The organism is Actinoplanes italicus, assembly GCF_003001815.1.
GTDB lineage: Bacteria > Actinomycetota > Actinomycetes > Mycobacteriales > Micromonosporaceae > Actinoplanes > Actinoplanes italicus.
Window position 1 is genome coordinate 1 of sequence record NZ_PVMZ01000006.1, and the last position, 57671, is coordinate 57671.

General features: G+C 70.5%; 40 protein-coding genes and 2 riboswitches (1 of these 42 running past the window's edge). Of the genes, 25 read left to right on the forward strand and 15 right to left on the reverse strand.

The window, feature by feature from the left end:
* Positions 1 to 5: 5 nt before the first annotated feature.
* Positions 6 to 170: a winged helix-turn-helix domain-containing protein gene (locus tag CLV67_RS51110; RefSeq protein ID WP_249037954.1), complete on the forward strand. Its 165-nt coding sequence runs from the start codon at positions 6 to 8 to the stop codon at positions 168 to 170.
* Complete coding sequence (locus CLV67_RS16275; protein ID WP_146169188.1) at positions 95 to 703, forward strand: transposase; 609 nt, start codon at positions 95 to 97, stop codon at positions 701 to 703. The genes CLV67_RS51110 and CLV67_RS16275 overlap by 76 nt, the downstream gene beginning before the upstream one ends.
* A 1032-nt stretch (positions 704 to 1735) precedes the next feature.
* Here the strand turns inward: CLV67_RS16275 and CLV67_RS16280 are convergent.
* From CLV67_RS16280 to CLV67_RS16315, 8 genes are all read right to left on the reverse strand, one after another.
* On the reverse strand, positions 1736 to 5068 hold the full coding sequence (locus tag CLV67_RS16280; protein ID WP_106319167.1) for a Calx-beta domain-containing protein: 3333 nt from the start codon (positions 5066 to 5068) through the stop codon (positions 1736 to 1738).
* A gap of 120 nt (positions 5069 to 5188) precedes the next feature.
* Positions 5189 to 5266: riboswitch (cyclic di-GMP riboswitch) on the reverse strand.
* 306 nt (positions 5267 to 5572) lie between these two features.
* On the reverse strand, positions 5573 to 15589 hold the full coding sequence (locus tag CLV67_RS16285; RefSeq protein ID WP_106319169.1) for a Calx-beta domain-containing protein: 10017 nt from the start codon (positions 15587 to 15589) through the stop codon (positions 5573 to 5575).
* A 376-nt stretch (positions 15590 to 15965) separates the two neighbouring features.
* On the reverse strand, positions 15966 to 16589 hold the full coding sequence (locus CLV67_RS16290; protein WP_106319171.1) for a response regulator: 624 nt from the start codon (positions 16587 to 16589) through the stop codon (positions 15966 to 15968).
* Positions 16586 to 17731: a sensor histidine kinase gene (locus CLV67_RS16295; RefSeq protein WP_239166932.1), complete on the reverse strand. Its 1146-nt coding sequence runs from the start codon at positions 17729 to 17731 to the stop codon at positions 16586 to 16588. Before CLV67_RS16295 ends, CLV67_RS16290 begins: the two co-directional genes overlap by 4 nt.
* A complete protein-coding gene (locus CLV67_RS16300; protein ID WP_106319173.1) occupies positions 17728 to 18513 on the reverse strand; it encodes an ABC transporter permease in 786 nt (261 codons plus the stop codon). The genes CLV67_RS16295 and CLV67_RS16300 overlap by 4 nt, the downstream gene beginning before the upstream one ends.
* A complete protein-coding gene (locus CLV67_RS16305) occupies positions 18510 to 19346 on the reverse strand; it encodes an ABC transporter ATP-binding protein (RefSeq protein ID WP_106319175.1) in 837 nt (278 codons plus the stop codon). Before CLV67_RS16305 ends, CLV67_RS16300 begins: the two co-directional genes overlap by 4 nt.
* 93 nt (positions 19347 to 19439) lie before the next feature.
* On the reverse strand, positions 19440 to 20195 hold the full coding sequence (locus CLV67_RS16310; RefSeq protein WP_239166931.1) for an ABC transporter permease: 756 nt from the start codon (positions 20193 to 20195) through the stop codon (positions 19440 to 19442).
* Positions 20192 to 21136 carry an ABC transporter ATP-binding protein gene (locus tag CLV67_RS16315; RefSeq protein WP_239166930.1) on the reverse strand — a complete coding sequence of 315 codons (945 nt, stop codon included), beginning with the start codon at positions 21134 to 21136 and terminating at the stop codon, positions 20192 to 20194. The genes CLV67_RS16310 and CLV67_RS16315 overlap by 4 nt, the downstream gene beginning before the upstream one ends.
* A 138-nt stretch (positions 21137 to 21274) precedes the next feature.
* Between CLV67_RS16315 and rnhA the strand changes: the two genes are divergently transcribed.
* Positions 21275 to 21733 (forward strand): ribonuclease HI, encoded by a 459-nt coding sequence (gene rnhA / locus CLV67_RS16320; RefSeq protein WP_106319177.1) that lies wholly within the window; start codon positions 21275 to 21277, stop codon positions 21731 to 21733.
* Here the strand turns inward: rnhA and CLV67_RS16325 are convergent.
* A complete protein-coding gene (locus CLV67_RS16325; RefSeq protein ID WP_106319179.1) occupies positions 21721 to 22089 on the reverse strand; it encodes a hypothetical protein in 369 nt (122 codons plus the stop codon). The two genes, rnhA and CLV67_RS16325, sit on opposite strands and share 13 nt — an antisense overlap.
* A 337-nt stretch (positions 22090 to 22426) precedes the next feature.
* Here CLV67_RS16325 and CLV67_RS16330 point away from each other — a divergent pair, with 337 nt between their 5' ends.
* The 14 genes from CLV67_RS16330 to CLV67_RS16395 all read left to right on the forward strand — a co-directional run bounded on the left by CLV67_RS16330 (position 22427) and on the right by CLV67_RS16395 (position 38506).
* Positions 22427 to 23692 carry an ABC transporter substrate-binding protein gene (locus CLV67_RS16330; RefSeq protein WP_106319181.1) on the forward strand — a complete coding sequence of 422 codons (1266 nt, stop codon included), beginning with the start codon at positions 22427 to 22429 and terminating at the stop codon, positions 23690 to 23692.
* A 39-nt stretch (positions 23693 to 23731) separates the two neighbouring features.
* Positions 23732 to 24688: a DNA polymerase domain-containing protein gene (locus CLV67_RS16335; protein WP_106319183.1), complete on the forward strand. Its 957-nt coding sequence runs from the start codon at positions 23732 to 23734 to the stop codon at positions 24686 to 24688.
* Between the two features lie 101 nt (positions 24689 to 24789).
* A complete protein-coding gene (locus tag CLV67_RS16340) occupies positions 24790 to 25881 on the forward strand; it encodes a sensor histidine kinase (RefSeq protein WP_239166929.1) in 1092 nt (363 codons plus the stop codon).
* Positions 25882 to 25883: 2 nt separating this feature from the next.
* On the forward strand, positions 25884 to 26540 hold the full coding sequence (locus CLV67_RS16345) for a response regulator (protein ID WP_106319187.1): 657 nt from the start codon (positions 25884 to 25886) through the stop codon (positions 26538 to 26540).
* An 85-nt stretch (positions 26541 to 26625) separates the two neighbouring features.
* Positions 26626 to 29532, forward strand: a complete 2907-nt coding sequence (locus tag CLV67_RS53375) for an EAL domain-containing protein (protein ID WP_249037950.1) — start codon at positions 26626 to 26628, stop codon at positions 29530 to 29532.
* Positions 29533 to 29708: 176 nt separating this feature from the next.
* Entirely contained in the window at positions 29709 to 30149 is a 441-nt protein-coding gene (locus CLV67_RS16360; RefSeq protein WP_106319189.1) for a TIGR03618 family F420-dependent PPOX class oxidoreductase, read from the forward strand.
* Positions 30150 to 30184: 35 nt separating this feature from the next.
* Positions 30185 to 30766, forward strand: a complete 582-nt coding sequence (locus CLV67_RS54245) for an LLM class flavin-dependent oxidoreductase (RefSeq protein ID WP_275414985.1) — start codon at positions 30185 to 30187, stop codon at positions 30764 to 30766.
* Entirely contained in the window at positions 30703 to 31089 is a 387-nt protein-coding gene (locus CLV67_RS54250; RefSeq protein ID WP_275414986.1) for an LLM class flavin-dependent oxidoreductase, read from the forward strand. The genes CLV67_RS54245 and CLV67_RS54250 overlap by 64 nt, the downstream gene beginning before the upstream one ends.
* Positions 31090 to 31716: 627 nt before the next feature.
* Positions 31717 to 32739: an ABC transporter permease gene (locus CLV67_RS16370; protein ID WP_106319191.1), complete on the forward strand. Its 1023-nt coding sequence runs from the start codon at positions 31717 to 31719 to the stop codon at positions 32737 to 32739.
* 100 nt (positions 32740 to 32839) lie between these two features.
* Positions 32840 to 34579 (forward strand): ABC transporter substrate-binding protein, encoded by a 1740-nt coding sequence (locus tag CLV67_RS16375; protein ID WP_106319193.1) that lies wholly within the window; start codon positions 32840 to 32842, stop codon positions 34577 to 34579.
* 88 nt (positions 34580 to 34667) lie between these two features.
* Positions 34668 to 35657 (forward strand): ABC transporter permease, encoded by a 990-nt coding sequence (locus tag CLV67_RS16380; RefSeq protein WP_106319195.1) that lies wholly within the window; start codon positions 34668 to 34670, stop codon positions 35655 to 35657.
* Positions 35658 to 35688: 31 nt separating this feature from the next.
* Positions 35689 to 36762 carry an ABC transporter ATP-binding protein gene (locus CLV67_RS16385; protein WP_106319197.1) on the forward strand — a complete coding sequence of 358 codons (1074 nt, stop codon included), beginning with the start codon at positions 35689 to 35691 and terminating at the stop codon, positions 36760 to 36762.
* Complete coding sequence (locus CLV67_RS16390) at positions 36759 to 37790, forward strand: ABC transporter ATP-binding protein (protein WP_106319199.1); 1032 nt, start codon at positions 36759 to 36761, stop codon at positions 37788 to 37790. The genes CLV67_RS16385 and CLV67_RS16390 overlap by 4 nt, the downstream gene beginning before the upstream one ends.
* A 74-nt stretch (positions 37791 to 37864) precedes the next feature.
* Positions 37865 to 38506: a carbohydrate-binding protein gene (locus tag CLV67_RS16395; RefSeq protein WP_106319201.1), complete on the forward strand. Its 642-nt coding sequence runs from the start codon at positions 37865 to 37867 to the stop codon at positions 38504 to 38506.
* An 11-nt stretch (positions 38507 to 38517) separates the two neighbouring features.
* Here the strand turns inward: CLV67_RS16395 and CLV67_RS16400 are convergent, their stop codons facing one another.
* On the reverse strand, positions 38518 to 38910 hold the full coding sequence (locus CLV67_RS16400; protein ID WP_106319203.1) for an Hsp20/alpha crystallin family protein: 393 nt from the start codon (positions 38908 to 38910) through the stop codon (positions 38518 to 38520).
* Positions 38911 to 39028: 118 nt separating this feature from the next.
* Here CLV67_RS16400 and dinB point away from each other — a divergent pair, with 118 nt between their 5' ends.
* The 4 genes from dinB (at position 39029) to cobF (ending at position 43246) form a co-directional block, all read left to right on the forward strand.
* Entirely contained in the window at positions 39029 to 40207 is a 1179-nt protein-coding gene (gene dinB, locus CLV67_RS16405) for a DNA polymerase IV (RefSeq protein ID WP_106319205.1), read from the forward strand.
* Positions 40208 to 40685: 478 nt separating this feature from the next.
* Positions 40686 to 41756: a sensor histidine kinase gene (locus tag CLV67_RS16415; protein ID WP_203737826.1), complete on the forward strand. Its 1071-nt coding sequence runs from the start codon at positions 40686 to 40688 to the stop codon at positions 41754 to 41756.
* Complete coding sequence (locus tag CLV67_RS16420) at positions 41753 to 42430, forward strand: response regulator (RefSeq protein ID WP_106319207.1); 678 nt, start codon at positions 41753 to 41755, stop codon at positions 42428 to 42430. The genes CLV67_RS16415 and CLV67_RS16420 overlap by 4 nt, the downstream gene beginning before the upstream one ends.
* 63 nt (positions 42431 to 42493) lie before the next feature.
* A complete protein-coding gene (gene cobF / locus CLV67_RS16425; protein WP_203737825.1) occupies positions 42494 to 43246 on the forward strand; it encodes a precorrin-6A synthase (deacetylating) in 753 nt (250 codons plus the stop codon).
* A gap of 18 nt (positions 43247 to 43264) precedes the next feature.
* Here cobF and cobN read toward each other — a convergent pair whose 3' ends face one another.
* Positions 43265 to 46798 (reverse strand): cobaltochelatase subunit CobN, encoded by a 3534-nt coding sequence (gene cobN, locus CLV67_RS16430; protein WP_106319211.1) that lies wholly within the window; start codon positions 46796 to 46798, stop codon positions 43265 to 43267.
* Positions 46799 to 46853: 55 nt separating this feature from the next.
* Positions 46854 to 46922, reverse strand: a riboswitch (cobalamin riboswitch).
* Between the two features lie 140 nt (positions 46923 to 47062).
* On the opposite strand from cobN, the gene CLV67_RS16435 reads away from it, so the two are divergent.
* The 4 genes from CLV67_RS16435 to CLV67_RS16450 all read left to right on the forward strand — a co-directional run bounded on the left by CLV67_RS16435 (position 47063) and on the right by CLV67_RS16450 (position 52867).
* On the forward strand, positions 47063 to 48844 hold the full coding sequence (locus tag CLV67_RS16435) for a precorrin-3B synthase (protein WP_106319213.1): 1782 nt from the start codon (positions 47063 to 47065) through the stop codon (positions 48842 to 48844).
* A gap of 2 nt (positions 48845 to 48846) precedes the next feature.
* Complete coding sequence (locus CLV67_RS16440; RefSeq protein ID WP_106319215.1) at positions 48847 to 49464, forward strand: precorrin-8X methylmutase; 618 nt, start codon at positions 48847 to 48849, stop codon at positions 49462 to 49464.
* A 15-nt stretch (positions 49465 to 49479) separates the two neighbouring features.
* Complete coding sequence (locus tag CLV67_RS16445) at positions 49480 to 51147, forward strand: precorrin-2 C(20)-methyltransferase (protein ID WP_106319217.1); 1668 nt, start codon at positions 49480 to 49482, stop codon at positions 51145 to 51147.
* A gap of 193 nt (positions 51148 to 51340) precedes the next feature.
* Positions 51341 to 52867: a carbohydrate binding domain-containing protein gene (locus tag CLV67_RS16450; protein ID WP_106319219.1), complete on the forward strand. Its 1527-nt coding sequence runs from the start codon at positions 51341 to 51343 to the stop codon at positions 52865 to 52867.
* Here CLV67_RS16450 and CLV67_RS16455 read toward each other — a convergent pair.
* The 4 genes in view from CLV67_RS16455 to CLV67_RS16470 are tightly spaced (each overlapping or abutting the next) and all read right to left on the reverse strand, a layout consistent with a single transcriptional unit that may run on beyond the window.
* Positions 52792 to 54060 (reverse strand): glycosyltransferase family 4 protein, encoded by a 1269-nt coding sequence (locus tag CLV67_RS16455; protein ID WP_239166928.1) that lies wholly within the window; start codon positions 54058 to 54060, stop codon positions 52792 to 52794. The genes CLV67_RS16450 and CLV67_RS16455 overlap by 76 nt on opposite strands.
* The gene (locus CLV67_RS16460; RefSeq protein WP_106319221.1) at positions 54032 to 55279 is read right to left on the reverse strand and encodes a glycosyltransferase family 4 protein; all 1248 of its coding nucleotides are present in this window, start codon (positions 55277 to 55279) and stop codon (positions 54032 to 54034) included. Before CLV67_RS16460 ends, CLV67_RS16455 begins: the two co-directional genes overlap by 29 nt.
* Entirely contained in the window at positions 55276 to 56718 is a 1443-nt protein-coding gene (locus CLV67_RS16465) for a lipopolysaccharide biosynthesis protein (protein WP_249037951.1), read from the reverse strand. Before CLV67_RS16465 ends, CLV67_RS16460 begins: the two co-directional genes overlap by 4 nt.
* Positions 56712 to 57671 carry the 3' portion of a hypothetical protein gene (locus tag CLV67_RS16470; RefSeq protein ID WP_106319223.1) on the reverse strand. It continues 54 nt past the right edge of the window, so the window shows 960 of its 1014 coding nt (coding positions 55-1014); its start codon lies beyond the right edge, outside the window; it ends in the stop codon at positions 56712 to 56714. The genes CLV67_RS16465 and CLV67_RS16470 overlap by 7 nt, the downstream gene beginning before the upstream one ends.

Below are 57671 nucleotides of genomic sequence, written 5' to 3' on the forward strand. Positions count from 1 at the left end.
AAGCGATGCAACGACTCGGCTACACCGCCCAGCTGCCGGTCCACCGGGCGATCGAACGCGACGAGGACACGATCGCCCACTGGCGCCGGTACCGGTGGCCGGCGCTAAAAGGATCGCCGCGGGAAGCGGCGCATGGATCTGCTTCGCCGACGAGTGCGGGCAGACGCTGAGAGCAGCCAAGGCCACGACGTGGGCGCCCAGAGGCGTGACCCCGGTGGTCAAGGTGACCGCGAAGGGCACCGTACGGGTGTCGGTGGCCGGGCTGTGCTGCTACCGGCCCGGCCACCGATCCCGACTCATCTACCGCACCCGGCTCTACCACGGCCGTAAAGGCGAGCAGAAAGGCTTCCGCGAACCGCAGCTGATCGGCCTGCTCGACGCCGCCCACCAGCAACTGCAAGGGCCGATCGTGCTGATCTGGGACCGGCTGTCACTACACAGGACCCACGCCATCCGCGCCGCGATCGCCCGCCGGCCCTGGCTACGCGTCTACGAACTGCCGTCCTACGCGCCGGAACTCAACCCGGTTGAGAAGGTCTGGTCGACAATGAAACGCAGCATGGCCAACCACGCCGTCCGGACCGCCACCGCCCTCGCCGCCGCAGTGAAGAACCGCCTCAAACGCATGCAATACCGCCACGACCTGGTCGACGGCTACCTCACCGCGACCGGGCTATCCCCACCAGCCCCAACCAGACCCTGACCGTAAAAGGTGTCTAGACACCTTTTACGGTCAGGGTGCGGCCCGCCAGCCGTAGCTCGGCCGTGGAAGCCGGTCGGCAACGGAGGGCAGCGGGATCGCTTGACCGGCTTGAAGAGCGCGGCCTGATCCGGTGCTCCGGAGAGCGCCGCCGTGGAGGGCTGGTGGTGCGGCGGTGGGATCACACGCAGCCGTTGCGCGCGATCCTGCCGCCGCGATGGCGGCGGCAGGCGTCCACGGACCCGCAACGGGGGACCTCACCGTTGTTGCCGACGACGTCAGGAGCACACGCGAAGCCTGGATGTGTGCCCCAGCCGTAGCCAAGCCACGTCATGGCAGCTGGATTCGAGGGCTGAGAGGGGGCTGGCGAGCTGGACCTCGACTGCGAAAGCTCTCTAGATCTAGAGAGCCTTCGTAGTCAGGGTCCAGCTCGCCGGCCGCGGCGCCGGGTTCGGGTGGCTGTCGATCGTCCGGCTGTGGCCGGCGAACCCTTCCCGGCGCCTGTTGATCGCCCGGCCGTGGCCAGCGAATCCTTCCCAGCACCTTTGATCGCCCGGCCGTGGCCGGCGAACCCCTCCCAGCACCTGTTGATCGCCCGACTGTGGGCGGCGAACCCTTCCCGGCGCGGGAGGCAGCCGTATCCCGGAGCCCGACCTGAAAAACGGCTGTAGTTGATCGTCCAGCACCGGAGCATGGCTGTATCGGACCGCGAGCCGTAGCCCAGGCTGGTATTACCGAGCCGACCGCAAGCCGAGCACCGGGCCGACCGCAGGCCGAGCACCGCCGACGGCTCAGCCAGACAGCCGCCCCCGCGGGGAACCGGCGAGCCGCATCCGAGACCCCCATGCGGCTCGCCGGTTCGCACCCCGACTACGAAAGTTTTCTAGATCGGCCGGACGTCGGTGGGGCGGTCGGCGGATCTTGTGCGGTTGGGGCTGGTGGGGCGGCACAACGTCACTAGATCGACTCGGAGTGGCTGCACACGTGGAACGGGGGCGGCCTGTCGGCCGCCCCCGTCTCGTTGGAACTGTGGTGCTACTTGATGGTCACCGTCTTGTTGCCCGAGTAGCCGGTGTTGATGCCGGCGCTCGCGTTGCCGGCGACCATGGCGCGCAGCGTCAGCTTGGTCTTCGACTTGTAGCTGAAGGTGCCCTTCCAACCGGTCGCGGTCGAGGTGCCCTTACCGACGGTCGACCACTTGCCACCGGACCAACGCTGGACCGTGACAGCCTGGCCGGCCGTCCGCGGGTTGCCCGCCACCGAGACGCTCAGCTTGCCCTTCGAGGGCGAGCTGGCCGAGAAGGACGGGTTCTGCGTGACCTTGACGGTCTTGACCGCGGAGTTGATCTCGTGCGACCGGGCGACGAAAGCCCAGCCCGAGGAGAGCGACTTCGAGGAGAGCTCGAAGTAGCCGTCGTCGTCAGAGTCGGTCTCCGAGAGGTACTTGAATTCCTTCGGGTCGGTCGTGGGCAGCGGAGCACCCCACAGTTCGACCGTCGAGTTCGGAGATGCGGTACCGGAGAACGTCGCCAGGCCGACGCCCTTGGCCGGGCCCTTGACCGACAGCGTCGGGGTGACCGCGTCAGCCTTGTCGTCCGACTTGATGATGACCTCGCCGGCACCGCGGGCGATCGACGCTCCGGTCGGGGAGGCGCTGAGAAGCTTGACGTAGAAGTTCTCGTCATTCTCCTTCATCTTGTCGTTGATCACCGGAACGTTGACCTTGGCGGTCAGGTCGCCCGGCTTGAGGGTGATGACGCCCTTGGTGTACTCGTAGTCCTCGCCCTGCTTGGCGGAGCCGTCCACGGTGTGCCACGGGATCGTGACGGTCTGCGTGGTCTCCTTGGTGTTCTCGTCGAAGGCGAAGTTGACGTCTACGTCGACCGTCTGCTCCCACTCACCGATCGACTCGTCCTGCACCGAGGCTGCCGGCGGCAGGTCCGCGGGGTCGTCCGTGATCCGGAAGTTTCCCGTCGCCGACGTGAAGCCCTGCGGCGTGGCGGTGCTCTCCGAGACGGTGACGGCGAAGCCCTCGGTCGGCTCGTCGATGTCGTCCGGCAGAATGTAGAACTCGGCCAGCCTCGACTCGGCATCCGTCAGCGCGGTCTTGCCCCGGGTGACCGGGATCGACAGCGTGGCGAGAGTCGACGGAACCTCGAAGTCGACGGCCCGGGTCGCGGGGTTGTCCCCGGCACCGGCCGCGGTGACGCCGAGCGTGTAGTTGTACTGCGAGACACCGACGAGCGTGCCGATCGCGCGAATGGTGGTGCCTTCGGTGCCGGCGATCTCGGTGATCTTCAGCGTCGGCTTCGCGTCGTCACCGGTGATGGTTACCCGCGAGGCGTGCTGCACGTCCGCTGTGACGGTGTTCGACACCGCGGCGCTGGTCGGGGTGAACGTGACGACCAGTGCCTCGTCGCGCTCGTAGACCGCGTCCCCGTTGATCGGGACCTCGAGGTACGCGGTCGTCTGACCGGCCTTGATGGTCACGTTCTTGCTGGCGGGGTAGTCGTAGTCGTTGTCACCGACGGTCGTGCCGGCGTTGACACCGGTCTCGGTGGCGCTGCCCGGCGTGCTGAAGTCGGCGGTGAAGGTGACGTCCGAGCCGAGCGGGGCGCTCAGCGTGACCGGCACCTTGGCCATCGACTGGCCCTCGTTGCCCTCGGTCAGCGACACGTCCGACGTCGACCAGGTCGGCATCGAGTCGTCGGTGCCCTCGACGATGTAGACCGGCTGCGTGATCGCGAGGTCGGTCGCCAGGATCGAGTTGTTCGAGCTCGCCAGCTTGATGGTGAACGACTCGGCGCGCATGGACGTGTTGTACGTGATGCCTTCATAGGTGGTGTCACCCATGATGGTCACCGGGATCGTCCCGGTCCAGGTGGTGCTCGGTGCCTGGGAGATCGGGATGGTCAGCGTGCCCGACGTCCCCTTGTAGTCGGACCCGTTGGTGGCGGTGCCGTCGACGAAGGAGTAGTCGATCTTCAGCGGGGTCTCCCGCGTGCCGGCTCCGAGGGCGACCGTGACCGCGATCTGCTTGTCCGAGCTGCTGCTGGCGCCCTCGTCGTAGAAGACGTCGGCGTCGAACCCGGCGTTGTCACCCGCGTCCCGGTTGTTGACCAGGTCGAGGTCGGTGAAGTCGATGCCCGGGAGTGTGTCCGTGTCCTTGATCGTCGCGGTCGCCGTCGTCGGCGTACCGAGCGTGAGGCCCGTGCTCGGCGTGGCGATCATGCCGGTGAAGGTCTCAGTACCTTCGATGGTGCTGTCGCTGCCGGTCGTGGCAACCGTCTGGTAGGCGGTCTGCGTCAGCGCCGGGATGGACACCGGAGTGGGGGTGTTGACGCCGGTGAAGTCGGCATTTCCCGCCCCGCGCGCCTTGTCGCTGTCGGTTCCGTTCATGGTCCAGAAGTTGACCGTGAGGTCACGTTCCGAAAGGTTCGACAGCTTGATCGGGAAGCTCGCCTGCACCCCTTCGTTCACCGCGGCCGCGTCACCGATGCTCACCGTCGGCACCGCGTCGTTGTCCTCGATCCCGAGGTCGGCCGTGGCGGGTGAACCGAGAACCACACCGGTCGCGCCGGTCGCGGTGAACCGCACGTACTGCAGATCGACCTCGTCCACGGTGTCGTCGTTGACCGCGAAGTTGATCGACCCGGTCAGCTGGCCGGCCGGGATGGTGATCGTGGCGTCCGACGCGAGGGCCGTGAAGTCACGGGTCACACCGCCAGTGGAGGAAGCCGCCGACACCGTGCCGCCGATGGTCGTTCCCGCGGCGGCGATCGGAATCGTGATGTCGTTCTGCAGGATGCCGGTCAGAGTCGCGACCACCGGGACCGAGGCCTGGCTCTCCGGCACGCTCGCGGGAACGGACAGGTTCAGCGTCGGCGGGCTCGCCGGCAGATCGTAGATCGTGCCGGTGGCCAGCGTGACGAGGTCGTTGGCGTCGGCGGTACCGTCGCTGTCGGGAATGGGCTCGGTGGTGTTCATGTCGCCGTCGATGTCGCCGGCATCGAGGGCTGGGCCGTCGACGTCCTGCACCGCCTGCAGCTGGAAGGTCTCGTTACCCTCCACACCGCCGGTGGTGGTCGTGGTGACCGACACGGTGATCGTGTTGGTCCCGCCCGCGGTCGTTCCCGGGAAGGTGTAGGTGGCGGGCGAAGGAGTTCCGCCGAAGTCGGTGGTGACCGTGGCGTTACCGGTGCCCTGGATCGCCGAGAAGGTGATCGGCCGGGAGGCCGAGGCACCTGTATAGGTGATCTTGAAGTCGACGGTGCCCCCTTCCCAGTTGGCGGCCGGCGTGATGGTCAGATTGGGGATGACAGCGGCATATGCCGGCGACGCGATGAAGGTTGCCGGAACAAGGGCCACGGCCGATGCGGCAGCTGCCGCCAGAACTCGCCGGATTCGCTTGTGTCCCCAGAGCGTGAACGGCACCCGCTCTCGCGGCGCCGTATGGATGGGTCGATGACGCATTCTCTTCCTGTCTCCTTCGGCGGCTGGGCTACCTCAGCGGGGAGGCCCCTGGCTTTGCGTCCCCGCCTCACGACGGGTTTGCCTGTTCGGGTACCGCACCTAGGGCGGTTCGGGGTGCCGGTTCCAAACCGGCCCTCAGCAGCGCAAACACGGGATACGAAGATCCGCGTGAGGCGGCGCCAACTGCAATCTAACCGGCGTATCGCCCTGTTAGCGGCGGAACGGGTTTTTCGGTAGAAAGTCCTTCACATAGCCGGGATTCCGCCTCGACGCGAGACTCCGTCGGGCTCGCGAAGGCACCCTGACCAGCGGCGAACAGTACCCGCGGAGGCAGTCCCCCGTCCCGGGAAACGGCGAAAGGGCGGCCCGGTCGGACCGCCCTTCTCACCGCTCGGTCATCTATTTCACCTTCACCGACCGGGCAGGTGAGGATCCGGCGGTGATGCCCAGCGACGGCGTCGCGGAAATGACAGCCCGGAACACGTGGTTGCCGGCCTTCAGGGACTTCACCGTCACGCTGAACTTGCCGTTCGCACCCAGCTTGCCGTCCTCTACCTCGTCCCAGCCGCCCTTGACCTGACGCTGGATCGTGACCTTCTGACCCGGTTCGTCAGGATCGCCGGTGACCGTGAGGGTCGCGGCGCCCTTGGCGTTGGACACCACGGTGAGCTGCGGGTCCTGACGAACCTGGACGGTACGCACTGGCGACGTCAACGACCCGGCACGGACCTGGACCCGGTAGCCCTTGGTGAAGTTGGGCTTGAACGAGTACGCGCCGTCGTCGTCGGCCGTCGTGGTGGCGGCCACCTTGAAACTGCCGCCGGAGACGCCCTGTGCCGTGAGCAGCTCCACCTTGGTGCCCGGCGCGGCGGTGCCGGTGATCGTGATCCGTCCCTCACCGGTGCTGGTGTCAGGGGCGGTCAGGGTCGGCGCCTTCGGCTTGTCGTCGTCCTCGATGACGACCTCGGCCTCCGCGGCACCCAGCCTGGCGTCGGCCGGTGACGGGGTGCCCAGCTTCACGATGAAGGTCTGGTCGGCCTCGTCCTTGGTGTCGGGCAGGATCGGGATGCTGATGGTGGCCGAATCCGTCCCCGGTGCGAACGTGGCCGTACCCGATGATCTGGTGTAGTCCTTGCCGGCGTCAGCCGTGCCGTCCGCCGTCGACCAGGGGACCGTGACGGTGCGAGAAGTGCTGACCGCGCCGCCGGTGAACTGCACACGCACGTTCACCTTGGCGGTGCCGCCGCTCTCTCCGACGGAGGCGTCGGCGACCGAGACGGCCGGTGGCGTGTCGTCCGGGTCGTCGGTGATCCGGAAGGTACGGCTGCCGCCGGCCAGTGAGATGGTCGCCGTCTCGGTGTTCTCGTCGACGGCGTCGTCGAGGAACTCGATCGTGCCGAGGCGGACCTTGCCGCCACTCGCCGTGCCGCCGGGCACGGTGACCTTGACCCTGTCCAGTTCGAAGTCGTCGGGGCCGGCGTCCTCGCCGTCGGCAGCGATACCGGCGGCGGCCGCGGTGCTGATCTCATGGTCCCGCTGAGCTGTTCCGGTCACGGTGCCGGTCAGTTCGACCGTGTCGCCCTCGTCGACGGTGGCCGCCGTCGGGTCCAGCGTGATGGTGGGGGCCTTGTCGTCGTCGGTGATGAGCAGCCGGCCCTCCTGGGGCTTTCCGGCAGCGTCCTGTTCGCCGGCGGCCAGGGACACCACGACGCGGGCGTTCTCGTCGCCCTCGTACACCTCGTCCTGTTTGATCGGAACCGTGACCGAGCCGCTCGCGCTGCCCTCGGGAATCCGCAGCGCGGCGGCCGGCGTGCCGTAGTCGTCGGCCGTGGCGGTGCCCGGCTGCGCCTCGACGACCAGGTCGACGTCGCCCTGCGCCGGTTCACTCAAGGTCACCGCGAACGTCGCCGAGGCGTCGGCCTCGCGGGCGGTGACGTCGCCGCTCACGGTGAACGACGGCGCCGGCAGATCACGGTCGTCGTCGACGATGACGATGTCGGCCTCGCCACGGGCGATACCCGCGCCGGACGGGTCGGCCGCGACCAGGCGGACCTTGAAACTCTCGTCCTCCTCCCGGCGCTTGTCGTTGGTGATCGGCACCCGGATGACGGCGTAGTTCTGGCCCGCCGGGAAGTAGAGCCGGCTGCCCCCGTCCGTGCCGAAGTCCTCGCTGGTGGCGGTGCCGGGTGTCACCTCGTAATAGATGGTTACCGGCTGGTCGGTACGGGTGGCGCCGTTGCCGCCGGTGAACTCGAGCACCACCGGCACCTCGGCGTAGCCCAGTTCCTCGCGGACGTTGGCGGGGAGCACGACGGCCGACGGCGGCAGGTCGTTCGGGTCGTCGAGGATGCCGTACACGGCCGCGACCGGCGGCGCGCCCGAAACAGCCTGGCTGGTCGCGGTCACCGTGAACGACTCGGTCAGCTCGTCGGCGGTGTCGGCGGCCAGCGGGACCGACCGCAGCAGGACCGGCCCGGTGCTGCCGCCGGGCAGGACGGCCGGCGCGCCGCTGTCGACGTAGTCCTCGGGCTCGGCCGGGTCGTTGCCGGGACCGCCGGTGGTGAAGTTGAGCAGGTAGCCGATCGGATCCTCGGCCACGCCGGACGGGGTGGCGATCACGTCGACGAGGCCGCCCTCGGGGCCGTTCACCGAGTTCAGGGTGATGGTCGGCGCCGGGTCGTCGTCGGCGATGCTCAGCACGCCGGTCTGTGCCGGGCCGGAGGCGTCGGTCTCGCCGGGGGCCGGGGCGACGGTGTACGTCGCGGACTCCTTCTCCTCGTAGACCTGGTCGTCGACGATCGGCAGCGAGAAGGTGGCGGTCGTCTGACCCTGCGGGATGGTGAAGGTCGGCTGCGGTGACCCGTAATCGTCGCCGCCCGGACCGGTCTGGCCGCGCCGGGCGGTGTCGTCGGTGGTGCTGACCGTGAAGTCGACCGGGCCGGCCGCGGCACGCGCGAGCGTGACGGTGACCGCGACGGAACCCTGCCCTTCGGCCGCCGTGACGTCCGGTTGCACCTGGAATCCGACGGCGCTGTCACCCCTGATGGTCACGGTCGCGGGCGAGCCGCCGATCTCCGCGTTCGACGGGTTCGACAGCGTGACCTGCAGTGTCTCGTCGTTCTCGACCGCCGTGTCGGTGAGAGTCGTGACGGTGACGTCCTGGCTGGTGGCCGGTGGGGTGAAGACGAGCGTGCCGGACGTGCTGGTGAAGTCGGTGCCCGCGGTGGCCGTACCGCCGATGGCGTTGTAATCGACCGTGATCTGCTTCTCGGTCGAGGTGGCGGTGTTGCCGGCGACCGCGGCGAAGTCCAGGTTCACCGGGACCGTGGCGGTGCCCGCCTCGTCGACCGTGACCGGGCCGGCGGCCACCACCTTCGGCGGGAGCTGGGTGTTCCAGTCCCGGATCCGGCCGTAACCGGTGGTGTCGCCGATCCCCTGGACGCCGACCGAGACCTTGATCGTCTCGTCGTACTCGTCGGCGGTGTCCTGGGTGAGATTCACGGTGCCGACGTCGATCCGGTCGCCGCCCGGCGCGAGCGTGCCGGACAGGGTGAGGTTGTCGCGGGTGAAGTCGCCGGCCTCGGCCGGATCGCTGGTGCCGTCGGAGCCGCCCTCGACGACGGCCGTCCACGGCAGCGGGTCCTGGGCGTCGCCGGTGACGGTGAACCAGGCGCCGATCCCGCCGGTGCCCTCGGACTGCTCGAACCCGTCGAACGAGATCCGCGGCGCCGCGTCGTCGTTGGTGAGGGTCACGGCGCCGGGGTTCTCCGAGAACGAGATCAGGGCGTCCTCGTGCGACGGCTCGACGAGCAGGTCGATGACCTCGTCCTTCTCGAAGACGCCGTCACCGTTGACGGTCACGTTGATCGTCGCGGTGTCCTGACCGGCGCTGATCTGCACCGCCTGCGGCGCGCTGAAGTCCGACTCACCGGGTCCGGTGCCGCCCTGCACGGCGGTGCCGCCGGTCGAGCCGACGTACAGCGTGGTGTCCAGCGCGACCGGGCCGCTCAGCCGGACGGTGACGGGCACCGTGGAGACGCCGTCGCCCTCGGGGCGCGACTCGCTGCTCACCGACACGATGTTCACGGTGCCGGCGTTGTCGTCCTCGACGATCCAGACCGGGAAGTCGCCGTCGTTGTTCAGCGGGATGCCGGCGGCGTGGCTCGCGTTGGTCAGCCGGACCTTGAAGGCCTTGTTCCTGTTCGAGGGTGCGTCGTTGCCGCGGATCGGCACCGGGATCTGCTTCACGGTCTCGCCGGGCTGGAACGTCAGGTGCCCCGAGACGGGGTCGTAGTCGACGCCCTCGACCGCGGTGTCCGCGATCAGCGAGTAGTCGACGTCGACCGCGGCGTTCATCGCGGCGCTGAGGCGTACCTCGACGATCTGGTCCCGGACGCCGCTGTCGCCCTCCTCGACCGGACCGGTGGTGTTCGCGAAGATCGCGGCGTCGATGATCTCGCCGCTGGCGGCGCCCGCGTCGAGGGTGCCGGTGCCCGGATCCAGGACCTGGATGTGGACGACGCGGCTCTCCGGGTCGTATCCGCCGACCGCGAAGGTGGGCACCAGAATGAAGGCCGTCGTCGCCCCCGCCGGCACGACCACGGTGGCGTCCGTGGCCGGCTGATAGTCGGTGCCGGGAACACCGGAGCTCCGTTCGGGCACCGTGGAGTAGCGCAGCGTGATCGGGGTGGCGCTCGGCCGGCTGAGTCTCACCGGGAAGCTGAGCATCTGGCCCTCGATGACCGGGGTCGCGTTGCCGATCGTGATCGAGGGAGCTGCATCCCGGATCGTGACGGTGGGCATCGGTCCGGGACGCTCGGCGTTACGCATGTTGCTGATCGACAGGGTAAGCGTCTCGTCGGGCTCCGGCGTCTCGTCCGACGCGGTGGGGATGACGATCTCCGTGGAGTTCATCGGCGGATCGATGGTCACGCTTCCGCTGGTGGAGCCGTTCGAGGTGGCGTAGTCGAACGAGATGACCTTCTCGGTGCTGGTGGCGGTGTTGCCGGGCACCGAGGTGTAGTCGAGGGTGACCGGCAAGGTGGCGGGGCTCCCCTCGGTCACCGTGGTCTGCTCCGGCATCCGGATGTTCGGGGGCATGTTCTGGTACGAGTCACGGATGCGGCCGTACGCGGTGACCGGCACCTGCCCGGTGAATTCGACGGACGCCTCGAACGTCTCGTCGTACTCGTCCACCGAGTCCGCCGGGAGGTTGACCGTCCCGAGGTCGATCCGATTCGACCAGGGCTGCAGGGTGCCCGACAGCGTGAGGCCGCTGCCGTCGAAGTCGGTCGCCTCGGCCTGGTCGGAGGTGCCGTCCGAGGCTCCGCGGAGAGCGGCCGTCCAGGGCAGCGGATCCTGGGCCACGCCGTCGACATTGAACCAGAGCGACCCGTTGACGCCCTCGGTCTGGTCGAATCCGCCGAAGGTCAGCGCCGGTGCGGCGTCGTCGTTGTAGATCTTCAGCAGGGACTGTCGCATCGGACCGGTCACGTTCGGGTCGTTGGGACGCGGCGTCACGGTGATCGAGGCCTGCTCGTCCCGCTCGTAGACCCGGTCGCCGTTGATGGTCACCATGAAGGTGGCCTGGGTCTGACCTTCCGGGATGAAGACCTCATCGGGTACGGAGAAGTCGTTGCTGCCGGGGCCGGAGCCCCATCGGACCGCGCTCTCGTCCACAGCGGCGACGTCGAGGGTGACCGGGCCGGGCGCCGGGCCGCTCAGCTGCACGGTGAAGGTGACCTGTGTGGAGCCGTCGCCCTCGTTCTGCGGGGACGAGCTGACCGCCGCGACCGTCGGGACGCCCCCGGAGCCGCCGATCATGGCCGAGTGCTCGCCGGTGCCCATGACCTGCAGTCCCGCGTCGTTCGACAGGCCGTACAGCCGCACCTTGAGCATTTTGCCGGGCGCCGCGACGTTGAAGTCGCCCGGCAGCGGCGCCGAGATCTGCCGCGTCGTCTGACCGGGCTCGTAGGTCAGCGTGCCGGACGTGACCGGGGTGAAAACCCCGGTCGTCGCGGAGCCGAGCAGCAGTTCGTAGTTCGCCTGCAGCCGGGTGTCCAGCGGTGCGTTGAGGACCATGTCGACGACGGCGTTGCGGCTGTCGTTCTCATTGATCGACATGGTGCCGATCTTCAAAGCCGGATCGATGATCTTGCCGTACGAGGTGGTCACCGAACCCAGGGTGGCGGACCCGGGATTGGTGATCCGTGCGTTGACCGTCTCGCTGTCGTGCTCGAACTGGTTGTCCTGGTGTGTCACGACGTCGGCGGTGGCCGTGACCTGTCCGGGCTGGAACGTGACGGACATGTCGGAGATCTCGTTGTAGTCGGCCCCCGGAGTCGCCGTACCCGCCTCGGTGGAGACCCGGACCGTGATCGGGCTGTTGCTCGGACGGTCGAGGGTCAGCGGGAACCGGAGCATCCGGCCCTCGGGGACGGTGCCGGGGCTGCCGATGCCGACCGCCGGCACCACACCCGGATCACTGGACGCGCCGAGTACGGACGAGTGCTCGCCGGTACCCAGAACCGGCATGCCGGAGTCGGTGTACACGCTGTGCAGCCGGACCTTGAGCACCCGGTCGGGTACGCCGGGTTGGTAGTCACCCGGCAGCGCCCCGGTGATCGGCCGGCTGGTCTGACCCGCCTCGTAGGTGAGCGTGCCGGTGGCGATCGGCGTGAAGGTTCCGGTGCTCGCCGAGCCGAGCAGCAGCTCGTAGTTCGCCTGCAGCCGCGTGTCCAGTGGCACGTTGAGGACCATGTCGACGACGGCGTTGCGGCTGTTGTTCTCGTCGACCGACATGGCGCCGATTCGCAGGGCCGGATCGGCGATCTTGCCGTACGAGCTGTTCACCGGCCCGAGGGCGGCGGCGCCGGGATTGGTGATCCGCGCGTTGACCGTCTCGCTGTCGTGCTCGAAGACGCCGTCCTGGTTCGTCGTGATCTCGGCGACGGCGGTGGTCTGCCCCGGCTGGAACGTGACCGGCATGTCGAAGACCTCGGCATAGTCCGTGCCCGCAGACGCCGTACCGGCCGAACTGGAGACGTTCACCGTGATCGGGATGCTGCTGGGACGGTCGAGGGTCAGCGGGAACCGCAGCGGACGGCCCTCCGGAACGGCACCCGGGCTGCCCAGGCTGACCCGCGGCACGGCGCCCGGCTCACCGGACGCGCCGATCACCGACGAGTGCTCGCCGGTGCCGAGGACCTGCAGGCCGTTGTCGGCCTGCACGCCGTACAGGCGGACCTTGAGCACCCGGCCGGGAGTGCCGGCGTCGTAGTCACCGGGCAGCGGCCCGGAGATCTGCCGGCTCGTCTGACCGGGCTCGTACGTCAGCGTCCCCGACGAGATCGGGACGAAGACACCGGTCGTCGCCGAGCTGATCAGGAGCTCGTATCCGGCCTGCAGGCGGGTGTCCAGCGGGACGTTGAGAGCCATGTCGACGACGGCGTTGCCGCTGCCGTTCTCGTCGACCGCCATGGTGCCGATCCGCAACGCCGCGTCGACGATCTTGCCGTAAGCGGTCGTGGCCGAGCCCATGGTGGCAAGGCCGGCATTGGTGATCCGCGCGTGCACGACCTCGCTCTCGTGCTCGGAGACGCCGTCCTGGTTCGTCACGATCTCCGCGACGGCGGTGGTCTGCCCGGGCTGGAACGTGACGTCCATGCCGACGGCCTCGACATAGTCGAGGCCCGGGGTCGCCGTGCCGCCCTCGGTGGTGACCCGCACCGTGATCGGGATGCCGCTCGGACGGTCGAGGGTCAGCGGGAACCGCAGCGGACGGCCCTCAGCGACCGCACCGGGGCTGCCCATGGTGACCGTCGGCATGGCGTCGGGATCACCGGGCACCTTGATGAGCGTCGAATGCTCCCCGGTGCCCATGACCGGCAGGCCGGAGTCGGTGTTCAGGTTGAACAGGCGAACCTTGAGCATCCGGCCGAATGTGGGTACGTCGTAGCCGTCCGGCAGTTGAGCCGTGATCGGCCGGCTCGTCTGACCGGGCGCGTAACTGAGCGTGCCGGACGAGATGGTGGAGAACGTGTTCGTGGTCGCGGAGCCCAGCTGGAGTTCGTAACCGGCCTGCAAAGGCGTGTTCAGCGGGACGTTCAGGACCATGTCGACGACCGCGTCGCGGCTGTCGTCCTCATTGATCGACACGGTGCCGATCTTCAGCGCCGGATCGATGATCGTGGCCGTGGCGGTCGCCGTGCCCAGGTCGGCCGCTCCCGAGTCGGCGATCCGCGCGGTCACCGTCTCGGCGGCGTGCTCGAACTCGCCGTCCGGGTTCGTCGTAACGACGGCGACGGCCGTGGTCTGGCCGGGTGTGAAGGTGACCCCTTCCTCGGAGAGCTCGGTGTAGTCGGCGCCCGCCGTCGCCGTGCCGCCCGTGGTGGAGACCCGCACCGTGACCGGGCTGCCGGTCGGCTGGTCGAGTGTCAGAGGGAACCGGAGCGGCATACCCTCCGGGACCGGACCGGGGCTGCCGATGCTGACCCGGGGCGTGACGTTCGGATCGTAGTCACTCACCGTGACCGTAGTCGTCTCGTTCCCGTCGACCACGGCATTGACGGCACCGTTCAGCGTGACGACGAAGTTCTCGTTCGACTCGGTGTCCTGGTCCGGCAACGTATCGAGGGTGATGTTCGCGGGATCGCCCGGCTCGATGGTCAGTGTGCCGCTCGCCGCGGCGTAGTCGGTGTCCTCGCCCGCGGTGCCGGGAGTCACGGTGTAGTTGACCGTGATCGGCTTCTCGGTGGCGCTTGCGGCGTTGTCGGGTATCGCGGCGAAATCGAGGGTCACCGGGATCGTCACGTCCGAACCCTCCCGGACGGCCACGGTCTGCGGGACGACCAGCCTGGGCTCTTTCTGGGTGTCGGCATCGGTGATGGTGGCGAAGCCGCTGACCGGGTCCGCGTCACCCAGCTGGACGGTGGCCTTGAGCGTCTCGTCGAACTCGTCGGCGCTGCCGGGGGCCAGGTTGATCATGCCCAGGGTGAGTCGTTCGGAGCCGGGACGGAGGTCGCTGAAGGGTGCCAGGCCGGCGTTGACGAAGTCGTCCGTCTCGGCCGGGTCGGTGCCGTTGTCGGAGGCCCCGGCGACCGAACCGGTCCATCGGATCGGGTCCTGCGCCTCGCCGGTCACGGTGAACCCGACCTCGACGCCGTCCGTGCCCTCGGGCCGGGTGAAACCGTCGAACTCGAGCGTCGGCGGGTCGTCGTCGTTGCGGATCGCCAGACTGCCCGCCCGGGGCGAGCCGGTCACGTTCGGATCGTCGGCTCGCGGCGCGACCAGGATCGAGGCCACCTCCAGCTTCTCGAAGACCGCGTCGCCGAATACGTCGGCCTGGAATGTCGCGGTCTTCGCACCGGCCGGGACGGTCACCGTGTCAGGGACGCGATAGTCGAGACCACCGATCGTCTCGGGCTCGTCCTGGACAGCGCCGGCTACGCCCGCCTCACTGGCCGGGCTCCCGGTCACGTCGAGAATGATCGGCTCGTCGGCCGCCTCGGACAGGGTCACGGTGAACTCGGCCGTGGTGATGCCGGAGCTGCCCTCGTCGGCCCCTTCCTGGGACACCGACTGGACGACCGGACGCTGCTCGTCGTCGCCGATGATGTAGGTCCGGGGCTCCATTCCCCGGGCGCTGCCGCCGGTGAGGCCGGACAGGGCGAGGGTGAAGGTCCGATCGCCCTGCCAGCGGTCGTTGCCGAGGATCGTCACCGCGACCCGTTTCGTCTTCTGCCCCGGTGTGAAGGTAAGGACGTCGGCGACCGGGGTGAAGTCCTCGTTCCCGACCGCGTTGCCGTCTCCGGTGGCGACCGCGTAGGCGACACTGGCCGTGTTCTGGAAACCGATGTTGAGGGTGATGTCGATTTCCCGGGTCCGGTCCTCGTCTCCCTCGTCGAACCCGTTGACCGGCGTCACCGTGAACACCGCGTCGACGATGTCGCCGCTGGCGGCCCTGGTCCCCGGCGTGGCGGTATCGGGATCGACGATCTCCAGGCCGATCGACTCCGGGGACTCCTCGGCCGATTCGTCGGGGAGCGTCTCCACCTCGACCGTCACCGTCGTCTCACCCTGGGGGATGAGCACCTCGAACTGGTCGAGGCCGGTGTAGTCCGCACCCTCGTCGGCCTCGGTACTGGACGTGGACACCTTCACCGTGAGGTCGGCGTCGGCGGACTCACTCAGGGTCACCGGAAAGCGGAGTGTGTCGCCCTCGGCGGTGTCCGCGGCCGCACCGACGCTGATCGTGGGGACGACAGCCGCGTGCGCCGTGCCCGGCAACACCGCCACGGCCGGTACCAGACCCGCGGCTGTGGCGGCGGCCACGGAGACGGCGGCGCGGAAGCGCGCCGGCGCCCACAGCCGGAGCGGGACGTCCCCGGACGGGCGGTCGGTCCGTCGATTGCGCATCGGTTCGTTCCTTTGTATCGGTCAGCGGACCCGGGGCGGTGGGACGGCCGGTCAGCGGACCCGCACCGACCGGGCCGGCGACGTTCCGGCGAGGATGCCGAGCGACGGGGGTCGCGGAACCGCAGCGGTGGTGTAGTTCAGTGCGAAGGGGGTAGTACGTCTCCGAGCCGGCGGATCTTGAGGGGAAACGCGCCCGTCTCGGGCGTCGGCCACGTTCGGAAGAGGGTCTGGTGGGCCGGGCGTGCGGGCATGGCGACCTGTCTCCTTGAACGACTACCGGGTGCAGGAAGGCGCGCTGAGCTGCTGGAACAGGCTGCGCCGTCGTTAAGATATCTGCCCGGATAGCGGCTTATGACAGGTTTTCGCGTATCTGGGCTCAGGGCCCCAGCAGGCCATGCCTCATCGCGGTCGTCACCGCGGCGGTACGGTCCGCGACGTCGAGTTTGTTGAACACCCGCAGCAGGTGGGTCTTCACGGTGGCCTCACTGATGAACAACCGCTTGCCGATCTCGGCGTTGGTCAGACCGCCGGCCACCAGCTTGAGGACCTCGGTCTCCCGCGCCGACAGTGCCGGCGGAGCCGGGCTGCGCACCTGCCGGACCAGGGTCGACGCCACGCTCGGGGCCAGCACCGTCTCACCGCGTGCCGCGGCCCGGACCGCGTCCGCCAGCTCCGCCGGGGACGCGTCCTTCAGCAGGTAACCGGAGGCGCCGGCCTCGATGGCGCGCAGGATGTCCCGGTCCGACTCGTAGGTGGTCAGCACCATCACCCGTACGCCGGGCACGGCCGACAGGATCCGGCCGGTGGCCTCGACGCCGTCGCCGCCGGGCATCCGCAGATCCATGAGCACGATGTCGGGGGCGAGTTCGAGGGCCCGGTCGACGCCCTCGGTGCCGGACGACGCCTCCCCCACGACGGTCAGGTCGGGTTCCGCGTCGAGCATGCCGCGCAGCCCCATCCGAACGACCGGGTGATCGTCCACAAGAAGAATGCGGATCATGCGGGGATCTCCAGTTCGACGGTGGTGCCGGTGTCGGCCTCGCTGCGGATGGTCAGGACGCCGCCGGCCTGCTCGGCCCGGGACCGCATCCCCGGAAGCCCGAACCCGCCCGAGGCCGTGGTGTCGAAGCCGCATCCGTCGTCACGGACCACCAGACGCACCGACGACGGTGCGTAGGCGAGCAGCACCGCGACCTCGTTGGCGCCGGCGTGCCGGCGGATGTTCGTCAGCGACTCCTGGGCCGCGCGCAACAGCACCACCTCGAGCCGCGTCGGCAGGCCGCGGAAGTCACCGGTCACGCGGAACGAGGCGGGCACGCCGGACTCCTCGGTGAAACGTGCGGCGCTTCGGCGTACCGCATCGGGAAGTGACGCCGAGGCCAACGCGGTGGGTGAGAGGGCCGCCACCATGGCCCGGGATTCCGCGAGATTCTCCCGTGCGGTACGCACGGCGAGCGCCAGCCGCTCGTCGCGCAGGCCCGGATCGGCGGCCTGGAGCAGGGTGATGATGCTGGTGAAGCCCTGTGCGAGGGTGTCGTGGATCTCGCCGGCGAGCCGGGCCCGTTCGGCAGCGACCCCGGCCTCGTGGGAGAGCCGGGCGACCTCGGCACGGTTGGCCTCGAGTTCGGCGATGAGCTGGGCGCGCTGTTCGCTCTGCTCGGCCATCTTGGTGATCCAGACGCCGATGCAGATGCCGGCGGCCGTGGAGATCGCCGCGATCACCAGGTCGAGGGCGAGGCCGTTGCTGCCGCCGCGGACGATTCCCAGCAGGACCGGGATCACGTTGGCGACCGCGACGAGGGCGACCGCCCGGCGCAGCGACACCAGCATGAAGATCATCGGGATGATCATGAACATCAGCCAGGTGGCCAGCGGGACGGCGGCGACGGCGACCGTGAACAGCGTCAGAATCCCGGCGCACGTCAGCAGCGACGAGATGCCCTGCCAGTCCCGCAGGATCAGTGGCCGGGCGACGGCCAGATAGAACACGACCATCAGGGCTATCGCACCGGCCGCGACCACCCTCGGCCCGGTGGAGTAGCCGTCGACCAGGACGACCGCGGCCGCCAGCGCGACCGCGGTCACCAGGAAGTACAGCTCCCACAGCCGGATCGACGGCATGGGGGTGTCCTCGGTGGTCATCGGTCTCGGCTGCTCCACCGGAACGTCACCAGGCACAGGATCAATCCGATCACACACCACACGCCGAGGACCATCGCCACGGTGCCGAGGTTCCAGGCGCCGCCGATCTCCTGGGTCTGCGCCCCGTCCGGCAGGAAGACGTAGCGGAAACCCTGCGCCATCCAGCGGACCGGGAAGATCGACGCGACCTTCTCCAGCCAGTCCGGCAGCTGGCTCATCGGGTGGATGAACACGCCGGAGACGAACTGCAGCGCCACCACCGGCACGTTGAGGATGGCTCCGGCGTTGCGGGCGTTCTTCACCAGGGCGCTCACCGCGATGCCGAGCGTCGAGCACGCGAACACCGAGAGCAGGAAGATCCAGCCGAAGGTCAGCCAGTGCGCGGCGTCCGGCAGCGGCATGTCGAAGACCAGCACCCCGACTCCGATCAGCACCGCGGCCTCGGCCACGCTCAGGCCAAGAACGAGAAGACCTTTCCCGATCAGGTACGCCGACGCGGGCATCGGCGTTCCGCGGAGTCTCTTGAGCGTCCCGTCCTCACGGTCCATCGCGAGTCCGGCGCCCATCGTCACGAACGCCGTGTTCAGGATGCCGTAGGCGATCATGCTGGCCGTGAAGACCCGGCTCACCGCCACGCCCTGGTCGGTGGACTCGCTGCCGAAGATGGTGCCGAACAGCAGCAGGAGCAGGGCCGGGAAGAAGAACGTGAAGACGACGGCGGTCCGGTCGCGCAGGAACTGCAGCAGCTCCACGTGGCCGCGGCTCAGGCTGACGGCGATCATCGGGTGGCTCCGATCAGGCTGAGGTAGGTGTCTTCCAGGGTCGGACGGGTGATCGTGAGCGTGGTGAGGTCGACGCCGTCCGCCAGCAGGCGCCGGATCAGATCGGTCGGGTCGGGCACCTGCTCGGTGCGAGCCGTGCCGTTCTCGGTCCAGCTCACCCGGGCCTCGGCCGCGGCCCGGCCGCCGAGCGTGGCCGGGGTGCCCTCGGCGACGATCCGGCCCTCCGCGACGACGGCGAGCCGGTCGGCGAGCGCCTCCGCCTCGTCCAGGTAGTGGGTGGTGAGCACGATCGTGGTGCCGTCGGCGGCCAGGGTGCGGATCAGGTCCCAGAACTGGCGACGGGCCTCCGGGTCGAAGCCGGTGGTCGGCTCGTCGAGGAAGAGCAGCTCGGGACGGCCGACGATGCCGAGGGCCACGTCCACCCGGCGACGCTGGCCGCCGGAGAGCGTACGGATCTTGCTGTTGCGTTTCTCGCTGAGGCCGACCAGCTCGATCACCTCATCGGCCTTGCGCGCCTCGGGATAGAAGCCGGCGATGTGCCGGACCATCTCGTGCACGGTCAGGTCGGCCGCGTCGTCGGCGTCCTGCAGCACGATGCCGATCCGCGCACGCCAGGCCGATCCGGCCCGGCCCGGGTCCTCGCCGAGCACCCGCACGTCACCGGCGGTCCGCCTGCGGTGGCCCTCCAGGATCTCCACAGTGGTCGTCTTGCCGGCGCCGTTCGGGCCGAGCAGGGAGAAGATCTCGCCACGGGCGACGACGAGGTCGATGCCCGCGACCGCGTCCCGCCCGCCGTATGTCTTACGAAGTCCGGTTACCTCGATGGCTTCCATGCATCTGATCGTGCTCTGTTTCCACCAGGTGAGGGACGACCGCGCGGCTGTCACCGGTTGTCCACCGATCGATGGACACGGTCACTCCCACCTTCACTCCCAGCGAAATTTCCGGGCGGCGAGCGCCGGCCAGGCGATCGCCCAGACGGCCAGCGCCAGCCAGATCCCGGCCGGGACCGAACCGCCGTACATCAGCGTCTCTCGCAGCGCCTCGGCGTGCGCGGCCAGGGGCAGCAGGAACCAGCCGGCCGTGCCCAGGTCGGGCGCGCCGAACATGATGCCGCCGACGGACAGCATCACCACATAGATCAGGGTGGCCGCACCGGTCGTGGTCTCCGGCTTGAGGATGCTGGCCAGCAGCAGGGCCAGGCCGCTGTACCCGGCGGTGGCCAGCACGGTCACGCCGAGCGCCGGCAGCAGGGCGCCGGCCTCGGGACGCCAGCCGACGGCCAGGCCGACCAGCGCGAGCACCAGCACCTGCACCGCGATCTGGACCAGCACGGCTGCCGTCTTGGCGAGCAGGAGGCCCGGCCGGGTCAGCGGAGAGGCACCGAGCCTTTTCAGTACGCCGTAACTGCGCTCGTATCCGGTCGTGATGGCCTGGCCGGTGAACGCGGTCGACATGACGGTCAGGGCCAGGACGCCGGGCACGACGTAACCGAGACGGTCGGTGGTCGGCAGGTTGGTCACATCGAAGAGGCCGGCGCCGAGCAGGACCAGCAGCGGCACGCCCATGGCGAGTACCACGGCCTCGCCCCGGCGGGCGGTCAGCAGCAGCTCCATCCGGATCTGGGTGGCCAGGATCGTCCGCATCGGGGCCCGTCCCGGCGCGGGGGCGAAGGTGCTCACTTGGTTGCTCCCACCGGGGTCTGCGTGGCGGTCAGGGAGAGGTAGACGTCCTCGAGCGTGCGGCGGCGGGTGTTCACCGCGGTCACGTCGGCGCCCACGCTCGCGAACCAGGCCAGGATCTCGGCCAGCCCGGCGGTGTCCAGGGCGCCGGAGATCGTGTACTGCCCGGAGGCCGGCTCGGCAGCCGTCCAGCGGCTGCCCAGGCCGCTCAGGTCCAGGCCCGGATCGGCCCGCAGTTCCAGGACCTCGATGGCGGCCGCCGAGGTCAGCTCGGCGGGGGTGCCGGTCGCCGCCACCTCCCCGGACCGCATGATCACCACGTCGTCGGCGAGACGCTCCGCCTCGTCCAGCAGGTGCGTGGTGAGCAGCACGGACACTCCGTCGGTGCGCAGCTCCTCGATCAGCTGCCAGGTGGTGTGCCGGGCCTCGGTGTCCATGCCGGCGGTCGGCTCGTCGAGGAAGACCAGCTCGGGCCGGCCGACCAGGGCCACCGCGAGGCTGAGTCGCTGCTGCTCGCCGCCGGACAGCCGACGGAACCGGGTGCGCTCGAATTTCCGCAGCCCGAGCCGGTCCAGCAGCATGTCGGTGTCGAGCGGGTTCGCCGCGAACGACGCGAACAGCCGCAGGATCTCGCCGGCCGTCGCCCACGGGTAGACGCCGCCGGACTGCAGCATGATGCCGAGCCGGGGCATCAGCGCGTCGTGGTCGCCGACCGGGTCCAGCCCCAGCACCCTCGCCACGCCGTCGTCCGGCCGGCGGAAACCCTCACAGACCTGCAGCAGGCTGGTCTTGCCGGCGCCGTTGTGCCCGAGCAGGGCCAGAACTCGCCCGCGTGGCAGGGTCAGGGAGACCCCGCCGACGGCCGTCGTGCCGCCGTAGCGCACCACGACGTCTCTGACCTCGACCGCGGCCGCGTCGCCACCCACCATGAGTCCGCCCATTCGCCATTACGTCCGCCACCGCCACCATACGGTGGCCCATCGAAGCCTTCGGCCAGCCTCCCCCGCGCACACGTCCGGCGCCTCCTCCCCCGGGCCGCTCCCGCTCGTACCAGAGGCCGGGCCTTAGGGTTCTCAGGTATGGGTGTCGTGCAGATCTACACCGACGGGGCGTGCGCTCCCAATCCCGGACCGGGCGGCTGGGGCGCGGTGTTGCGCTGGGGCAGTGCGGAGAAGGATCTCTGCGGTGGTGAGGCCGACACGACCACGAACAACCGGATGGAGCTGATGGCCCCGATCCGGGCGCTGGAGACGCTGAACCGGGCTCCGCTGACGGTGGAGATCTACACCGACAGTGTGTACGTCCGCAACGGCATCACGCAGTACATGCACAACTGGAAACGCAACGGCTGGATGACCGCCGCCCGGCAGCCGGTGAAGAACGTCGACCTGTGGAAACGGCTCGACGAGGCGGTTCGCCGCCACGACGTGACCTGGCACTGGGTGAAGGGCCACGCCGGTCACCCCGAGAACGAGCGGGCCGACCGGCTGGCCGCGCGGGGCCTGCGCGAGGCGGTCGAGGCGGCTCAGCGCGGCTGATCCTCGGGCGCGAGGGCGCGCGGGCGCGGGACCTTGGCGCGGGCGACACGGTCGGCGGGGAGCCGGTATGTCGCGGCCCGCACCAGCTCCTCCGGCACGGTGTGGCGGCCCTCCCGCTGCGACGGCACGTCGGGCACGTCGGTGACGACCTCGGGTGCGACGGAACGGCGGCCGGCCGCCCGTGCGGCCATGCTGAACACGTTCCGGGTGGCCGCCTCGTAGCCGGTCTTGTAGGCCTCACGCAGGTCGGGCCCGCTCTGCCGGCGCTGGTGGAGACGGCCGGCCGCATACCCGGCGCAGGCCATCAGGACGGCGGCCAGAACGATGATGAGGACGATGTCGCCCGGTGCGGTCATGTTCCGATTGTGACGAACTGGATAGACCGTCAGCTATGGCCCGTTTGACCTACCCCGGAGGAATTAGGTCGAAGGCTCAACTCACTTTCCGTAATCGTGCGGTGGCCATTGATTCACCTTTCATGCATCTAAACAGGGCCCGCTCGACGGCGACACATTAACCGTGAGTTACATTCAGCACAGCACCGAAGCCGCCGCGCGGCATCCGCCCAGGTCAAGATCGAAATGACGCTGAAGCGGTGATAGGTCACGAGTTGACACCTTTGAGCGCTGAGCGGCACGGTTACTTCCGATTGTCCTCGTGACAACGCCGGGCTCGGGATGATTGGGGAAGGCCATGCGCAGCACACGACGTGCCCTGGCGGCCGTCGTCAGCGCCGCCGCACTACTGGTGGCGTCGGCCTGCTCGGCCGGGAAGGACGACGACACCACCGCCTCGAAGGTCGAGGTCTTCACCTGGTGGGCCGAGGGTGAGGAGAAGGCCGGTCTCGACGCCCTCGTCAGCCGGTTCACCAGCGCCTGTCCCGGGCAGGAGTTCTCCAGCGGCACGGTCGCCGGCGGCGCCGGCATCAACGCCAAACAGGTCCTCGACGCCCGCCTCCAGCAGAACGATCCGCCCGACGTCTTCCAGGTCCACGCCGGCGCCGAGCTGCTCGACCACATCGACGCCGGCCAGATCCGCGACCTGACGGCCGAGTTCTCGACGTGGGGCCTGACGGGCACCCTGCCGGAGGGTCTGATCGAGACCATCACGGTGAACGGCAAGCTCTGGTCGGTGCCCGCCGGCGTGCACCGGGCCAACGTGGTGTGGACCAACGACCAGGTGCTCGCCGACGCCGGCATCCTGACCGCGCCGAAGAACCTGAAGGAGTTCATCGGCAACCTGGCCAAACTGCGCCGCGACGGCGTCGAGTCGCCCCTGGCGATGGGCCGCGACTGGACCCAGCTGATGCTGCTCGAGGCGGTGCTGATCAGCGATCTCGGACCGAAACGGTTCACCGGGCTGTTCACCGGCACGACCAAGTGGGAGAGCAAGGCCGTCCGCGCGGCGATCCAGGACTACAAGCTGATCCTGGACTACACCAACACCGACCGGGACTCGCTGGACTGGCCCGAGGCGGAGCGGCTGCTCGTCGACGGCAAGGCCGGCTACCAGCTGATGGGCGACTGGGTCGCGGCGGATCTCGAGGCCGGCAACTTCAGCGGGTACGACTCGTTCGCGTTCCCCGGCAACGGCAAGGCCTTCCAGTGGCTCGCCGACTCGTTCGTGCTGCCCACCCGCGCGGCCAACCAGGCCGGCGGCACATGCTGGCTGCAGACCGTCGCCTCACCCGAGGGGCAGCAGGAGTTCAGCGCGAAGAAAGGCTCCATCCCGGCCCGCACCGACGCGCCCACCACGGGCTTCTCCGACTACCAGCTGGAGGCCGTCGAGGACTGGAGGACGGGCACCGCGGTCCCGTCCTGCGCGCACGGCTCGGCCTGCTCCCAGCCGTGGCAGAACGCGGCCAACGCCGCGATCGGCGCCTTCTCCACCTCGGGCGACGCCGCCGCGCTGCAGAGCGCGCTGGCCGCGGCCGCCAAGCAGTTCATCCGCCAGGCCTGAGGGCGGGCGCGACGGCCGATCTTCCGGCACGATGGGCTCATGGGTGAGGAACGCGACGGCGTACCACTGACCAATCTGGATCAGGAGCTCTTTCCCGGAGCCGGTGCCACCAAGCGCGACCTGGTCGACTACCTGGACGCGATGGCGGACCGTCTCCTGCCGGTTCTGCGGGACCGGCCGCTCTCGGTCATCCGGGTGCTGCGCGGCCAGGACCGGTTCATGCAGAAGAACCTGCCCAAATACACACCGGACTGGGTGCCGCGGGCTTCCGTCTGGGCCGAGGCGTCGCACCGCGAGGTGACGTACGCCCTCGCCAACGACCGCCGCACGCTGTTCTGGCTGGGCAATCAGCGCGCCGTGGAGCTGCACCCGGCGCTGATGCTCGCCGGGTCGCCGCACCCCACCCACCTGATCATGGACCTGGACCCGCCCGAGGAGGGCGGCTTCGGGCTCGCCGTGGCCGGAGCCGAGCTGGTCCGGCAGGCCCTCGCCGACGCCGGGATGTCCGGTGCGGTCAAGACCAGCGGCGCCAAGGGGGTGCACGTCTTCGTGCCGCTCACCGGAGATCCCGCGCCCGAGGACGTGGCGGCCGCGCAGCGCGCGGTGGCGGCCCGGGCCGAGCGGATCGATCCGGAGCTGGCCACCACCGCCTTCATCCGGGAGGACCGGCACGGCAAGGTGTTCCTGGATGCGACCCGCGCCGGCGGCGCCACCGTGGCGGCCGTCTACAGCCCTCGTGCCCGGCCGGGCGTACCGGTGTCGTTCCCGGTCGCCTGGTCCGATCTCGACCAGGTCGCGCCGGCTGACTTCACCGTCCGCACCGCGCCCGGGCTGCTCGGCGACCGCGACCCGTGGGCCGAGACGATGCCCGCGCCGCAGAAACTGGACGCCGGGCTGGTCGCCGAGGGCCACACCATCCCGGTCGCCCGGGTGCAGGCCATGCACGAGGGCAAACGCCGCGCCCGTGCCCGTCGCGAGGCGGCCGGGGAGGCCTGAAAAACTACATCGAACGGTGTAGGCGTACGCGGGAGGCGTCGATGCGGGTGTCAGCGGCGGGACGACGCGCCGCCCCGCCAGCCGGACCTAGCGTCCCCGGCATGACGAAGAACTCCACCCGTGCGGCCGCCGTGCTCACCCTCGTCGGTGTACCCGCCGGGCTCGCCCTCACCGGCGGCAACGTCCAGACCGTGATGACCACGACGCTCGCCGCGACCCTGGCCGGGCTCGTCCTCCTCGCCCGCCGATGGCCGCTCGCCGTCCTGCTGTTCACCGTGCTCACCGTCTACGCCTGGCGGGTCGCGCACCTGATCGAGTCCGGATGGGTATGGCCGGCGACCGCCGCCCTGGTGGCCCTCGTGCTGGACGGCCGGCTCCGGATCGCTCTCGGTACCGCAACGTTCTTCCTGCTCTGCGGCCTGAGTTGGGACACGTTCGGCCAGCCGCACGAGCCGGACTGGGTGTTCCTCCGCGTCGGTGGGGAGGCGCTGTGGATCGCCGCCGTGCTGGCCGCCGCCACCGCGTACCGGAACACGCTGCGATGGCGTGCCGAGGTCGCCCACCGGCTGGCCCGCGACGAGCAGCAGCGGGAGCTCGAGGCCGGCCGGAGGCGTGCCGAGGAACGGGTCGCGATCGCCCGCGACCTGCACGACGTGGTCTCGCACACCCTCGCCGTCGTCGGCGTGCACCTCAACGTGGCGCTGGACGCCTTCGACACCGAACCCGATGAGGCCAAGGCGTCGCTGCGGCTGGCTCAGGACGTACGCGGCCGGGCCATGACCGACCTGAAGGCGCTGGTCGGGGTGTTGCGCGACGGCGATCTGCCGGCGCTGGAGGGTCTGGACCGGCTGCTCGACCGGGTCCGGGCCGCGGGTCTCGAGGTGTCGTTCAACGAGTTCGGCGATCCGGTCACGGTGCCGGCCCCGGTCGCCGCCGCCGTGTTCCGGGTGGTGCAGGAGTCGCTGACCAACACGGTCCGGCACGCCGGCGCCGGGCGGGTCGTGGTGACGGTCCGCTACGCGCCGGACAGTGTGCTTGTAGACGTCCAGGACGATGGGACGGGCGGCGTGGCGGCCGACGGTCACGGCATCGCCGGGATGCGGGAGCGGGTGGCGGCGCTCGGCGGCGCGCTCACCGCGGGCCCGGGCAAGACCGGTTTCACGGTACGGGCAAGCATCCCGATCACGGAGTGAACATGTCGATCTCGGTACTCCTCGCCGACGACCAGCACCTGGTCCGAGCCGGTTTCCGGAGCCTGCTTCGGCGCGGCCGCGACCTGACGGTGGTCGGCGAGGCGTCCACCGGCGACGAGGCGGTGCGCGCCGCGCGTACGCTGCGCCCGGATGTGATCCTGATGGACATCCGGATGCCCGGCATGGACGGGATCACGGCGACCAGGGAGATCCTCGCCGCCCAGGACACGCGGATCATCATCCTGACCACCTTCGAGACCGACGAGTACGTGTTCGCCGCGCTCGCCGCCGGCGCCAGCGGCTTCCTCACCAAGGAGATCGACCCGGAAGGGCTGCGTACCGCGGTCCGCGTGGTCGCCGCCGGGGACGCTCTGCTCTCCCCCAGCGTCACGCGCCGTGTCGTCGGCCAGTTCGCGCACCGTCCGGTCCCGGCCGCCGCCACACCGACCGGCGACCGCCTGGCCGTGCTGACCGAGCGGGAGCGGGAGGTGGTCCGCCTGGTCGCGACCGGCCTGTCCAACGACGAGATCGCGGCCGAACTGGTGATCAGCCCGCTGACCGCCAAGACGCACGTCACCCGGGCGATCGGCAAGCTCGGCGTCCGTGACCGCGTGCAGCTGGTGATCGTCGCCTACGAGGACGGCCTCGTCGGCAACTGATCGTCAGGATCTTCTCAGGACCGCGCCGGCCGGCCCGATGTCGGAGTATCCACCCGACCGGGGTGGCCACCCGGAAGGCCGGCGGATGACAGTCGACACGGCAGTCCCCGACACACGCGCGGCGCGCCGCTGGGCCCGCCAGTGCGTGGCCGTCGGTGTCGTCCTGGCCGTGATCGTCGCGCTCGTGGCGAGTGGAGCCGGTGGACCCGGCACCGCGCACACCGTCTCCTCCTGGGGCCTGCTGGCCATGGCCGGGTGCGCGTTCGCCGCCTGTCTGTGGCGGTCCCGCGGGTTCACCGGCCGGGCCCGCTGGGCCTGGACGGTCATCGGCACCGGGCTACTGCTGTGGGGCGCCGGACAGTTCTCGTGGCTCACCCGGTGGCCCGTCGCGGGTGCTCCGGACGGCCTGTTCCCGGTGCTCGGCTGGCCCGGGGTGATCGGTCTGGCCGTACTGCTCCCGGCCGGTCTTCTGATTCTTCCGACCGCATCGCAGCCGCTGGTCAACCGCCTGCGCAGCATCCTCGACGGCCTGCTGATCGCCGTCTCGCTGGCTCTGGTGGCCTGGGTCTTCGTGATCGACCAGCAGCTGGAGTCCAGCGCGCACGGGCCGGGTTTCCACCGCACGCTGGTGTTTCCGCTCACCGACATCGTGCTGGCCACCATGGTCGCCTACATGCTGCCGCTGCAGCGCCGCCGGCACGGCTGCGGAGCCGACCTGGCGTTCCTCGGCACCGGTCTGGCCGCGTTCGCGGTCGCCGACGTGGGTCACGTCTACCTGGAGCTGATCCGGCAGTACGACTCCGCGCCCATGGTGCACCTGGCCTCCGCGACCGGTTATGCCCTGATCGTGATGGGCGCGCTCCGGCCCCGTGACGGCGAATCCGCGCCGCTGGACCTGCCGCCGGGCGTCTGGAACGGCGCGGTCCTGGTGCCCTACCTGGCGGTGCTGGCCGCGCTCGGCTCGAGCGTGATGTTCTACGCGCAGACCGGGCAGAGCCACACCTTCATCGCCAACACCCGCTCGCTGCTGATCCTGCTGATCGTCGGCCGTCAGCTGCTGACCCAGCTGGAGAACCGGGCCCTGACCCGGACCCTGGAGAGCCGGGTCACCGAGCGTACCGCCGAACTGAACGCCCGCGAGCAGCGCTTCCACGCCCTGATCCGGCACAGCTCGGACGTCGTGACGGTGATCGACGCCGACGGGATGATCAGGTACCAGAGCGAGTCGATGCGCCGCGTCTTCGGCTATCCGCCGGAGGTGTTCATCGGCCGCCGGTACACCGACCTCGTCGACGCCGAGGTGGCGATGCGGCTGGCCCAGGCGATGCGGCAGGTCGCGGCCCGCCCGTTCGCCCACGTCACCCTGGAGGTCGTGCACACCCACCGGGACGGCGGCAAGCGCCCGTCCGAGGTGATCATCACGAACCTGGTGGACGACCCGCACGTGGCCGGCTTCGTGCTCAACACCCGCGACATCAGCGACCGCAAGGAGCTGCAGGAACAGCTCATGCACGAGGCGTACCACGACTCACTGACCCAGCTGGCCAACCGTGCGCTGTTCCGGGACCGGGCCGGGTCCGCGCTGTCGGCCGGCGGCGAGGTCACCGTGCTGCACCTCGACCTGGACGGTTTCAAGCGGGTCAACGACAGCCTCGGCCACCTGGCCGGAGACCAGCTGCTGGTGCAGGTCGCCGACCGGCTGCGCGGCTGCGTGCGCGACGGCGACCTGGTGGCCCGGTTCGGCGCCGACGAGTTCGGGGTGCTCCTGCTCGGCGAGGACGAGTCCGGCGCCGAGCGGGTGGCCCGGCGGATCCTCGACGACCTGGAGGTCCCCGTGTCGGTGGGAGCCCGGCAGATCCACGTCCGCGCCAGCATCGGCCTGGCCGGCACCGGCAAGCTTCCGGAGTCCGACAGCCCCGGCGACCACGCCGAGCAGCTGATGCTTCCGGAGTCCGACAGCCCCGGCGACCGCGCCGAGCAGCCGATGCTTCCGGAGTCCGACAGCCCCGGCGACCGCCCCGAGCAGCCGATGCTTCCGGAGTCCGACAGCCCCGGCGACCTCCCCGAGCAGCCGATGCTTCCGGAGTCCGACAGCCCCGGCGACCGCGCCGAGCAGCTGATGCGCAACGCCGACCTGGCCATGCACCACGCCAAGGCGGGCGGTGGCGGTGCCGACGCCTGCTACCGCCCCCGCATGCGCGAGGGTCTGGTCGAACGGCTGGAGCTGGAGTCCGACCTGCGAGCGGCGGTGGAGAACGGCGACCTGCGCCTGCACTACCAGCCCACCGTGGACCTGGCCACCAGCGAGGTGATCGGATTCGAGGCGCTGGTCCGCTGGCCGCACCCGGCCCGCGGCATGATCAACCCGCTGGACTTCATCCCGATCGCCGAGGCCACCGGTCTCATCGTGCCGCTGGGCCGCTGGGTCCTGCACGAGGCCTGCCGCCAGGCCGTCGAGTGGGCCGCCGCCGGTGACGGCCGTCCCCCGAAGATGTCGGTGAACGTCTCGGTCCGCCAGTTCGACCGGGCCGACCTCGCCGAGATGGTCGCCGCGGTGCTGGCCGAGACCGGCATGCCCGCCGACCGGCTGTGCCTGGAGATGACCGAGAGCGTCCTCATGACCGACACCGAGGCCAACCTGGAGCAGCTGCTGCGCCTGAAGGCCCTCGGCCTCACCCTGGCCATCGACGACTTCGGGACCGGATACTCGTCGCTCGCGTACCTGCGCCGCTTCCCCGTCGACACCCTCAAGATCGACCGCTCGTTCGTCGAACGGCTGGGCGTCATCGCCGACGACACCGCCCTCACCGACACCATCGTGCGGCTCGGCAAGAGCCTCGGCATGGCCACGGTGGCCGAGGGCATCGAGGAGTTCGGCCAGCTGGCGGCCTTGCGGGAGATGGGTTGCGGTTACGCGCAGGGCTACTACTTCTCCCGCCCGGTACCCGCCGCCGAGGCCGGCCGTCTGTTCCTGGAGGGAGCGACCGTCTGAGCCGGCCCCTCGCCCCGCATCCCGCCCGTTTCCACCTGCAGCCCCGCCGCACGTCCACGCGCAACCGTCTTCAAGCAAACTTGTGGAGTAAAGGCTGCCTGCCGGGCGAAACCTCACAAGATTCGCTCGGCGACTGGGGCCGGGAGCGCAGTAGGGTCGGGTCCGGGGGTGGTGTGATGGGTGCGCTGCAGGACGCGTGGGAGTTGAGCCGGGCCGAGACCGGGCTGGCGATCGTCTCGACCGTCAGGGCCGACCTGACCGTTCAGTCCACGCTGGTCAACACGGGCCTCGTCGAGCACCCGGGGAACGGCGGGGCGGTGCTGGCGTTCGTCACCTACGGGGCGGTGAAGCTGCGCAACCTGCGGGAGCGTCCCCAGATCGCGGTGGCGTTCCGCAGCGGCTGGCGTTATGCGACGGTCGAGGGCCGGGCGCTGCTGGCCGGGCCGGACGATCCGCAACCGTGGCTCGACGCGGAGCGGCTCCGGCTGCTGCTGCGGGAGATCTTCACCGCGGCCGGTGGCAGCCACGACGACTGGCCCGCCTATGACCGGACCATGGTCGAACAGCGACGTACAGCGGTCCTGATCACACCGTCCAGGATCTATCCGGGGGCCTGACCGGGTCGTACCCTCCGGCCGGTTAGGTTGCCCGCATGCTGATCAGTTTCGGATGTCCGGTGTCCGGTGCATGGGCCCGGCCGGAGACCCTGACCACCATCGCGCGGCAGGCCGAGGAGTACGGCTACCACGGCCTGTGGGCGTTCCAGCGGCTGCTCGTCGGCCGGGGTCAGGATCTCGCGTCGGTCTATCACAGCGTGCTGGATCCGATCGTCGCGCTCACCTGGGCGGCGGCCGCGACGTCACGGATCCGGCTGGGCGTGTCGGTGATCAATCTTCCGTACGTCTCGCCGGCCTATCTGGCCAAGCAGGCGGGTTCCCTGGACCGGCTGTCGGGCGGGCGGTTCGACCTGGGTCTGGGCACCGGCTGGTCGGAGACGGAGTTCGCGGCGACCGGCTCGGATCCGAACCCGCGCGGCCCTCGCACCGAGGAGTACCTCGAGGTGCTGAAGGCGCTGTTCGGCGACGACGAGGCCGAGTTCACCGGTCGTTTCTACCGGATTCCGCCCAGCAGGATGGCCCGCCGCCGGCGCAGCGCGGTGGCCCGCCGGTCCTGCTCGGCGGGACGGCGGACGCGGCACTGCGACGGGCGGGCCGGATCGCGGCCGGCTGGGTGAGCAGCAGCCGTACCACCCTGCCGGAGATCTCCCGTGGTGTCCGGATCGTCCGGGAGGCCGCCGAGTCCGCGGGCCGCGACCCCGACTCGCTGCGCATCGTCGTCCGCGGCGTCGTCCAGGCCGGACGGCGGGACGACACGATCCCACTCTCCGGCGACTGGGATCAGATCCGTGCGGGGGCGGAGAGGTACGCTGAGGCTGGCGCGACCGAACTGTTCTACGAACCGAACTGGGATCCGCGCATCGGCGGACCGGACGCCGACCCCCGGGCGGCATCGGAGCTCGGTGCGGAGGTTCTCGCCGGGCTCGCGCCGAACGGTTGATCCGTGTCAATTAACCGAACGTAATCGGGCGGCGATAAATGGCGGATCTTGATACCCCGGGAGACCGAAGTACGTTCATCGGCCACCGCCGATGGGGGTTCAAAATCGGAAACCGACGGGAAACAGAGAGCCGCCATCCTCGCCTCACCTGGGACAGTAACTCTCCGCAACTGCGAGAACGCATAAGCGCGGTAAACCCGACATTCTCAGCGAGAAGGTCGTTTCGCCGCATGGAAGATGACGCTTTTACCCCCAAAATGGGTTCTTATGACCCCCGCCTACCTGTCACGATATGACCTAGGCCTTATGACTACGAACCCGTTCCGTTACCGGATCGATGCGTCAACACATTTCTCGACCTCCGGATCTCAGATAAATTTCTGAACCGCGGCAGACGAATACCGCTCACATACACGGCAGCGGGCACGTCATCGGGGGAGGGGATTGGTGCGTGGTACAACCAAGTATCGACTCCGGCCGCATGCTGACGATCCTGACGCGCATCGAGCGCTCGCCGTCACGACGACGGGCCGAGTCGACCCGCCCGGGACCGGGCAGGACCCGCCTCGCCACCGCGAGTGACAGGTTCGTTCCGCGATCGAAGTCCGCTACGAGGAGACACCGCACATGAGCAACACCCCGGCCACCGCCGACTCACGCTCACCAGGCACCGAGGACACGGCGGTAGCGGTACTCCAACCCGAGACGGCGGCGAAGGCCTTCGTCGGCCGTTCGCCGGGTGAGCTCGCGTGGATCCGTCTCAAGCGTGACCGGACCGCGTTCGGCAGCTTCATCACCGTCGTCCTCTTCATCGTGGTCGCCCTCGCGTCTCCGCTGATCTCCAAGCTCTACGGGGTCACCCCGACCGCGGGCAACGCGGGCCTGCTCAACTCCGAGGGCCTGCCGATCGGCTACCTGGGCGGCATTTCGGCCGACCACTGGCTGGGCCTGGAGGCGGGCAGCGGCCGGGACCTGTTCATGCAGCTCATCTTCGGTCTGCGGACCTCGCTGATCATCGCCTTCTCGGCCGCCATCATCTCGATCAGCACAGGCGTCGTGATCGGCATCATCTCCGGCTACTTCGGTGGCTGGGTCGACCAGGCTCTCACCTGGTTCACCGACTTCGCACTGGCCTTCCCCTTCCTCGTCTTCGCGCTGGCGATCATCCCGATCATCAACACCGCCTCGTACGACGTCGGCGAGGAGGTTCCCGGCTCGTTCCGGATCGGCGTGATCATCGGAGTGTTCGCCCTGTTCGGCTGGATGACCACGGCACGTCTGGTCCGTGGCCAGATCCTGTCGCTGCGCGAACGGGAATACGTCGAGGCCGCCCGGGCCGCCGGCGCGAGCAGCGCGCACATCCTGTTCAAGCAGCTGCTGCCGAACATCTGGGCGCCCATCCTGGTCGCGTTCTCGCTCGCTCTGCCGGGCTTCATCGCCGCTGAGGCCGCACTGTCGTTCCTCAACATCGGTGTCGTGGAGCCCACCCCCGACCTCGGCCGGCTGGTCTACTACGGCCGGCAGTGGCTGGGCACCCCGGACTGGGCGTACTTCCTGATCCCCGCGTCGGCCGTGTTCATCGTGGTCCTCGCCTTCAATCTGCTGGGCGACTCCCTTCGCGACGCGCTCGACCCGAAGTCGTCGAAGTGACCGTCCAGGCTGCACACAATTGAAAACCGTGTACTTCCGCTCGTGCCGCGGCGGGTCGTGTGGCCCAGGCACGTATCGGTTGAAGAGAAGGAGAACCTAAGTGCGACGTAAGTTCGGAGCGCTGTCCGTCGGCGTTCTGGCGGTTGCTCTTGTTGCCAGTGGTTGTTCGGAGACCACGAACGAGCCCAGCGGCAACAGCGACCAGCAGAACCGGGTGCAGACCGGCACTATTTCAACCGACCCCGCGGAGTCGCAGGGTCCGGCCAAGGCCGTCGAGGGCGCCGCCAAGGGTGGCGTTGTGAAGCTCCTCCACGAGGCGGAGTTCGCGCACCTCGACCCGCAGAAGGTCTACGTGTCCGACGCCCTGTCGATCACGACGCAGTTCGCCCGTACCCTGACCGGGTACAAGGAGGACGGCAAGGGCAACCTGAAGCTGGTCGGCGACCTCGCCACCAACGCGGGTGAGGACGTCAACGGCGACTGCAAGGTGTGGAAGTACACCCTGAAGGACGGCCTGAAGTTCGAGGACGGCACGCCGATCACCGGTGCCGACGTCGTCTACGGCATCTCGCGCTCGTTCGACCCCGACTGGGGTGACGGCCCGACCTACCTGCAGAAGTGGCTGACCGGCTCGGCCGAGTACAACACCACCTACAAGGGCCCGTTCAAGAGCGCGGGCGCCGAGGTTCCCGGCCTCAAGGCCGAGGGCAACGTGGTCACCTTCACGTTCCCGTCCGCGCAGTGTGAGACCCCGTACGCGGTGGCCATGCCCACCTCGGCGCCGGTCCCGAAGGCGAAGGACACCAAGGGCGACTACGACCGCAAGCCGGTCTCCTCTGGTCCGTACATGATCAAGGAGCACGCGTACGACCAGTTCATCGAGTTCGTGCGCAACCCCAACTGGGACGCCAACACGGACCCGATCCGCAACGGCTACCCGGACGGCATCCGGGTCGAGTTCGGCATCACCGCCGAGACCGGCGCGAACCGCGTCGTCGCCGACGCCGCCGAGGACCAGACCGCGTTCATCTGGGCGAACGTCCCGGCCGCGGTGAAGTCCAAGACCAACGAGCCGGCCGTCAAGGCTCGGGTCCAGGCCGGTCCGTCGCAGTACGTCGAGTACACCTGGATCAACACCGAGCGGGTCACCGACCTCAAGGTGCGCCAGGCGCTCAACTACATCGTCGACCGTGACTCGATCGTCAAGCTCCGTGGTGGCGTCGACCAGATCGGCACCACGATCACGTCGCCGACCATCGCCGGCTACCAGGCGTTCAACTCCTACGACGGTGGCCCGACGGGCAACATCGACAAGGCCAAGGAGCTGCTCGGCAACAAGCCGATCAAGCTGACGTACGCGTACCCGAACGTCCCGGTCCGCCAGCAGATGGCCGCCGCGACCAAGGAGACCTACGCCAAGGCCGGCGTCGAGCTCGTCCTGACCCCGCTGGACCCGGCGACCTACTACGAGAGCGTCGGCACCCGCGGCAACCAGTACGACCTGATCCGTGGCGGCTGGGGCGCCGACTGGCCGAGCGCCGCGACGGTCATCCCGGAGCTGCTCGACGGTCGTACCCTGCGTGAGAAGGGCAACCAGAACCTCGCGTACTTCAACTCCGACGAGGTCAACAAGGAGATCGACCGGATCAAGGGCCTGAAGGCCACCGAGTCGGCCGCCGAGTGGGCCAAGCTGGACAAGCTGATCATGGACAAGTACGCGCCGCTGATCCCGCAGTACTACATCGGCAACTACGAGATCCACGGTTCGAAGATCGGCGGGACGTTCCTCAGCGACTCGTACGGTCACATGACCCTCAACACCATGTTCGTAAAGCCGTAACAAGTTCCCAGTCACCCTCGGTGGGATGGTCGCGCAACCCGCGATCATCCCACCGGGTCGTGGCCAGTCAAGAGGAATGTAGAGAACCGTGCTCCGCTTCTTGATCAAGCGCCTGCTGCTGGCGTCGACCACGCTGGTGGCCATCTCGATCGTCACCTTCCTGCTGTTCTTTGCGGTGCCGTCCAGTCCCGCGTGGGTGATGTGTGGGCGGAACTGCTCCCCCGAGCGGATCGCCCAGGTCGAGAAGAGCCTCGGTCTCGATCAGCCACTCCCCGTGCAGTACACAGAGTTCGTCAAAGGCATCTTCGTCGGCCGCACGATCGACGACGCCGGCACCCTCCGTGAGTGCGACGCCCCCTGCCTCGGATACTCGTTCCGCAGCAAGGAGCCCGTCACCGACACCATCTCCCGCTCGCTCCCGGTCACGGTGAGCATCGTGGTCGGCGCGATGGTGGTGTTCCTGACCGTCGGCATCGGGCTCGGCATGCTGGCGGCGCTGAAGAAGGGCACGGTCTTCGACCGGGCCGCCATCGGCGCCTCCGTCGGCTTCGCCTCCACTCAGACCTACACCCTCGGTGGTGTGCTCCTGCTGGTGTTCGTCTACTCGACCGGCCTGCTACCGAACCCGCACTACACCCCGATCACCCAGGATCCGCTCGACTGGGCCGCCGGCATGCTGCTCCCCTGGATCACCCTCGGCCTGATCAACTCGGCGCTGTACGCGCGGCTCTCCCGGGCGCAGATGATCGAGACACTCCAGGAGGACTTCGTACGGACGGCCCGCGCCAAGGGTCTGCCGGCCCGCGTGGTCACCCGCCGGCACGCGCTGCGCGCCGCGATCACCCCGATCGTGACGATCGCCGGCGTCGACCTCGGCGGCTACCTCGGCGGCGTGGTCATCACCGAGAGCGTGTTCAGCCTCAACGGCATCGGCCGCGAGGCCGCGGACGCGGTCGCCGACCTGAACCTGCCCCTGGTCATGGCAACGGTCCTGCTGGCCGCGTTCTTCATCGTCACCATGAACATCATCGTCGACATGCTCTACGCGGTGATCGACCCCCGCGTGCGACTCGGCTGAGCCGTCCAGAGCTGACGTGGAAAAGAGCGATATGACGACCTCGACCAGCCCTGCCGCCGCCGCCGTGGACCCGGAGGCCTACCTGCAGGTACGCGATCTCAAGGTGCAGTTCCCGACCGAGGACGGCCTGGTTCGCGCGGTGGACGGCGTGACCTTCTCGGTGCGCCGTGGACAGACCCTCGGCATCGTGGGCGAGTCCGGTTCCGGCAAGAGCGTGACCAGCATGTCGATCCTCGGCCTGCACAATCCCGCCCGGACGAAGATCACCGGTGAAATCTCGATCGGTGGCAAGAACATCGTCGGGATGAAGGAGGAGCAGATCCAGCGCCTGCGGGGCAAGGACGTGGCGATGATCTTCCAGGATCCGCTGTCCGCCCTGCACCCGTACTACAAGGTCGGTGCGCAGATCGCCGAGGCGTACAAGGTGCACCACCCGTCGGCGAGCAAGAAGGAGGCCGCCACGCGGGCGGTCGACATGCTCGGCCGGGTCGGCATCCCGCAGCCGCAGCGGCGCGCGAACCAGTACCCGCACGAGTTCTCCGGCGGTATGCGCCAGCGCGCGATGATCGCGATGGCCCTGGTCAACGACCCGGCGCTGCTGATCGCCGACGAGCCGACCACCGCCCTCGACGTGACGGTGCAGGCACAGATCCTGGAGCTGCTGGAAGACCTCCAGCGCGAGTTCCACTCGGCCATCATCATGATCACGCACGACCTCGGCGTGGTGTCCCAGGTCGCCGACGACGTGCTGGTGATGTACGGCGGCCGGCCGGTCGAGACCGGCACGGTCGAGCAGATCATGAAGCGGCCGCAGCACCCGTACACGTGGGGCCTGCTGGCCAGCGTGCCGTCGCTGCACGGTGACGCGAGCGTCGACCTGGTGCCGATCAAGGGCAACCCGCCGAGCCTGATCAACCTCCCCACGGGATGTGCGTTCAACCCGCGCTGTCGTTACGCTGGTCAGAACGGCAATCGCTCCTTCTCCGAGGTTCCGGAGCTCCGCCCGGCCGGCGAGCCGGGGCACAACGTCGCCTGCCACATGTCCTTCGAGACCCGGCAGCGGCTCTACGCAGAAGACATCGCGCACGCAGGAGTGGCCCAATGACTGATCTCGCAGACTCCGCGGCGAGCACGGCCACCACGACGACGCCGGGCCGTGAGCCGCTGCTCAAGGTGGAGGGTCTGACCAAGCACTTCCCGGTGCGGTCCGGCCTGTGGGGCAAGGGTTCCGTCGTCCGCGCCGTGGAGAACGTGAACTTCGAGGTCAAGCCCGGCGAGACGCTCGGCCTGGTGGGCGAGTCCGGCTGTGGCAAGACCACGACCGGCCGCATGCTGGTCCGACTCCTCGAGCCGACCTCCGGCAAGATCACCTTCGAGGGTGAGGACATCACCCACACCAAGGGCAACCGGCTGCGCAAGCTCCGCCAGGACATCCAGATCATCTTCCAGGACCCGTACGCCTCGCTGAACCCGCGGCACACGGTCGGCCGGATCGTCGCGATGCCGCTGCAGGTCAACGGCATCGATCCGCCCGGTGGCGTGAAGAAGCGGGTCCAGGAACTGCTGGAGACCGTCGGTCTGAACCCGGAGCACTACAACCGTTACCCGCACGAGTTCTCCGGCGGACAGCGCCAGCGCATCGGCATCGCCCGCGCCCTGGCCCTCAAGCCGAAGCTGATCGTCGCCGACGAGCCGGTGTCCGCCCTGGACGTGTCGATCCAGGCCCAGGTGGTCAACCTGCTGCGTCAGCTGCAGCGCGATCTGGGGCTGTCGTTCGTCTTCATCGCCCACGACCTGGCGGTGGTCCGGCACTTCTGTGAGCGGATCGCCGTCATGTACCTGGGCCGGATGGTCGAGGTCGGCACCCGTGAGCAGATCTACGAGAACCCGGCGCACCCGTACACCAGGGCACTGCTCTCCGCCGTGCCGGACGTGACGAAGCTCGGCGGCCACGGCCGGATCAAGCTGGAGGGCGACGTCCCGTCGCCGATCGACCCGCCGTCCGGCTGTGTCTTCCACACCCGCTGCTGGAAGGCGCAGGAGAAGTGCTCGGCCGAGGCTCCCGCGCTGGTGCCGGTCCAGAACGGTTCGATCGCGGCCTGCCACTTCCCGGAGTCCGGCGAGGTCGTCTGATCACGCCTCCGGGTGATTCGTCAACCGCCTCCCGTGCCTCTGGCGCGGGAGGCGGTTCGCTTTACCCTGTCCGGGTGGATCAGCTATCTCCGACCGTCTATCGCACCAAGTCCTGGCAGAACCGGCGCCGGGCGGTGACCGTCCTGGGCGGGGTGGGCCTCGTGCTCGTCGGCTATCTGCTCGGCCGCTGGCAGGACACCCCGGCCGACCCGGTGATCACTCCGCAGGCCGCGGTCACCGGCACGCCGTCGGCGCAGGCGCCGGGCCCTCAGCCGACCGAGGCGGCCACGTCCGCCGCCCCCGAGGCTTCCGCGATCGACTATCCGGTGCTGCAGGCCGAGTCGGCGACCGAGCTGGCCGGGGTCGAGACGGAGGGCGTGCAGGACGAGGGCGGCGGCGACTACGTCGGCTGGATCAACCGCGACGACCACCTGCGGTTCGACAACCTCGAGTTCGGCACGGTCCCGGCGACCAGGTTGAACCTGCGGCTGGCGTCCGACTCCGGGATCAACGGCCGGATCCAGGTACGCCTCGACAGCCGCGACGCGCCGGTCATCGGGGAGCTGTCGGTGACCGGCACCGGCGGCTGGCAGAACTGGCGTACGGGCACCGCGGTGCTCCAGCCGGTGACCGGTGTGCACACCGTGTTCCTCACGTTCACCGCGAACGACGGCGGCGACTTCGTCAACCTGAACTGGCTGCGGTTCGAGCACTGACAGCGGCGGTGTCAGGCGGCCGGCCGGATCCGCTGCGGCCCACGCTCCAGGACCGGAATCGTCAGGGTCAGCACGCCGTTGTCGTGACGGGCCTCGAGCCGGTCGGTGTCGAGCCGCTCGGACAGGTGGACCTGCCGGGCGAAGGTGCCCATCGGGCGCTCGGCGATCACCAGGTGGCGGCCCTCCCCCTCGAGTCGCCCGCGCTCGGCGCGGACGATCAGCACCTTGCCGTCGACCGTGATGTCGATCGAGGCCGGATCGACGCCGGGCAGGTCGATGTCGATGTAGAAGGTGTCGTCCTCGCGGTAGGCGTCGAGCCGTGCGCCGGAGCCGCGGGCCGAGGTCTCGAAGACCCGCGCGGTGAGGCGCTCGAGGTCGCGCACGGCCGGACCGGTGAGAAACATGGGTGGCTCCTCAGTTCTTGAGCGTGGGTGACTCAACTCTGAGAACGGGATGATCCTCGGCGAGATTCCCGGCCGGGTTGTGACCTCACTCTTCGAACATGTGTACTAGGCTGTCGGCGTGATCCTGCACGCCGATCTGGACTCGTTCTACGCATCGGTCGAGCAGCGCGACGATCCCGCGCTGCGCGGCCGGCCGGTGCTGGTCGGCGGTGGTGTGGTGCTCGCCGCCTCCTACGAGGCCAAGGCGTTCGGCGTCCGTACTCCCATGGCTCTCTCCCGGGCCCGGGCCCTGTGCCCGCACGCCGTCGTGGTGCCACCGCGGATGTCCGCGTATTCGAGGGCCAGCAAGGCGGTGTTCGAGGTGTTCCGGGACACCACACCGCTCGTCGAGCCGATCTCCATCGACGAGGCGTTCCTCGACGTCGACGGCCTGCGCAAGATTCGTGGCACACCGGAGGAGATCGCCCGGCAGCTGCGCTCCGACGTCCGCGAGCGCACCGGCCTGCCGATCACGGTCGGGGTGGCCCGCACCAAGTTCCTGGCCAAGGTGGCCAGCGGGGCCGGCAAGCCGGACGGGCTGCTGGTCGTGCCGATCGGCGGGGAGCTGGCGTTCCTGCACCCGCTGCCGGTGGAGAAGCTCTGGGGTGTCGGCCCGGTCACCGCCGCCAAGCTGCGGGAACGCCAGATCCACACGGTCGGGCACGTCGCCCGCATCGGCGAGGCGGCGCTGATCGCGATGCTCGGCCACAACGCGGGCCGGCATCTGCACGCACTCGCTCACAACCGCGACCCACGCCGGGTGGAGACCGGGCGGCGGCGCGGGTCGATCGGTGCCCAGTGCGCGCTCGGCCGGTCCCGTTCACGGGAGTTTCCGGAGGTGGAAGCGGTGCTGGGAGCGCTCGTCGACCGGGTCACCCACCGGATGCGCCGGGCACACCGCGCCGGGCGGACCATCACGCTGCGCCTGCGGTTCGGCGATTTCAGCCGCGCCACCCGCTCGCGCAGCCTGCTCAAGGCCACCATGCAGACCGGCGAGGTGCTGCGGACGGCGGTCGACCTGCTGCGCGAGGCCTGGCCGCTGATCGGCGAACGCGGCCTCACCCTGGTCGGCGTCGCCGTGAGCAACCTCGACGGCGACGGCGCGGTGCAGATGGAGCTGCCCTTCGAGCCACCCCGGGCCGACGGCCTGGACGCCGCGGTCGACCGGGTCCGCGACCGCTTCGGCTCCGGTGCTCTGCGACGGGCCGCGATGATCGGCCGGGAGATCTCCCCCTCGGTGCCGATCCTGTCCGACTGACCCGCCGCGCCGGCGACGGGTGATCAGCCAGGCGACGCCACCGCAGACGGCACCGACCAGCAGTCCCGTCATCAGGCTGGACAGGGTCATCGCGACCCGGGCGATCGGTTCGGCGACCGTCGCCACACCGTTCCACAGAAGGTTGTGGATCACGGCCAGACTGACGCCGTACACGGCTCCCGCGCCGAGCAGCAGGCGGAACGGGTCGGTGGCCCGGAACACCGCCACCACGATCCAGATCAGCAGTGGCACGGCGACGAACGCCGCGTTGAGCCCGGTGCGCTCGTGGATGAGGTCGAGGTCGTGCAGGACCGCGCGCGGTGCCGCCAGCAGGCCCAGCCCGATCGCGAGGGGGATGTCCTTGCGCATGGCACCGACGGTAGGGATCGGGGGCGGGACGGCGAATCCGGCGGACGGCGTCGGCAGATGTCGCTCTGCGGCGTACCCGACCCCGAGAAACCCTGCCTAGCATCGGAGTGTGCGCAGGGTGCTGGGAGACGTCGCCGTAGCGGCCGGGGTCGCGGTTGTGCTCGCGCTGATGGCCTCGGCCGAGATGGAGGGCGGGCGGGGCGGTGTCGTGGCGTACCTGTCCGCGGCCGCTCTCGGTGCGCTGATGCTCTGGCGGCGACGCTTCGCCCGTACCGTATTGGTATTGACCGTTCTCGGCCTTTTCGCCTACTACTCGGCCGGCCTGGCGCCGATCGGGCTCGCCGTCCCGGTGGCCGCCGCCCTGTATTCGGCCGCCGAGGCAGGACACCGCCGGCTCGCCGTCGCCGCGGCGCTGGTGGCCCTGGGCGTCTCGATACCGTTCCGCCTGGACGAAGGCGAGCGCTTCGCCTTCGTGGTGATCTATGACGGAATCGGTCAGCTCGCGCTGATGGCCGCCGCGATCATGCTGGGCGAGCTGGTCCGGGCACGCCGCCGGATCGCCGCGCTCACCGGCCGGCAGATCGAGCTGGAGGCCGAGCGCCGCATCCACGAGCACAACCAGGAGTTGTCCCGGGAGCTGCACGACTCGATCGGGCACGCCCTGACCGTCGCCGCGATCCAGGCCAACGTGGCCCGGCAGGAGGCGCCACACGACACGCGCGCGACCGCGGCCGCGCTCGACCATGTCACCGGGGCTCTCTCCAAGGCGCTGTCCGAGCTGCGCGGCACGGTCCGCAACCTGCGCGCCGGTCCGTCACTGAAAGACCTCGGCACCCTGATGGACACCGCGCGGGCCGCCGGATTCCAGGTCCATGCCGAGATCGGATCGATCGGGGACGGCCCGGCCACCGTCACCGCGTACCGGCTGGTCCGGGAGGCGATCACGAACGTGCTGCGGCACTCGGCGGGCCGCAGCATCGAGGTCGAGATCCGCGAGTCCGGAGGCATGCTGCTGATCAGCGTGGCGGACGACGGCGCCCCGGCCGGACCGGAGCCGGCCGGTGCGGGACTGAGCGGGCTACGGGAACGCGTCACCGCCCTGGGCGGCCGGCTCGACGCGGGACCCGCCGATCACGGCTGGCGCGTCAGCGCCGCCCTGCCTCTGGAGGCCGTCCGATGAACCCGATCCGTGTGGTCCTCGTCGACGATCAGTCGCTCGTCCGGGCGGGGATCACCGCGCTGCTCAGCGGCGGCGACGACGGCGAGCCGATCGAGGTGGTGGGCGAAGCGTCCGGCGGGACCGCCGGCGCGGCCCTGGTGCGGCGCCTGCGGCCCGCCGTGGTGCTGATGGACATCCGGATGCCCGAGGGCGACGGCATCGCCGCGGTCCGGGAGATCCGGTCCGATCCCGGATCCGGGGACGTAGCGATCCTCATGCTCACCACCTTCGACACCGACGACGAGGTGCTCGGGGCGATGCGGGCCGGTGCCGACGGATACCTGCTCAAGGACACCGCCCCGGAACCGCTGCGAGCCGCGGTCCGGGCCGCCGCCCGCGGGGAACCGGCCCTCTCACCCGGCGTCGCCCGGCAGGTCATGGCGCACGCGGCCACCGCGCCGCGGCCGTTCACCCACGACCGGCTGGAGCGGCTCACCGCCCGTGAGCGGGAGGTTCTCGGTGCGCTCGCCGACGGCGACGACAACGCGGCCGTCGCCCGGATGCTCTCGCTCAGCCCCGAGACGGTCCGGACGTACGTCCATCGGATTCTGGCCAAACTGGAGGCCGGGAGCCGCGCGCAGCTGGTGGCCATCGCACACCGCAGCGGCCTGGCGGCGCCGCACCGCAGAGGGTGAGGCAGCCGTCTCCGCGGGCGGCCTCGCGGCGCAGTGCGACCGCGCGTGAGGCAGACTCGTCGCGTGCGGAAGATTTGTGTAGTCGGGATCGGCGCGGGCGACCCGGACCATCTGACCCTGCAGGCGGCCAAGGCGATCGGACGCACCGACGTCTTCTTCCTGCTCGACAAGGGCGAGACCAAGGCGAGCCTGATCGACCTGAGGGAACGGCTGATCCGTGGCTACTCGCAGCCGCGCAAGCGGATCGTCGAGGGCCGCGACCCCGACCGCGACCGCACCCCCGCCGACTACACCGGCACCGTCAACGACTGGCGGCACCGGCGCTCCCTGGTCCTGGAGGAGTTGATCGTCGAGCACCTGCGTGACGAGGAGATCGGTTCCATCCTGGTGTGGGGCGATCCTTCGCTGTACGACTCCACGATCGCGATCCTGGAGGAGATCCTGGATCGCGGGGCGGTCGAGTTCGAGTTCGAGGTCATCCCCGGCATCAGCAGCGTCTCCGCCCTCGCTGCCAAGCACCGGATCGGGCTCAACCGGGTCGGGCAGCCATTCCAGGTCACCACCGGCCGGCGGCTTGCCGAGGGCTGGCCGGAAGGCGTCGACGACGTCGTCGTGATGCTCGACGCCCAGCAGGCCTTCACGGCACACCCGGACGCCGACATCTACTGGGGGGCGTACGTCAGCACGCCCGACGAGCTGCTGGCCTCCGGCCGGGTGTCCGAGGTCGCCGACGAGATCGTCAAGACGCGCACCGAGGCGCGCGAGCAGCACGGCTGGATCATGGACACCTACCTGCTGCGCCGCCGGGATCGGTAGACGCGGCACCGGCAACCGTCAGGCCGGGCCGTCCTCCAGGTCGCCCTCGGTCTCGAGGTAGAGCTGCTGGAGGGCGGCCAGGGTGTCCGGCTCGGGTGAGTCCCACAGCTTGCGGTCGGCCGCCTCCAGCAGGCGCTCGGTGATGCCGTGCAACGCCCACGGGTTGGACTGCCGCATGAACTCCTGGTTCTCGGGGTCGAGCGCGTAACTGGCGGCGAGCTGCTCGTACATCCAGTCGGTGACCACGCCGGCCGTCGCGTCGTACCCGAAGAGGTAGTCGACGGTGGCGGCCAGCTCGAAGGCGCCCTTGTAGCCGTGCCGGCGCATCGCGGCGATCCAGCGCGGGTTCACCACCCGGGCCCGGAAGATCCGCGCGGTCTCCTCGGTGAGGCTGCGGGTGCGTGCCCGGTCCGGGTTGGTGGAGTCACCGATGTACGCCGCCGGCGCCTTACCGGTCAGCGCGCGCACCGTGGCGATCATGCCGCCGTGGTACTGGAAGTAGTCGTCCGAGTCGAGGACGTCGTGCTCCCGGGTGTCGATGTTCTTGGCGGCCACGTCGATCCGCCGGTAGGCGTTCTCCATGTCGCCCCGGGCCGGCACCCCGTCCAGGTCGCGGCCGTAGGCGAACCCGCCCCACACCGCGTAGACCTCGGCCAGATCGGCGTCGTCGCGCCAGTTCCGGCTGTCCATCAGGGGCAGGATGCCGGCGCCGTACGCCCCGGGGCGGGACCCGAAGATCCGTGTCCGCGCGCGCCGCCAGTCGCCGTGTTCACCCTGGTCGCGCAGCGCGTGCTCGCGGACGTAGTTGTCCGGCTCGTCCAGCTCGGCGATCAGCTGGAAGGCGTCGTCGAGCAGTGCCACCACGTGCGGGAACGCGTCCCGGAAGAAGCCGGAGATGCGGACCGTCACGTCGACGCGTGGCCGGCCGAGCTCCTCGGCGGTGATCGGCTCGAGGCCGGTGACCCGCCGGGAGGCCGGGTCCCAGATGGGGCGGACACCGATCAGCGCCAGGATCTCGGCGATGTCGTCGCCCGCGGTCCGCATGGCGCTGGTGCCCCAGGCGGAGAGGCCGACCGAGCGTGGCCAGTCGCCGTGGTCGGTGCGATAGCGGTCGAGCAGCGACTCGGCCATCGCCTGCCCGGTCTCCCAGGCGAGCTGGCTCGGGATGGCCTTCGGGTCGACGGAGTAGAAGTTGCGGCCGGTCGGCAGCACGTTGATCAGGCCGCGCAGCGGGGAACCGCTGGGCCCGGCCGGGACGTAGCCGCCGTCGAGCGCGTGCAGCACGTGGGTGAGCTCGTCGGTCGTCCTCGCGAGGCGTGGCACGACCTCGGTGGCGGCGAACTCCAGCACCCGGCGCACGTCGGCGTTGTCCGAGATGTCGGGAACAGCCGTCGGCCAGCCTGCCTCCTCCATCTTCGTGACCAGATCGCGGGCCTCCGCCTCCACCCGGTCGGTCTCCGCCGTCGAAGCGTCCTCGGGCAGGCCCAGCGCCTCCCGCAGACCCGGCAGCGCGGCCACCTTGCCGGCCCACATCTGCCGCGCCCGCAGCATCGCCAGGACCAGGTTGATCCTCGCCTCACCGGTCGGCGCCGCGCCGAGCACGTGGAGCCCGTCGCGGATCTGCACGTCCTTGACCTCACACAGCCATCCGTCGATGTGCATGATGAAGTCGTCGAACTCTTCGTCGTCCGGCCGGTGCTGCTGGCCAAGGTCGTGGTCCATCTTGGCGGCCTGGATCAGGGTCCAGATCTGCGCCCGGATCGCCGGCAGCTTGGCCGGGTCGAGGGCCGCGATGTTGGCGTGCTCGTCGAGCAGCTGCTCCAGGCGGGCGATGTCGCCGTACGACTCGGCCCGGGCCATCGGCGGGATCAGATGGTCCACCAGCGTGGCGTGCGCCCGGCGCTTGGCCTGGGTGCCCTCGCCCGGGTCGTTGACCAGGAACGGGTAGATCAGCGGCAGGTCGCCGAGGGCCGCATCGGTGCCGTCGGAGGCCGACATGCCGACGTTCTTGCCGGGCAGCCACTCCAGGTTGCCGTGCTTGCCCACGTGCACCACGGCGTGCGCGCCGAACTCGTCGGCCAGCCAGCGATACGCCGCCAGGTAATGATGCGACGGCGGCAGGTCGGGGTCGTGGTAGATGGCGACCGGGTTGGCACCGAAACCGCGCGGCGGCTGCACCATGACCACGATGTTCTCGTCGCGCAGGGCGGCCAGCACGATGTCGCCGTCGTCGGTGTAGAGCTCGCCGGGTGGCGGCCCCCAGTGCTGCTCGACGCGTTCACGGAAATCGGCCGGTAGGGTCGAGAACCAGGATCCGTAGACAGAGCCCGAGATCCTGACCTTGTTCTCGGACAGCTGCTCCTCGGTCAGCCAGTCGGGATCCTGTCCACCGGCGGCGATCAACGTGTGGATCAGGCCGTCGCCGTCGTAGCCGGAGAAGGATCCGACCTGGTAGCCGCGTTCCTTGAAAGCTTTGATCAGGGCGACCGTGGACGCCGGGGTGTCCAGACCGACCGCGTTGCCGATCCGCGAGTGCTTCGTCGGATAGGCCGACAGCATCAGCGCGATCCGGCGCTCGGACGGCGGCACGTGCCGCAGCCTGGCGTGCGCCACCGCGATCCCGGCCACCCGCAGCGCCCGCTCGGGGTCGGCCACGTAGACCGACAGCCCGTCCTCGTCGATCTCCTTGAACGAGAACGGCACCGTGATGATCCGCCCGTCGAACTCGGGGATCGCCACCTGCGTCGCCGCGTCCAGCGGGGACAGACCGTCGTCGCTGGCCTCCCACGCGGCCCGCGAGCTGGTCAGGCACAGGCCCTGCAGGATCGGCACGTCCAGGTCGGCGAGCACGCCCACGTCCCACGCCTCGTCGTCACCGCCCGCGCTCACCGTCGCCGGACGGGTGCCGCCGGCCGCCAGCACCGTCACCACCAGCGCGTCCGCCTTGCGCAGCTCGGCCAGCAGGTCGGGCGGAGCGGTCCGCAGCGACGCCGTGAAGATCGGCAGCGCCCGGCCGCCCTTGGCCTCGATCGCCCGGCAGAGAGCCTCGACGAAAGCCGTGTTGCCGGCCATGTGGTGGGCGCGGTAATAGAGCACCGCGACCGTCTCACGGCCCTCGGCGGCATGCTCGCGCGGCAGGAGCCCCCACTGCGGGGTCTCGACCGCCGGCGCGAACCCGTTGCCGGTCAGCAGCACCGTGTCGGAGAGGAAATCGTGCAGCGCCGCCAGATTCTCCGCGCCGCCCTGCGCCAGGTAGGTGTGCGCGTCGGCGGCCACTCCGGCCGGCACCGTGGACAGCCTCATCAGTTCGGCGTCGGGCGCCATCTCGCCGCCCAGGACGACGACCGGCAGGCCGCTCGCGAGCAGCGCGTCGAGGCCCTCCTCCCAGGCCCGGCGGCCACCGAGGATGCGCACCACGACCAGCTCGACACCGTCGAGCAGGGCGGGCAGGTCGTCGACCGCGGTGCGGGCCGGGTTGGCCGGGCGCCAGGCCGAGGCACTGGCCCGGGCGCTGAGCAGGTCGGTGTCGGACGTCGACAGCAGCAGGAACACGCGCGCACTCCCCCTCGGGGTCCGCGCCCCGGGTAGACGGATTCCACGGCGACCGGAGTTCCTGGCTCCCAGGGCATCCCTGGTGACAGTGGCGGGACCGCGCCGGACTCGCACCGGCTTCCTCCGCGGCGTCGCCGCTCGTTGACCCCTAACCTTTCCGAACCCCGGTGTCCCGCGTCAAGGCGGAACGGGCGCTGTGACGCTCCCGACCCACCGTACGACGGAGGTGAATCCCTGTCGGGGGCCGGACGTAGTATCCGGGCCATGACTCCCCGTTCGTCCGACACCGACGCCTGTCCGGGCGCGCTGCGGCTGCACGCCGCGGCCGACGGCATGCTGGCCCGGGTGCGGCTGCCCGGGGGGATGCTGTCCGGCGCTCAGTTGCGCTCGCTGCGCGAGCTGGCCGAGGAGTTCGGCGACGGCCATCTGGAGCTGACCTCGCGGGCCAACCTGCAGCTCAGGGCATTGAAAGAGGGCGATGCTCCGGCGTTGGCGACCCGGTTGCGGTCCGCCGGTCTGCTGCCCTCGACAACCCATGACAACGTACGCAACATCGCGGCGCCGCCACTGGCCGACGCCGGGCTCCGCGCTCTCGTGGAGCGGTTGGACGACGCGATCCGGGCCGATCCCGAGCTGGCCGCGCTGCCGGGCAAGTTCCTCTTCGCCGTCGGCCAGGTGCCCCTCGCGGCCGACGTGGCCGCGATCCCGGTCACCACGCACTCCTCGCGCACCGTCGTTCCCGCCCAGCGCCCAGCCGGGGCCGGCGGGTTCGGCCCCGGCCCGGCCCAGGCCGATCTCCTCGTCCCCGGCCCAGCCGGGGCCGACCGGTTCGGCTCCGGCACGCCGGGGGCGGGAACGCGTGCGACCGGTCCCGGCTCCGGTGCTCTTTTCGCGATCCGGTTCGCGGGGCACGACACGGGGGTTCGGGCCGGGTTCGACGATGTGGTGGCGGTGCTGGTCACGGCGGCTCACGCGTTTCTGGCCGAACGCGCGGCGCAGCGCGGTGACGGGCCCGCGGCGTGGCGGCTGCGTGAGCTGACCGGCGGTCCGGCCCGTGTCTCCGCCCGGGTGGTGGCCGCTCTCGGCCTGACTCCGGTCCCCGTGCCGGTCGCGACGGCGGCCGACGCCCCGGAGCCAGGCGACCTGGTCGGAGTGCTGACTCAGGAGGACGGGCGCGCCGCGGTGGCCGCGCTGGTGCCGCTGGGGCGGCTGTCCGGCGTACCGATGAAGGTCCTTGAAGACGCGGATCTGCTGGTCGTGACGCCCTGGCGCGGGATCGTGGTGGCCGATGTGGCGCCGGAGGCGGCGTCCGCCTGGGCGGACCGTCTGGCCGGTGCCGGGCTCGCGGTGACGCCCGGCTCGCCGTGGTCGGGGGTGACCGCCTGCGCCGGCCGCCCGGGCTGCGCGAAGTCGCTGGCCGACGTGCGTGCCGACGCCGCCGCCGCGGCCCGGTTCGTCGACGGGCTGCCGGTGCACTGGGCCGGGTGCGCCCGGGCGTGTGGCAGTCCGGCGGGCAGGCACGTGCGTGCCGAGGCCACCGGCGACGGATATCTGATCACCCGCCTCCCGGCCACCGACGGCGACCCGGGTGTGCATGTCCCGGCCGCGCGGCCGGTCGGCGTTGCGCGGCCGGTTGACGATCAGCGTCCGGTCGATGATCCGCGTCCGGCGGCCGGTGAATCCGGACCGGTCGGACCATCGACCCGGGCGTCCGGATCGCCCAGGATCGGCCACGCCGATCCGTTCCCGGCCGACACCGGGGCGGACAGGCCGGCAGCGGACGGGCTGGTCAAAGCCCGTGCGAACGCTGACCAGCCGTTGACGGACGGGCTGGTCGGGGACGCACGGGCCTTGGGTCGAACCGGGACGGACGGGCCGGTCGCGGGGGCGCCGGCCCCGGTCCCAGCCGAAACAGACAGGCTGGTTCCGGGGCGGCTCCCGGCGGACGGGCCGGTTCCCGGGCGGGCCCGGCCAGGTGGGCCGGTTCCCGGGCGGCTCCGGCCAGGCGGGCTGGAAGACGCGGTTGCTGTGGCGAGGAGGCCCTGAACATGGAGTACGTGCGCGACGGCGCGGAGATCTACCGGCGGTCGTTCGCGACGATCCGGGCCGAGGCGGACCTGTCGGGGCTGCCGGAGGACGTGTCGCGGGTGGTGGTCCGGATGATCCATGCCTGCGGGATGGTCGATCTGGTGGAGGACGTCCGGTTCAGTCCGGGCGTCGTGACGGCGGCGCGCAAGGCCCTGCTCGGCGGTGCCCCGATCCTGTGCGATGCCGAGATGGTGGCGTCGGGGGTGACGCGGGCCCGGCTGCCGGCCGCCAACGAGGTGATCTGCACGCTGCGAGACGCGGCCGTCCCGGCGCTGGCCGCGGAGATCGGCAACACCCGCAGCGCGGCCGCGCTGGACCTGTGGGGCGACCGGCTCGGCGGTTCCGTGGTGGCGATCGGCAACGCCCCGACCGCCCTGTTCCGGCTGCTGGAGATGGTCGCGGCGGGTGCGCCACGGCCGGCCGCGGTGATCGGTGTCCCGGTCGGGTTCATCGGTGCGGCCGAGTCCAAGGAGGCCTTGGCGGAGTCCGGCCTGGAGTACCTGATCGTCCGCGGACGCCGGGGTGGCAGCGCCATCACCGCGGCCGCGGTGAACGCGCTCGCCTCGGAAGCCGAATAGGCCGGAACGGAAGACATGACGAACGACGTAGCCCGCGGCGACGCCGCGGCGGCTGACAACGTCCCGGCCCGGACCGGGCGCCTCTTCGGGGTGGGACTGGGCCCCGGCGACCCGGAACTGGTCACGGTCAAGGCGGCGAGACTGATCGGCGCGGCCGACGTGGTGGCCTACCACGCTGCCCGGCACGGGCGCAGCAACGCCCGCGCGATCGCCGAGGGCTACCTGCGGGCCGGTCAGATCGAGGAGGCCCTGATCTATCCGGTCACGACCGGGACGACCGACCATCCGGGCGGCTACCAGGGCGCGATCGACGAGTTCTACGCCGAGTCGGCGGCCCGGCTGGCGGCCCATCTGGACGCCGGGCGCGACGTGGTGGTGCTCGCCGAGGGCGACCCGTTCTTCTACGGCTCCTACATGCACATGCACAAGCGGCTGGCCGGCCGCTACGACGCGACGGTCGTCCCCGGTGTGACGTCGGTGAGCGCCGCGTCGGCGGTGCTGGGCCGTCCGCTGATGGAGCGCGATGAGGTGCTGACCGTCCTGCCCGGCACGCTCGAGCCGAAGGATCTGGCCGCTCGTCTGGCGGCCACCGACTCGGCCGCCGTGATGAAGTTGGGCCGCACCTTCGAGGGGGTCCGGGAGGCGCTGGAGCAGGCCGGCAGGCTCGACGACGCGTGGTATGTGGAGCGTGCCACCACCACGCGGGAGCGGTCCGCCCCGCTGCGCGAGGTCGATCCGGCGACCGTTCCGTACTTCTCCCTGGCCCTGCTGCCGAGCCCGGCCGCCACCGCCTTCTCCGAGGAGCGGGCGAGCACCGGCCTGGACGTGCTGCTCAGCAGCCCGGTCCACACCCCGGCGGAGCCCGCGACCGATCTGGTGAGCCTCGAGGCCGCCAACGCCGCGGCGGCCGGGACCGCGGCGATGAGCGGGGCCGGGACCGGTGGGGTGACGGTCGTCGGGCTCGGCCCGGGCGCCCGGCACTGGCTGACCCCGGAGGCCCAGGAGGCGCTGGCCGCCGCGGACGATCTGGTCGGCTACGGCCCCTATGTGGACCGGGTTCCGCCGAACCCGCGTCAGCGACGGCACTCCTCGGACAACCGGGTCGAGGCGGAGCGGGCCGCGTTCGCCCTGGACCTGGCGAAACGGGGCCGCCGGGTGGCGGTCGTGTCGTCCGGTGACCCGGGTGTCTTCGCGATGGCCGCCGCCGTGCTGGAGGTCGCCGAGGATCCGCAGTGGCGTGACGTGCCGATCAAGGTTCTTCCGGGCCTGACCGCGGCACAGGCGGTGGCGAGCCGGGCCGGGGCCCCGCTCGGCCACGACTTCTGCATCCTGTCGCTGTCGGACCGGCTCAAGCCGTGGTCGGTGATCGAGTCCCGGCTGCGGGCCGCGGCCGCCGCCGACCTGGTCGTCGCCGTCTACAACCCGGCCTCGAAGACCCGCCGGGAGCAGTTGGTCCGCGCCCTGGAACTGCTGCGCGGCCACCGCGGCCCGGCCACGCCGGTGGTCGTGGGCCGGGACGTCGGCGGCCCGGAGGAGTCGGTGCGGATCACCACGTTGTCCGCGCTCGATCCGACCAGTGTCGACATGCGCTGCCTGCTGATCATCGGCTCGTCACAGACCCGCGCGGTCACCCGCGGCGACGGCACCACGGCGGTCTTCACCCCGAGGCACTACCCAGGCTGAACGCCCGCGCGAATCACCGGCCGCCGGTGGCCCGAGGGGGAAACCATCGGGCCACCGGGCGCCGGAATGAAGGCGTGTACCCGGCACGCCCCTGGACCGCAACCGCACTGCATCGACACAGCCCTGATCAACACGGGTCCGGCAACCGATCTGAGAGGCCGACACCGACCCCTGAAAGGGCTGACGAACCTCCATGCGAACTGCCCGCGCCACGGCGATCCTCGCCTCATCGCTTCTGCTCGCGGTCGCGGCTCCGACCTCCGGATCGGAAGCCGCGGCCAGGATCCACCCCGCCTCCGACACGACGTCGCAGCCGGTGACCGCGTCGGACGAGACGACGGTGACGCTCAAGTCCCGCCTCGCCGCGGTGACGTCCGCCCGCACCGTCAACTACTACCCGTCGAACGCCGGCTGGTCGGCGATGTGGACCTCTTTCGACCCGGTCCGCCTCGAGGAGGACATGGCCAAGGCGGCCGCGCTGGGCGCGGACAACGTACGGATCATCGTGTTCCCGCAGTCCTTCGGTTTCCCGCGTCCCCGGGCCGACTACGCCGATCGCCTGCGCAAGTTCATCAGCATCGCCGACTCGCAGGGCCTGACGGTCAAGCTGACCCTGTTCGACTGGTGGTCCGCCTACTCGGACGCGGCCGGTAGCGCCGCCTGGGCGAAGGCCGTGCTCGCGCCGTACGCCGACGACCGCCGGGTGCTGTCGGTGGAGTTGAAGAACGAGTTCGTCTCGACCGACCCGGCGGCCGTGTCCTGGGTGCGCCGGCTGATCCCGGCCGTGCGCGAGGCCGTACCGCAGATGCCGTTGACCCTGTCGGTGGACGGTCAGAGCGGCGCGGCCGGGCTGGCCCGGATCAAGGCGTCACTCGTCGACACCCCGCTGGACTATTACGACTACCACTTCTACGGCAACTCGGAGCGGGCGCTGGCCGAGATCCGGCGCGCCCAGGAGGCGGTCGCCCCGGACCCGATCGTCATCGGCGAGACCGGGCTGAGCACCGCTGTGACCAGTGAGGGCGAGCAGGGCGCCTACCTGGCCCGGGTGTTCGCGGCGGCGCGGCGGGCCGGGGTGGGGTCGGTGGCGCCGTGGACGCTGTACGACTTCGCGGACGGCGCGATCCCGTCGAACTCACAGGTGTCGAAGGTTCCGGCACAGTACAAGTTCGGTCTGTACCGGGCCGACGGGACGGCCAAGTTCGCCGCGTCGGTGGTGCGGACCGCGTGGACCGGCGGTGCTCTGACGAACGGTCTGCTCGACCTCGGTTTCGAGGCGGGACCGAACAGTTCGCCGTGGCGGCCGTACCTGTCCGACACCGGGGTCGCGGCCCGGGACCGGAGCGTCGCCCACACCGGCGGAGCTTCGGCGCGGATGTCGGGAACCGTGCGCAACGGCTCCAGCCTGCCGTCGATCCGCACCTCGCCGGTCGACCCGGTGCGGGCCGGGCAGACCTGGCACGCCGAGGCGTGGGCCCGCGGTGTGCGGGTGACCGGCTCCAACGAGATGGCGCTGAGCTGGTTCGACATCAATGACCGGTGGCTCGGCCAGACCTCGTCCAAACAGGTCGCAAAGGGCGACAGCGACTGGACGAGGCTGACCGTGGACTCGGTCGCCCCGGCCGGGGCGACCAGCGTGCAGCTTCACCTCAAGTCGGGTGACAACAGCGGCAGCGTCTGGTTCGACGACGTCGAACTGTCGGCCGGTGAGGGATCCTGAGCGATCCCGATCCGGGACAACAGGCGGCTGTACGCATCGACCGTACGCCCCCATGAGGAGGGATCCGCGTGCCGCCGTCCGGTCAGGCCGGCGGCGAGCGTGATCGCCTCACGCAGTTCGGCCGGCTCCTCGGCCGGGACGAAGACCGTGCCGCTGTAGTGTTCGGCGGCCTCGACGAGGCCACCGACCGCGGTGACCACCACCGGCAGGCCGTGGCTCATCGCGATGTGCAGCGGGCCGCTGGCCGAGCTGCGCCGGTACGGCAGCACCACCACGTCGGCGCCGGCGAAGAACTCGTTCACCTCGCCGTCGGTGACGTACCGGTTGACGAACGTGATCCGGTCCCGGACCGGCGACTCCTCGATCATCCGGCCGGGCAGGTTCCAGCCCTCCCAGGTCTCCCCCACCACCGTGAGGTGGTATTGCGGGCCCAGGTCGGCGAACGCCTCGATCAGATCCTCGAGACCTTTGTACGGCCGGATCGTGCCGAAGAACAGCAGCCGGCACACGTCGTCCCCGGGTTCGCGGACAGGACGGTCCGGCAGGTGGTGGTCGAACGGCCCGTGCAGCGCCACCTCGGCCGGAACCGCCGCCAGGTCGTACGCCTCGGCCAGAGCCGCCTCGTCGTACCGGGAGTGCACGACCACCCCGTCGGTGCGGCGCAGCAGCGGGCGGATGCACCGTTGCACGTAACGTGCCGCCCACCGGCGCTGCGCCTCGCCGGTGTCCTGCACCTCGTGGAACTCGACGACCACCCGGATCCCGAGCCGCCGGGCCGCGACCGCGAGCACCAGGTAGGAGTGCAGCACCGCCCCGGTCCACCACTGCAGCACCAGCACGTCCGGCCGGAACCGGCGCAGGAACTTCACCGCCCGGAGCAGGCTCGGCAGCGCCCACCAGTCGACGCCGTCGAAGACCCGTACGTCCTCGGCGTAGCGGAGTTCCGCGAGGGAGTGCCCGACCCGCGCCCGGCCGGGGTAGAGCCGGGCCGGCAACAGGCGGCGCATCAGCACGGCGCCGACCTCGTACCGCTCGGCGAGCGCGTTGCTGAGCCGGCAGGTGTAGTAGCTGATGCCGGACAGGAAGTGCCAGCCGGAGCCGACCACCAGGATCCGTGGACCGGCGGCGAGCAGCTCGGCGTAGGCCCTGGCCTCGGCGTGGCCCTCAGCGGGCGGCGGTGGCGATGCAGGCACGGTAGACCTCCTCGATCACAGGGACGACGCGGGCCGCGGTGAAGTCGAGGCCGCGCTGGTGACCGCCGACGCGCAGCCGCGCCGCCAGGTCACCGTCGGTGAGTACGCGCCGGAGCGCGGCGTGCAGGGCCTCCGCGTCGCCGGGCGGCACGAGCAGACCGTTGACGCCGTCATCGCGGACCACGTCGAGCAGGCCGCCGGAGGCGGAGGCGATCAGCGGGGCGCCGGCCAGCATCGCCTCGACGGCCACCTGGCCCATGCCCTCCAGCAGGGACGGGACAACACCGGCGGCGGCGTGCCGCCAGGCCGACATCACCTGCGGGTGGGGCACGTCGGTACGTACCCGCACGCCCTCCGGAATCGGCGGGGTGTCCTCCCGGCGGGTGCCGAGGCAGAGCAGCTCGGGCGGCGCGTCCGGGCCGGGCCAGTCGGCGCACAGCTTCTGGTAGGCGTCGAAGAGCACGTCGATGCCCTTGTGCGGGCCGAGCTGACCGACGAACAGCAGGTAGGGCCGCTCCGGCAGCCAGTCCGGGCGGGGCGTGGTGCGGGCCAGCTCGTCGAGCCCGTCCGGGACCAGGCTGGAGATCACCTTGACCGGCAGCTCGCCGGGGATCCGGGCCAGGTTGAGCGCCGACGCCACCGAGTTCGAGATCGCCGTGAGGCAGTCGATCCCGCGGTGCCGGTGGGCCCGCAGCCCCGCGGTGAGCAGGGCGGCCTTCGCTGTCCCGTACTGTCCGGCCGCGCACGGGACGCAGCGTCCCAGGCTCGGCCCGTCGCAGCGGCGGCCCTCCCGGGCGAACGTCTTGCGCACACACGTCAGCCCGAAGTCGTGGGCGGTGTGCACGTGCGGGCGGCCCAGCGGGGTCGGATGCAGCGGCAGGTAGCTGTACATCAGCCAGTCGTGGCTGTGCACGAGGTCGTAGTCACCGGACCGGAGCACCCGGGCGATCTCGGCGGTGGTCAGCGGGTCGGCCGTGGTCGGGTGGAACGGCTTGCGCGGGTCCCGGTTCAGCCCGGGCGCGAGGGTGTTCGCCACGCTGCGGACGCGGATCACCCGTACCCCGTTGATGATCTCGTCGTCCGGCGCCGCCGGCGTCGCGAGGGTGAGGACGGTGATCTCGTGCCCGCGCCGGACCATCTCCTCGCCGCTGGTCGCGATGCTGCGCTCCAGCCCGCCGATCACCGGCGCGTAGAGATTCGACAGATGGAGGATCTTCATCGTTTTCTCCCGGTGGGTGCCTCGCCGCCGGCTTGCCGCCGCTTCCCGACCCCGTGGGGTACGCCCACCGTGCGCCCGCCACTGGCTGGCCGGCTGTGCCGGACCGCTGTCTCAGGCTCGGTGAGACCGCGGTCCGGCACAGCCGGGGTCTTGCGGCGGGTCAGGGCCACAGCCGCGACCAGGAGGGCGGCCGCGGTCTGACCGGCCAGCCAGCCGGCGCCCGCCCCGGTGACCCCGGCGGTGGGCAGCAGCAGCCAGGCAAGGGACAGGCAGGTGACCGCGCGGACCAGGTTGAGCCGCCGGCAGAGCCGGAACTCGCCACGCGAACGCCAGTGCGCGACCGCCAGGTTCGCGACGGCGTCGGGCAGCGCGGCCAGCACCAGGATCCGCAGCAGCGGCGCGCCCTCGATCGCGTACCCGGCGCTGAACAGGCCGAGGATCTCGTTCCCGGCCAGCAACAGGACCGTGGCCGGGGCGCCGACCACGGCCAGCACCACGAGCGCGGCCCGGGACACGCTGACCGTGGCCGCGTTGGTGCGTTCGGCGTACAGGGCCGAGGCGACCGCCGGGGACACCATGAACAGCATCGACGCGGTCATCCAGGCGAGATAGAAGTGGGCGTTCGCGTCCGGGCCCAGACGGGCGGTGACCAGTACCGGCAGCAGCGCGGCCGGGCCTGCCTGGGTCAGGTTGATCAGGTGATGGCCGGTGATCGCGGCCCGGACGTGCGGCAGTTCGTCCCGCAGCCCGGTCGCCGCCGCCCGCCACCGCCCGGCGAGCGGACCGGCCTCGCCGGGTCGCTCCGGGGCCGGGCGCAGCCGACGGGGGCCGATCGCCATGGTGGCCAGGCTGATCAACAGGGTGGGCAGGACGAACGAGACGAGGACCGCCCCGGCGCCGTGCATGCCGGCGGCCAGGACCGCGATCAGTGTGACGATCTTGCCGGCGGCCACCGCCAGGTTGCGGATCAGCATGCCGTGTCCGGCCCGGTGTGCGACGTAGAGGTTGTCCAGCAGCGTGGTCAGGGTGACCGCGATCGCGGCGGTGACCAGGGCGGTCGTGCCACCGGGGCCGGTGAGGAACCCGAAGTTGCCGGAGAGCGACGGTACGGCCAGGGCCGCGACGGTGGCGGCGCCCGCGGTGGCGGCCGAGCCGAGGAACAGGCCGCAGCCGACGATCCGGGACCAGGTGGCGGTGTCGCTGCCGGGCAGGCGCTGGATGAACATGTGCCCGGCGCCCAGGTTCGCGATCATGCTGACCGCGGTGGCGGCCGAGATGACCGCGGTCGCGGTACCGATCCGGTCCGGCGGAACCGACCGTGCCGCCAGCATCCAGTAGACGTAGCCGAGGCCGCCGTTGCTCACCGTGGTCGCCATGATGAGCAGGCTGTTGCGGGCCAGGGAGTCCCTGGACAGCCGCCGGACCGCGCTGATCAGCACGCGGCCCGCTCCGCTGCCGCCGCAACGCGCCGCTTCGCCGGCGCACGGCCAACGCCGGGGTCCCGTCCCTCGGGCGCACGCGCGGCGCGAGGGCGGACTCCGGGGCCGGTCAGGGCGGCGCCGGCGGTGGTCCGCCCGACCGGGTCCGAGCCGGCGTGGCCGCGGGCGTAGAAGCCGGTGCTGGTGTCGCCGACGCTGATGTCGACCGGGTGGAGGCAGCCGTCCGCCGGAAGCGCCGGAACGTAGACGGTCAGCGACCGCACCGAGTCGGCGTTCACGGTCATCGGGCGGCTCGCGACGACCCGGCCGCCGACCCGCAACCGCAGCGGGAGGGTGGTGGTGCCCAGGCCGGCGCTGCTGACCCGGACCGGGACGACGAGGCCGCGGGCCGGGACGGTGACCGGGGTGTCGATGGCGGCGGCCCAGCCGTTGAGGGCGATGCTCAGGTATCCGGGCTCGGCGGGGCGGGACGCGTTCAGGTAGCCACGGACCGTCACCCCGCCGACGCTCACCGCCAGGACCACCGGAATCGTCACCGCCGCGGTCGTCCGGACGTACCGCCGAGGGGGTGGGAAATCGATGTCGTGGTCCGGAGAGCTCTCGGCGGGGAGGGGACCCGGATCATGCCTGCGCTGGGTGGGCAGGCCGGCCTTTGCGGCGGCCCGGCGCGCGGAACGCCGGCGGTCCCGGAGGATCGCGGCCGCGCCGAGCAGCGTGACCAGGACCGCGCACCCGATGACCAGCGGGATCGGCCGCACCGGCTGCCCGGCGGCGTGCAGGATCAGCGCGATCAGCGGCCAGGTGATGAGTCCGGCGACGGCGGCGAGGCCACCGCGTACCGCCGGTATCGGAGCCTCGGCGGCGATCCCGGACAGCGCGCGGGTCCACAACGCACCGGTGGCGAGGGTGGCGGCGAGGCAGAGGGGTACGGCGAGCCAGGGACGGCCGCCGGC

Excerpts from the sequence above, each read along its gene's own strand:
- CLV67_RS16295 (WP_239166932.1), bottom strand. The coding sequence starts at position 17,731 with ATGACCACCGAGGACACCCCCATGCCGTCGATCCGGCTGTGGGAGCTG.
- CLV67_RS16285 (WP_106319169.1), bottom strand. The coding sequence starts at position 15,589 with ATGCGCAATCGACGGACCGACCGCCCGTCCGGGGACGTCCCGCTCCGG.
- CLV67_RS16440 (WP_106319215.1), top strand. The coding sequence starts at position 48,847 with ATGGAGTACGTGCGCGACGGCGCGGAGATCTACCGGCGGTCGTTCGCG.
- CLV67_RS16445 (WP_106319217.1), top strand. The coding sequence starts at position 49,480 with ATGACGAACGACGTAGCCCGCGGCGACGCCGCGGCGGCTGACAACGTC.
- CLV67_RS16300 (WP_106319173.1), bottom strand. The coding sequence starts at position 18,513 with ATGATCGCCGTCAGCCTGAGCCGCGGCCACGTGGAGCTGCTGCAGTTC.
- CLV67_RS16360 (WP_106319189.1), top strand. The coding sequence starts at position 29,709 with ATGGGTGCGCTGCAGGACGCGTGGGAGTTGAGCCGGGCCGAGACCGGG.
- CLV67_RS16460 (WP_106319221.1), bottom strand. The coding sequence starts at position 55,279 with ATGAAGATCCTCCATCTGTCGAATCTCTACGCGCCGGTGATCGGCGGG.
- CLV67_RS53375 (WP_249037950.1), top strand. The coding sequence starts at position 26,626 with ATGACAGTCGACACGGCAGTCCCCGACACACGCGCGGCGCGCCGCTGG.
- CLV67_RS16435 (WP_106319213.1), top strand. The coding sequence starts at position 47,063 with ATGACTCCCCGTTCGTCCGACACCGACGCCTGTCCGGGCGCGCTGCGG.
- CLV67_RS16330 (WP_106319181.1), top strand. The coding sequence starts at position 22,427 with ATGCGCAGCACACGACGTGCCCTGGCGGCCGTCGTCAGCGCCGCCGCA.
- CLV67_RS16315 (WP_239166930.1), bottom strand. The coding sequence starts at position 21,136 with ATGGGCGGACTCATGGTGGGTGGCGACGCGGCCGCGGTCGAGGTCAGA.
- CLV67_RS51110 (WP_249037954.1), top strand. The coding sequence starts at position 6 with ATGCAACGACTCGGCTACACCGCCCAGCTGCCGGTCCACCGGGCGATC.
- CLV67_RS16400 (WP_106319203.1), bottom strand. The coding sequence starts at position 38,910 with ATGTTTCTCACCGGTCCGGCCGTGCGCGACCTCGAGCGCCTCACCGCG.
- CLV67_RS16385 (WP_106319197.1), top strand. The coding sequence starts at position 35,689 with ATGACGACCTCGACCAGCCCTGCCGCCGCCGCCGTGGACCCGGAGGCC.
- CLV67_RS16390 (WP_106319199.1), top strand. The coding sequence starts at position 36,759 with ATGACTGATCTCGCAGACTCCGCGGCGAGCACGGCCACCACGACGACG.
- CLV67_RS16305 (WP_106319175.1), bottom strand. The coding sequence starts at position 19,346 with ATGGAAGCCATCGAGGTAACCGGACTTCGTAAGACATACGGCGGGCGG.
- CLV67_RS16345 (WP_106319187.1), top strand. The coding sequence starts at position 25,884 with ATGTCGATCTCGGTACTCCTCGCCGACGACCAGCACCTGGTCCGAGCC.
- CLV67_RS16290 (WP_106319171.1), bottom strand. The coding sequence starts at position 16,589 with ATGATCCGCATTCTTCTTGTGGACGATCACCCGGTCGTTCGGATGGGG.
- CLV67_RS16450 (WP_106319219.1), top strand. The coding sequence starts at position 51,341 with ATGCGAACTGCCCGCGCCACGGCGATCCTCGCCTCATCGCTTCTGCTC.
- CLV67_RS16325 (WP_106319179.1), bottom strand. The coding sequence starts at position 22,089 with ATGACCGCACCGGGCGACATCGTCCTCATCATCGTTCTGGCCGCCGTC.
- CLV67_RS54245 (WP_275414985.1), top strand. The coding sequence starts at position 30,185 with ATGCTGATCAGTTTCGGATGTCCGGTGTCCGGTGCATGGGCCCGGCCG.
- CLV67_RS16335 (WP_106319183.1), top strand. The coding sequence starts at position 23,732 with ATGGGTGAGGAACGCGACGGCGTACCACTGACCAATCTGGATCAGGAG.
- rnhA (WP_106319177.1), top strand. The coding sequence starts at position 21,275 with ATGGGTGTCGTGCAGATCTACACCGACGGGGCGTGCGCTCCCAATCCC.
- CLV67_RS16340 (WP_239166929.1), top strand. The coding sequence starts at position 24,790 with ATGACGAAGAACTCCACCCGTGCGGCCGCCGTGCTCACCCTCGTCGGT.
- CLV67_RS16370 (WP_106319191.1), top strand. The coding sequence starts at position 31,717 with ATGAGCAACACCCCGGCCACCGCCGACTCACGCTCACCAGGCACCGAG.
- CLV67_RS16420 (WP_106319207.1), top strand. The coding sequence starts at position 41,753 with ATGAACCCGATCCGTGTGGTCCTCGTCGACGATCAGTCGCTCGTCCGG.